General features: G+C 63.1%; 55 protein-coding genes, 3 tRNA genes, 1 other RNA gene and 1 pseudogene (1 of these 60 only partly in view). 34 read left to right on the top strand and 26 right to left on the bottom strand.

Annotated elements, in window-relative coordinates; all coding sequences use genetic code 11:
- Positions 1-1470 carry the 5' portion of an aldehyde dehydrogenase family protein gene (locus VGG89_04320; GenBank protein ID HEY1975741.1) on the bottom strand. Its footprint begins 261 nt before the window's first position, so 1470 of the gene's 1731 nt are visible here — the first part of the coding sequence; it begins with the start codon at positions 1468-1470; its stop codon lies off the left edge, out of view.
- A 57-nt stretch (positions 1471-1527) separates the two neighbouring features.
- Between VGG89_04320 and VGG89_04315 the strand changes: the two genes are divergently transcribed.
- The gene (locus tag VGG89_04315; GenBank protein HEY1975740.1) at positions 1528-1767 is read left to right on the top strand and encodes a hypothetical protein; all 240 of its coding nucleotides are present in this window, start codon (positions 1528-1530) and stop codon (positions 1765-1767) included.
- Between the two features lie 49 nt (positions 1768-1816).
- Complete coding sequence (locus tag VGG89_04310) at positions 1817-1954, top strand: hypothetical protein (GenBank protein ID HEY1975739.1); 138 nt, start codon at positions 1817-1819, stop codon at positions 1952-1954.
- An 87-nt stretch (positions 1955-2041) separates the two neighbouring features.
- Here VGG89_04310 and VGG89_04305 read toward each other — a convergent pair whose 3' ends face one another.
- From VGG89_04305 to VGG89_04280, 6 genes are read right to left on the bottom strand one after another with little or no spacing between them, the layout of a single operon-like run.
- Positions 2042-2596 carry a GrpB family protein gene (locus VGG89_04305; GenBank protein HEY1975738.1) on the bottom strand — a complete coding sequence of 185 codons (555 nt, stop codon included), beginning with the start codon at positions 2594-2596 and terminating at the stop codon, positions 2042-2044.
- 7 nt (positions 2597-2603) lie between these two features.
- Positions 2604-3008 carry a VOC family protein gene (locus VGG89_04300; GenBank protein ID HEY1975737.1) on the bottom strand — a complete coding sequence of 135 codons (405 nt, stop codon included), beginning with the start codon at positions 3006-3008 and terminating at the stop codon, positions 2604-2606.
- 27 nt (positions 3009-3035) lie between these two features.
- Positions 3036-3437, bottom strand: coding sequence for a hypothetical protein (locus VGG89_04295; protein ID HEY1975736.1), 402 nt, complete (start codon positions 3435-3437; stop codon positions 3036-3038).
- A 4-nt stretch (positions 3438-3441) separates the two neighbouring features.
- Complete coding sequence (locus tag VGG89_04290) at positions 3442-4392, bottom strand: CoB--CoM heterodisulfide reductase iron-sulfur subunit B family protein (GenBank protein ID HEY1975735.1); 951 nt, start codon at positions 4390-4392, stop codon at positions 3442-3444.
- Positions 4393-4395: 3 nt separating this feature from the next.
- Positions 4396-5394: a 2Fe-2S iron-sulfur cluster-binding protein gene (locus VGG89_04285; GenBank protein ID HEY1975734.1), complete on the bottom strand. Its 999-nt coding sequence runs from the start codon at positions 5392-5394 to the stop codon at positions 4396-4398.
- Between the two features lie 3 nt (positions 5395-5397).
- A complete protein-coding gene (locus VGG89_04280) occupies positions 5398-7083 on the bottom strand; it encodes an FAD-dependent oxidoreductase (protein ID HEY1975733.1) in 1686 nt (561 codons plus the stop codon).
- Between the two features lie 95 nt (positions 7084-7178).
- On the opposite strand from VGG89_04280, the gene VGG89_04275 reads away from it, so the two are divergent.
- Positions 7179-7646 (top strand): GNAT family N-acetyltransferase, encoded by a 468-nt coding sequence (locus VGG89_04275; GenBank protein HEY1975732.1) that lies wholly within the window; start codon positions 7179-7181, stop codon positions 7644-7646.
- Position 7647: 1 nt separating this feature from the next.
- Here VGG89_04275 and VGG89_04270 read toward each other — a convergent pair whose 3' ends face one another.
- The gene (locus VGG89_04270; protein ID HEY1975731.1) at positions 7648-8778 is read right to left on the bottom strand and encodes a diguanylate cyclase; all 1131 of its coding nucleotides are present in this window, start codon (positions 8776-8778) and stop codon (positions 7648-7650) included.
- Positions 8779-8837: 59 nt separating this feature from the next.
- Here VGG89_04270 and dnaE point away from each other — a divergent pair, with 59 nt between their 5' ends.
- Genes dnaE through VGG89_04250 form a run of 4 tightly spaced genes read left to right on the top strand, consistent with a single transcriptional unit; the run spans position 8838 to position 15177 of the window.
- On the top strand, positions 8838-12332 hold the full coding sequence (gene dnaE / locus VGG89_04265; protein ID HEY1975730.1) for a DNA polymerase III subunit alpha: 3495 nt from the start codon (positions 8838-8840) through the stop codon (positions 12330-12332).
- A gap of 1 nt (position 12333) precedes the next feature.
- Positions 12334-13617 carry a histidinol dehydrogenase gene (hisD, locus tag VGG89_04260; protein HEY1975729.1) on the top strand — a complete coding sequence of 428 codons (1284 nt, stop codon included), beginning with the start codon at positions 12334-12336 and terminating at the stop codon, positions 13615-13617.
- Positions 13618-13624: 7 nt separating this feature from the next.
- Positions 13625-14425 (top strand): Cof-type HAD-IIB family hydrolase, encoded by an 801-nt coding sequence (locus VGG89_04255; GenBank protein ID HEY1975728.1) that lies wholly within the window; start codon positions 13625-13627, stop codon positions 14423-14425.
- Positions 14422-15177 (top strand): FtsQ-type POTRA domain-containing protein, encoded by a 756-nt coding sequence (locus VGG89_04250; GenBank protein HEY1975727.1) that lies wholly within the window; start codon positions 14422-14424, stop codon positions 15175-15177. Before VGG89_04255 ends, VGG89_04250 begins: the two co-directional genes overlap by 4 nt.
- A gap of 42 nt (positions 15178-15219) precedes the next feature.
- Here VGG89_04250 and VGG89_04245 read toward each other — a convergent pair whose 3' ends face one another.
- Positions 15220-15510, bottom strand: coding sequence for a hypothetical protein (locus VGG89_04245; GenBank protein HEY1975726.1), 291 nt, complete (start codon positions 15508-15510; stop codon positions 15220-15222).
- A 47-nt stretch (positions 15511-15557) separates the two neighbouring features.
- Entirely contained in the window at positions 15558-17663 is a 2106-nt protein-coding gene (locus VGG89_04240; GenBank protein HEY1975725.1) for a HAMP domain-containing methyl-accepting chemotaxis protein, read from the bottom strand.
- A 388-nt stretch (positions 17664-18051) separates the two neighbouring features.
- Between VGG89_04240 and ftsA the strand changes: the two genes are divergently transcribed.
- The 12 genes from ftsA (at position 18052) to VGG89_04180 (ending at position 28743) form a co-directional block, all read left to right on the top strand.
- Entirely contained in the window at positions 18052-19275 is a 1224-nt protein-coding gene (ftsA, locus tag VGG89_04235) for a cell division protein FtsA (GenBank protein ID HEY1975724.1), read from the top strand.
- Positions 19276-19316: 41 nt separating this feature from the next.
- Positions 19317-20393, top strand: coding sequence for a cell division protein FtsZ (ftsZ, locus tag VGG89_04230; protein ID HEY1975723.1), 1077 nt, complete (start codon positions 19317-19319; stop codon positions 20391-20393).
- A 14-nt stretch (positions 20394-20407) separates the two neighbouring features.
- Positions 20408-21229: an FAD-dependent thymidylate synthase gene (locus VGG89_04225; protein ID HEY1975722.1), complete on the top strand. Its 822-nt coding sequence runs from the start codon at positions 20408-20410 to the stop codon at positions 21227-21229.
- Positions 21202-21771: a HutD family protein gene (locus tag VGG89_04220; GenBank protein HEY1975721.1), complete on the top strand. Its 570-nt coding sequence runs from the start codon at positions 21202-21204 to the stop codon at positions 21769-21771. Before VGG89_04225 ends, VGG89_04220 begins: the two co-directional genes overlap by 28 nt.
- 118 nt (positions 21772-21889) lie before the next feature.
- Positions 21890-23125, top strand: coding sequence for a GspE/PulE family protein (locus tag VGG89_04215; protein ID HEY1975720.1), 1236 nt, complete (start codon positions 21890-21892; stop codon positions 23123-23125).
- A complete protein-coding gene (locus VGG89_04210) occupies positions 23122-24144 on the top strand; it encodes a PilT/PilU family type 4a pilus ATPase (protein HEY1975719.1) in 1023 nt (340 codons plus the stop codon). Before VGG89_04215 ends, VGG89_04210 begins: the two co-directional genes overlap by 4 nt.
- Positions 24144-25358: a type II secretion system F family protein gene (locus tag VGG89_04205; protein ID HEY1975718.1), complete on the top strand. Its 1215-nt coding sequence runs from the start codon at positions 24144-24146 to the stop codon at positions 25356-25358. The genes VGG89_04210 and VGG89_04205 overlap by 1 nt, the downstream gene beginning before the upstream one ends.
- A complete protein-coding gene (locus VGG89_04200) occupies positions 25355-26005 on the top strand; it encodes a sigma-70 family RNA polymerase sigma factor (protein ID HEY1975717.1) in 651 nt (216 codons plus the stop codon). Before VGG89_04205 ends, VGG89_04200 begins: the two co-directional genes overlap by 4 nt.
- A 24-nt stretch (positions 26006-26029) precedes the next feature.
- Complete coding sequence (locus VGG89_04195; GenBank protein HEY1975716.1) at positions 26030-27235, top strand: hypothetical protein; 1206 nt, start codon at positions 26030-26032, stop codon at positions 27233-27235.
- Entirely contained in the window at positions 27235-27714 is a 480-nt protein-coding gene (tadA, locus tag VGG89_04190) for a tRNA adenosine(34) deaminase TadA (protein ID HEY1975715.1), read from the top strand. Before VGG89_04195 ends, tadA begins: the two co-directional genes overlap by 1 nt.
- 27 nt (positions 27715-27741) lie before the next feature.
- Positions 27742-27832: transfer RNA gene (locus VGG89_04185), tRNA-Ser, on the top strand.
- A gap of 50 nt (positions 27833-27882) precedes the next feature.
- Complete coding sequence (locus tag VGG89_04180) at positions 27883-28743, top strand: hypothetical protein (GenBank protein ID HEY1975714.1); 861 nt, start codon at positions 27883-27885, stop codon at positions 28741-28743.
- Here the strand turns inward: VGG89_04180 and VGG89_04175 are convergent.
- On the bottom strand, positions 28649-29398 hold the full coding sequence (locus VGG89_04175; GenBank protein HEY1975713.1) for a hypothetical protein: 750 nt from the start codon (positions 29396-29398) through the stop codon (positions 28649-28651). The genes VGG89_04180 and VGG89_04175 overlap by 95 nt on opposite strands.
- A 67-nt stretch (positions 29399-29465) precedes the next feature.
- Between VGG89_04175 and VGG89_04170 the strand changes: the two genes are divergently transcribed.
- From VGG89_04170 to VGG89_04155, 4 genes are all read left to right on the top strand, one after another.
- Complete coding sequence (locus VGG89_04170; protein HEY1975712.1) at positions 29466-30641, top strand: M20 family metallopeptidase; 1176 nt, start codon at positions 29466-29468, stop codon at positions 30639-30641.
- A gap of 68 nt (positions 30642-30709) precedes the next feature.
- On the top strand, positions 30710-31213 hold the full coding sequence (locus VGG89_04165) for a hypothetical protein (GenBank protein HEY1975711.1): 504 nt from the start codon (positions 30710-30712) through the stop codon (positions 31211-31213).
- Positions 31214-31274: 61 nt separating this feature from the next.
- On the top strand, positions 31275-31583 hold the full coding sequence (locus tag VGG89_04160; protein HEY1975710.1) for an FmdB family zinc ribbon protein: 309 nt from the start codon (positions 31275-31277) through the stop codon (positions 31581-31583).
- On the top strand, positions 31580-31864 hold the full coding sequence (locus VGG89_04155) for a hypothetical protein (GenBank protein HEY1975709.1): 285 nt from the start codon (positions 31580-31582) through the stop codon (positions 31862-31864). The genes VGG89_04160 and VGG89_04155 overlap by 4 nt, the downstream gene beginning before the upstream one ends.
- Here the strand turns inward: VGG89_04155 and VGG89_04150 are convergent.
- Positions 31861-33081: a hypothetical protein gene (locus VGG89_04150; protein ID HEY1975708.1), complete on the bottom strand. Its 1221-nt coding sequence runs from the start codon at positions 33079-33081 to the stop codon at positions 31861-31863. The two genes, VGG89_04155 and VGG89_04150, sit on opposite strands and share 4 nt — an antisense overlap.
- Positions 33078-34349 carry a 3-phosphoshikimate 1-carboxyvinyltransferase gene (gene aroA / locus VGG89_04145; protein ID HEY1975707.1) on the bottom strand — a complete coding sequence of 424 codons (1272 nt, stop codon included), beginning with the start codon at positions 34347-34349 and terminating at the stop codon, positions 33078-33080. Before aroA ends, VGG89_04150 begins: the two co-directional genes overlap by 4 nt.
- A gap of 148 nt (positions 34350-34497) precedes the next feature.
- Here aroA and VGG89_04140 point away from each other — a divergent pair.
- Positions 34498-34764, top strand: a pseudogene (locus VGG89_04140) (HU family DNA-binding protein).
- Positions 34765-34958: 194 nt separating this feature from the next.
- On the opposite strand, the gene VGG89_04135 reads toward VGG89_04140, so the two are convergent.
- The 4 genes from VGG89_04135 to VGG89_04120 form a co-directional block, all read right to left on the bottom strand.
- On the bottom strand, positions 34959-36797 hold the full coding sequence (locus VGG89_04135) for a hypothetical protein (protein HEY1975706.1): 1839 nt from the start codon (positions 36795-36797) through the stop codon (positions 34959-34961).
- Between the two features lie 168 nt (positions 36798-36965).
- Positions 36966-37484 (bottom strand): hypothetical protein, encoded by a 519-nt coding sequence (locus VGG89_04130; protein HEY1975705.1) that lies wholly within the window; start codon positions 37482-37484, stop codon positions 36966-36968.
- A gap of 16 nt (positions 37485-37500) precedes the next feature.
- A tRNA-Leu gene (locus tag VGG89_04125) sits at positions 37501-37584 on the bottom strand.
- Positions 37585-37628: 44 nt separating this feature from the next.
- Positions 37629-38102, bottom strand: coding sequence for a hypothetical protein (locus tag VGG89_04120; protein ID HEY1975704.1), 474 nt, complete (start codon positions 38100-38102; stop codon positions 37629-37631).
- A gap of 97 nt (positions 38103-38199) precedes the next feature.
- Between VGG89_04120 and VGG89_04115 the strand changes: the two genes are divergently transcribed.
- The 5 genes from VGG89_04115 to VGG89_04095 are packed head-to-tail and all read left to right on the top strand — an operon-like array spanning position 38200 to position 44152.
- Positions 38200-39960, top strand: coding sequence for a hypothetical protein (locus VGG89_04115; protein HEY1975703.1), 1761 nt, complete (start codon positions 38200-38202; stop codon positions 39958-39960).
- Positions 39960-40208 carry an acyl carrier protein gene (locus VGG89_04110; protein ID HEY1975702.1) on the top strand — a complete coding sequence of 83 codons (249 nt, stop codon included), beginning with the start codon at positions 39960-39962 and terminating at the stop codon, positions 40206-40208. The genes VGG89_04115 and VGG89_04110 overlap by 1 nt, the downstream gene beginning before the upstream one ends.
- The gene (locus tag VGG89_04105; protein ID HEY1975701.1) at positions 40205-41626 is read left to right on the top strand and encodes an MBOAT family O-acyltransferase; all 1422 of its coding nucleotides are present in this window, start codon (positions 40205-40207) and stop codon (positions 41624-41626) included. The genes VGG89_04110 and VGG89_04105 overlap by 4 nt, the downstream gene beginning before the upstream one ends.
- A gap of 5 nt (positions 41627-41631) precedes the next feature.
- A complete protein-coding gene (locus tag VGG89_04100; protein ID HEY1975700.1) occupies positions 41632-43182 on the top strand; it encodes an amino acid adenylation domain-containing protein in 1551 nt (516 codons plus the stop codon).
- Positions 43139-44152 (top strand): hypothetical protein, encoded by a 1014-nt coding sequence (locus VGG89_04095; GenBank protein HEY1975699.1) that lies wholly within the window; start codon positions 43139-43141, stop codon positions 44150-44152. Before VGG89_04100 ends, VGG89_04095 begins: the two co-directional genes overlap by 44 nt.
- On the opposite strand, the gene VGG89_04090 is transcribed toward VGG89_04095, so the two are convergent.
- Entirely contained in the window at positions 44149-45672 is a 1524-nt protein-coding gene (locus VGG89_04090; GenBank protein ID HEY1975698.1) for a methyltransferase domain-containing protein, read from the bottom strand. The two genes, VGG89_04095 and VGG89_04090, sit on opposite strands and share 4 nt — an antisense overlap.
- Between VGG89_04090 and VGG89_04085 the strand changes: the two genes are divergently transcribed.
- Positions 45626-47017 carry a choice-of-anchor tandem repeat GloVer-containing protein gene (locus tag VGG89_04085; protein HEY1975697.1) on the top strand — a complete coding sequence of 464 codons (1392 nt, stop codon included), beginning with the start codon at positions 45626-45628 and terminating at the stop codon, positions 47015-47017. The two genes, VGG89_04090 and VGG89_04085, sit on opposite strands and share 47 nt — an antisense overlap.
- On the opposite strand, the gene VGG89_04080 is transcribed toward VGG89_04085, so the two are convergent.
- Entirely contained in the window at positions 46972-49431 is a 2460-nt protein-coding gene (locus VGG89_04080; protein ID HEY1975696.1) for a beta-galactosidase, read from the bottom strand. The genes VGG89_04085 and VGG89_04080 overlap by 46 nt on opposite strands.
- Positions 49432-49436: 5 nt before the next feature.
- Between VGG89_04080 and VGG89_04075 the strand changes: the two genes are divergently transcribed.
- Positions 49437-50465 carry an alpha/beta hydrolase-fold protein gene (locus tag VGG89_04075; GenBank protein HEY1975695.1) on the top strand — a complete coding sequence of 343 codons (1029 nt, stop codon included), beginning with the start codon at positions 49437-49439 and terminating at the stop codon, positions 50463-50465.
- A complete protein-coding gene (locus VGG89_04070; GenBank protein ID HEY1975694.1) occupies positions 50462-51052 on the top strand; it encodes a hypothetical protein in 591 nt (196 codons plus the stop codon). Before VGG89_04075 ends, VGG89_04070 begins: the two co-directional genes overlap by 4 nt.
- Here VGG89_04070 and VGG89_04065 read toward each other — a convergent pair.
- Both VGG89_04065 and VGG89_04060 read right to left on the bottom strand, forming a co-directional pair.
- Positions 51049-52206: a cystathionine gamma-synthase gene (locus VGG89_04065; protein ID HEY1975693.1), complete on the bottom strand. Its 1158-nt coding sequence runs from the start codon at positions 52204-52206 to the stop codon at positions 51049-51051. The genes VGG89_04070 and VGG89_04065 overlap by 4 nt on opposite strands.
- A gap of 34 nt (positions 52207-52240) precedes the next feature.
- Positions 52241-53647: a cystathionine beta-synthase gene (locus VGG89_04060; protein HEY1975692.1), complete on the bottom strand. Its 1407-nt coding sequence runs from the start codon at positions 53645-53647 to the stop codon at positions 52241-52243.
- Positions 53648-53684: 37 nt separating this feature from the next.
- On the opposite strand from VGG89_04060, the gene VGG89_04055 reads away from it, so the two are divergent.
- Entirely contained in the window at positions 53685-54017 is a 333-nt protein-coding gene (locus tag VGG89_04055) for a carboxypeptidase regulatory-like domain-containing protein (GenBank protein ID HEY1975691.1), read from the top strand.
- Here the strand turns inward: VGG89_04055 and VGG89_04050 are convergent.
- Positions 53978-55336, bottom strand: coding sequence for a gluconeogenesis factor YvcK family protein (locus VGG89_04050; protein HEY1975690.1), 1359 nt, complete (start codon positions 55334-55336; stop codon positions 53978-53980). The two genes, VGG89_04055 and VGG89_04050, sit on opposite strands and share 40 nt — an antisense overlap.
- A gap of 8 nt (positions 55337-55344) precedes the next feature.
- Complete coding sequence (gene rapZ / locus VGG89_04045; GenBank protein ID HEY1975689.1) at positions 55345-56199, bottom strand: RNase adapter RapZ; 855 nt, start codon at positions 56197-56199, stop codon at positions 55345-55347.
- Here rapZ and VGG89_04040 point away from each other — a divergent pair, their 5' ends adjacent.
- Positions 56200-56592 (top strand): DUF2203 domain-containing protein, encoded by a 393-nt coding sequence (locus VGG89_04040; GenBank protein HEY1975688.1) that lies wholly within the window; start codon positions 56200-56202, stop codon positions 56590-56592.
- Here the strand turns inward: VGG89_04040 and VGG89_04035 are convergent.
- The 3 genes from VGG89_04035 to VGG89_04025 form a co-directional block, all read right to left on the bottom strand.
- A complete protein-coding gene (locus VGG89_04035; GenBank protein HEY1975687.1) occupies positions 56589-56993 on the bottom strand; it encodes a hypothetical protein in 405 nt (134 codons plus the stop codon). The genes VGG89_04040 and VGG89_04035 overlap by 4 nt on opposite strands.
- Positions 56994-57030: 37 nt before the next feature.
- Positions 57031-57399: RNase P RNA component class A (gene rnpB, locus VGG89_04030), an RNA gene on the bottom strand.
- A gap of 60 nt (positions 57400-57459) precedes the next feature.
- A tRNA-Ala gene (locus VGG89_04025) sits at positions 57460-57535 on the bottom strand.
- Between the last annotated feature and the right edge of the window lie 136 nt (positions 57536-57671).

The raw sequence follows: 57671 nt of genomic DNA, 5'->3' as shown, positions 1-57671 counted from the left end.
GTGCCCCGGGTAAGCCCCCCAGGGCGTTTGGCAGGTAAGAAATCCAACGCCGGTCCAGGCGTTGACGCCGACGCAGCCGTAACGCAGATCGGCGACCGCGCGCTCGAACGCGCCGCGATGCTCGCGCATCGTTGCCGGGTGCGCGATGATATTTCCACCGAGGGTTCCCCAGAGCCGGTCGTTGGCGAACGCGACGGCGTCGCGAAGATACGACGCGGTATCGCCGGGCAGCGCGACGATGCCTAAGAACGATGAGAACGCCTCTGTGGAAAAGCCCGCTTCGCCGTCGTCGGCCGGATCGAGCACGCAGACGGTTCGGGCGACGAAACCATCGTCGTCTCGCCCGAACGCGCGCGTCTCGCGATGACCGGCAGCGAGGGTCCCCACGCGCTGCGCGGCACCGGGATAGTATGCGGGGCGGTCCGCAATCTTGCCGAGCAAAGCGTAGACGGCCGCGATGAGATCGGGCGTGCGCGCCCATTCCCTGGGCAGAATGAGGATCTGCGACGCGATGCAGTTGAAGCCGTCGTTATGCAGCTTCTGCGTAACGATGTTCTCGGCTTGGAAACCAATGTCGGCGTCGCTCCACGGACCCGGCACGACGATCGTCGGGCTCACGTTTCCGAGTTCGCTCGAGATCGGCTTCTCGAGAAGCGGCCGGCTGCGCAGTTTTCGCTGCGCACCCTCGGCTCCGTCGCCGAAGACGATCGCGTCGTGCGTCTTGTCGCTGCCGGTGATGTGAATGTCGTCGACGGCGGCGTGCGAGCACAAGTACTTCCCGACCTCGGCGCCGCCGTACGCGAACCGCAGATATCCCTCGCGCACCAGAGGCGCGAACGCGTCCTCGAAGATCGGTCCCAGATAGTGGTTGACCGGATTCATCTTCAAAATGCAGACCGTGCCGTCGGCCACGAGCTTATAGAGAACGTCGAGCGGCGCGATCGATGCGATGTTTCCGGCGCCGAGAATCAGCGCGACGCGCGGATCGCGGCGGCTCTGCCGGTACCACGGCCCGATCGTTGCATCGAGCGTCTGCGGCGTCACGTCCGGCTGCATCCAAACCTCAGCGCGGATACCGCTGAGTAAGACGCGGTCCCAGCTATCGACGGGAAAGACGTCGACGATCGTTTGACCGTCGATCCCACGGCGCACGCGCTTCGTGTCGAAGCCGACGCTTCCGCACCGGTCGATTTCCGATAGCGTCGCGGCGTACGCGTTGAGGCAGCGCAGCACGGCCCACGGTCCGCTGATCGCCTCTTCGCCGGCAACCGGCGTTGCGTTCAGCCCTTTGGCTTCGGCGGCTGCGGCCGTCCAGCGGGCAGCTTGCCGGTGCACGCCGTCGCGGCATTCCATCAGCAGCGCGACCTTGCCGGGAATCGATAGTGCCGCCCAGCGCTCTGCGCCGGCACGAAGCGCGCGCAGTTCGAGGTCGATGTTCGCGTAGGCGGTCGGGACGGGGTTGGCCAGCATGGATGGGATTTCTCCGGTCGTTGGATGGGTACATTGAGCACGAGGGAGAGCGAGCTTATGATGACCGAGTCGGCGGAGCTTTGGATCCGCCTAAAAGACGGACGCAGCATCTGCGAACGCTACAATCAACTCGCGATGGCGGAGTTCATGCGGGAAGCCATGATCGAGCGGATGAGCCGCGGGGAACCCGTCGTCTGCTACGACGGCGAAGAGCAGACCATTCCGGCCGACGCGATCAAGCGGATCGACTTGCTTCTCGCCCACCATACCCGTACTCGTCACCACGCCATGGTATGATGCCTGGCGGAGGTACGCCATGGCAACGAAACGACGAAAGCGCCGTCTCGTGCCCCGGCTGGGACCCGCCCTCAATTTACGGCCCGCCGGTGCCCACGAGTCGAAAAAGCTCTACGATCGCAAACGCATCAAAGCCGCCCTACGCCGAGAAGACGAGGGCGGTTTGCATTTCACCGATCAAAAGTAGCCGCTTGCCTTGCTCATTAAGTTAGCGTAAATCGCACTACCGACGAGGCCGCGGCGCGAATCGGCGGCGAGTTCTCGGGCAAGAAGCCTAACCGGGCGCCAGGCGCGCTAGCAGCTTTTCGATGAACTCGGACTTGGCGTCGGCGTAATGCTGAACGTACTGCCACTCTCGTGCTGCAAGTTCGCGTTTGTGGTTTTCATATGCGATTCTGTCGGCTGGGTTACCCCGCAAGCGGTCGCGAAAAGCCAACATCCGCTCGATCTCGCTGCAGCCCTGGGAAAAGACGTGAACCTTGATCGAGTCCGCGTGATCCTTGAACAGGCGGTGCTCGTGCCATTCGGGTTCGCGAATACGGAGAATGTAGCCGGCTGCTTCCAGGGGCGAAACGTAGGCCGCTTCGTCGCTGGAATCGCGAACGACGAGCATCACGTCGATAGACGGTTTAGCTGCAAGCCCGGGGACCGACGTCGAACCAACGTGCTCGATCGTGAGCGCGGCGTCGCCGAGCGCGGCTCGAATGCTGCGCGCCTGCGCTTCAAAGTGCTGTGGCCAGGCGGGGTCGTAGTCGGCGAGGAGAATCGGCGCGTTATGCTGGTGCAGTTCGCCGATCGTGACGGAGCGCAGTTCATCCTCGGAATGCATTGGGGGCCTAGTGTACGCTGACCATCCAGTCCATGTCGAACTTATCGGTGAGCATTCCAAAGAGTTTGGCTCCCCAGAACGTCGGACCGAGGTCCATGGTCACCTTGCCGCCCTGAGCCAGAAGTGCGAACGCACGTTTCGCTTCGCTTTCATCGTTCGAAACGAGCGATAGGGCCACGTTGTTGCCGATCACCCGCTCCCAGTCGCCGACCGCGTCGGCGCCCATGATCACGGCGTCACCGCTCTTGAGCGACGCGTGCATGATCTTGTCTCTGGCGTTGGGCGGGGTTTGGCTTTCCATCGGCGACCCTTCGTAGCGATTGAAGCTCAGCTCACCGCCGAGCGCCGACTGGTAGAAGGTAAACGCCTCTTCGCAATTCCCGTTGAAGAAAACGTACGCTTCGATATGCATTCGCCTGCGACTCCTTTCGAACGAGCGTTAGTGCTTGGTGCAGACGTCGAAGGACGTCGTCGCCTTACCGCCGATGACGCCGGAAAAGTGCAGCGTGTATTTCGCCGGCGACACTTTGTCGAAGACGTCGGTCCAGCCGTTATTCGGATAAACGCTCCGGTAGACGATATGCGTCGCACCATCGTCCTTAGCCCGAAAGACCGTCGTGCTGCGATCGCTTTCGAAGGCGGCGTACGTCCAGCCGCCGCCCTTGGGATCGCGCGTGAAGTATGCGACGTCGCCGCCTCCGCCTTGCCACGCGTCGCGCGCGCGGATCCAGTTGTTCTGGATGTCGTACGCATAGACGGCGGTGTACGTCGCGTGCTGGCCGCCCGCGTTATAAACGCAGGACCACGTTCCGACGAGGAACCCCAAATCTGCCAGCGTCATACCGTTACGAAATCAACTCGCGTTCGACCATGATGGTTCGCGGATCGATGAGATGCTTGTTGAGGCCCAGCTTCTCGGCGGGAACGCCGAGCGCGAATGCGACCAGCTGCGGCAGATGGAACGTGGGGAGATCCGTGCGTCCCCAGCGCGCGGCCGAGTCGAGCTGGTAACTGTCGAGCGCGAGGTGGCAGAGCGGACACGGCGTGATCACGGCCTCGGCGCCGTGATCCTTAGCCATGCGCATGTTCTGACCGACCATGTTGGCGGCGACGTCGTCCTTTTCGAGCTGTATGTGGAAGCCGCAGCAGCGCGTTTTGCCCGCGTAGTCGACCGGCTCGCCGCCGATCGCGGCGATCACGTCTTCGAGCGAATGCGGATTACGCGCGGATTCCCAACCATTGACGCTCTCCGGCCGGATGATGTGGCAGCCGTAGAACGGTGCGACGCGCAGCCCGTTGAGGGGGCGCACGACCATCTCTTTGAGGTTGTCCAGTCCGATGTCGTCGATGAGGAGCCAGAGCAGGTGGCGCACCATGACGTTGCCTTGGTACTTGGCACCGAACTTCCCGAGGATGGCGTTGGCATGATCCATGCGCTCTTCGCTCTCGAGAAGCTCCTTGTTCGCGGCGCGCATGTGTCCGGTACACGTCGAGCAGATCGTGATGACGTCGTCGAGGCCGAGTGCTTCGGCCTGAGCGTACGTGCGCGCGTTGAGCACGCGCGCGACGTCGCGATTGACGTCATTGACGACCGACGCTCCGCAGCAGGACGCGGCCGTAAGCTCGATGAGCTCGATGTCGAGCTTGTCGGCGAGCAGCATCGTCGAGTTGAAGAGCTCCTTGCACGACTCTTTGGCGACGCACCCGGGGAAGAAGCCGTAGCGGCGCGTTTGCGCCGAGCGGCTCTGGCGATGCGAATCGAGCGGAATGTTTTCAGGTAACAGCGTGGCAGCCATGAGTTAAACGGGGACCTCCAGGCTTTCGAAAATGGTGCGAACTTCGTCGACCTTCGGGATTGGTTTTAGGGAGGCGCGCCCTACCATGGGAGCTAGCGTTCCTTCAGCCATCTCGAGCGGCGTTAGCTTGCCGCTTGCGACCATGCGCAGCGCTTGCGGCGTGACTTTGAGCATGCCGCGCACGTTGAAACGGCCGACCGTGCCTAAGACCACCTCGGTCTCCGCCAGCATGCCGGTCTGTTTGATGGTCTTGGTTACGATGAGCGCGTGTCGCGGCCCGCGTTCGTCCAGCATGACGCGGTCTTTGATCGCCGCGCGCTTCACGTCGATGATGCGGTCGTTGGGATCGACGTGCTTGGGACAGTACGAGCACGCGTAGCAGTGCGCGCACAGCCAGAGATAGTCTTCGCTGATCTGCGCGATCCGCGCCTTACGCTGACCGTCGCGGACGTCTTCGATGAAGCGATAGGCGTACGCGATTGCGGCAGGCCCGGCGAAGGCCGGATCGACGCTCACGACGGGGCATAGCGCGTAGCACGTGGCGCACATCACGCAGTTGGCCACGTCCACGAGTTTCTTCATGTCTTCGGGAGAGACGCGCCGCTCGCGCTCGTGATCTTCGTCCTTGTCGGCCGGCTGGAGATACGGTTTGAGGCGATGGTATTTGTCCCAGAACGGATCCATGTGAACGACCATGTCCTTCATCGGCTGGAAGTTCGGCATGGGATCGACTTTGACGACGCCTCGCGCGTCCATCACGGTGTTGCACGGCGTCTTGCAGGCGAGGCCCGTAACGCCGTTGATGTTCATCGAGCACGATCCGCAAATCGCCGAGCGGCACGAGCGCCGGAAGCTGATCGATCCGTCGACTTCGGCCTTCGCGTGTTCGAGGGCGTCGAGGACGGTCGTCGTCTCCGGTACGTCGATTTCGACGACGTCGCGGTGCGGTACGTCGTCGATCGCTTCGTCGAAGCGGAAGAGATCGAGCTTGATCTTAGCCATGTATTAGTACGTTCTCACTTGCGGGTCGTATTTGGTGATGGTCACGCCGCGCGAATAGTCGAGCCGCGGCGAGCCGTCGGCCTCGCGCCACGCGAGCGTGTGCTTGAGCCAGTTCGCGTCGTCGCGCTCCGGGTAGTCGGTGCGGGCTTGCGCGCCGCGCGACTCCTTGCGGGCAAGGGCACCCGCCGCCAGCGTGAGCGAACTATCGATGAGGAAGTCGGTTTCCAGCGCGCCGACCAGGTCGGTGTTGAACGTCGGCGATTTGTCCATCACGTAAACGCTGTTATCGAACTCGCGGCGCACGGCTTTGAGATCTTCGACGGCCTTGGCAAGGCCTTTCTCATCGCGGAAAATGAACGCGTTCTCGCTCATCGTCTCGTTCATCTTGCGGCGAAGCTGCGGCGCGCGCGTTCCGCTGCTGCGCGAGAGCAGTCCGGCGATGCGATCCTGTTCCTGCTTGAGCGTTCGCGTCGACTCTTTGACGCCGTTGACGTTCTTGATGTAGTCGAGCGCGTGCTTGGCAGAGCGCGCACCGAAGACGATCGTCTCGAGCAGCGAGTTGCCCCCGAGTCGATTGGCACCGTGCACGCTGACGTTCGCGCATTCGCCGGCGGCATAGACGCCCGGCACGCGCGACGCGCCCCACTTGTCGGTTTCGATGCCGCCCATCGTGTAGTGCGCGCCGGGAAGAATCGGAATCGGCTCGTTAATCGCGTCTTTGCCGGTGGCGTCGAGCGCGAGCTCGCGAATCTGAGGCAGGCGTTCGAGAATCTTTTCGCGTCCGAGATGACGCATGTCGAGCAGCACGCAGCCTTCCACGCCGCGGCCTTCGAGAATTTCGGTCCACTCGGCGCGTGACACGACGTCGCGCGAAGCGAGCTCGCCTTTATTGGGTGCGTATTTGAACATGAACCGTTCGCCCTGCGAGTTGAGCAGGTAAGCGCCTTCGCCCCGTGCGCCTTCGGTCATCAGCACGCCGTTTTCTTTGAGCGTCGTGGGGTGGAACTGCATGAACTCCATGTCCATGAGCGGGATCCCGGCCTTGTAGGCGATGCCTTGACCGTCGGCGGTCGACGCGTAGCCGTTGGTCGTCCTGAGATACATGCGGCCGGCACCGCCGGTAGCAAAGATCGTCGCCTTGGCCGTAATAAGCTCCAACTCGCCGTTACGCATGTTGTACGCGACGATGCCGCTGCCGATGCCGTCTTCGATCGCGAGTGCCGTGCAGAAATACTCTTCGTACACTTTGACGCCGAAACGCTCGAGCTGCTCCCACAACGTGTGCAAGATCACCAGGCCGGTGACGTCGGCCGAGTAGCACGTTCGCGGCGAGCCCGCGCCGCCGAAGGGGCGCTGCGCGATGCGGCCGTCGGGTACCCGGGAGAAGATGCAGCCGCGGTGCTCGAGCCAAATGATTTGCTTGGGAGCGTCTTCGCACATCGCAGCGACCGCGTCCTGATCGCCGAGATAATCGGAACCTTTGACGGTGTCGAAAGTGTGCGCTTCGGGTGAATCGTCTTCGCGATTGCCGAGCGCGGCATTGATGCCGCCTTGCGCGGCGCCGGAGTGGCTGCGCACCGGATGCATCTTGGAAACGATGGCGACGTCGGCGCCGCCTTCCGCGGCTTCCACCGCGGCGCGCATGCCGGCGAGACCGCCGCCGATGACGACTACGTCGTGTTTGATCACGCGGGCCCCCGAGAAACGTTAATCCTGATCTTGGTCCCTCTTATAGTACGCGGGGGGTGAAGGAACCCCCATGACTTTAGTGCATGTTTTTTGGCATGGCGGAAATCGTCACGGTCGGCGCCGACCGGCAGCGTCTCGAGACGTTCGAGCGCCTAATTCGCGAGTACCAGGCGTGGCTGCCCCAGGACCTGCGCGTTCCCAACCTCGAGGAAGAGATCGGACATCTGATCGACCGCTACGGCGGCGACGGGTTGTTGCTTGCCTACGAGGGCGAGCGGCCCGTCGGGTGCGTCGTGCTCTGCCGGCGAGACGCGCAGACGGCCGAGATCAAGCGCCTGTACGTGGTACCCGATGCCCGGGGAAGCGGCAGCGGGCGGGCCCTGGCCAAAGCGGCCATCGAACGGGCTCAAGCCTCCGGCAACCGCCGGATCGTCCTCGACACGCATCGCTCGCGGCTGGAGGCCGCGTATGCGCTCTATCGGGCGCTGGGCTTTGAAGAGTGTGAGGCCTACGGCGAGGCCGACTACGCCTGCCCGACCTTCCTGGCATTAGAGCTAAGCTGATTTAAGCGCTGGCGTCGGCGGCTTTGGATTTGCTGGAGAGCGACCGGTCGTAGAAGCGATAGGCGTTCTTCCCGGCCTGTTTGGCTTGGTACAGCGCTTCGTCTGCGGCAAAGAAGAGCGTCTGCCCGTCGGTTCCGTCGGTCGGGAACATCGCCAGTCCGATCGAACTCGCTAAGCCGTTGCGGCGCAACGCCGCCATGATCCGTTCGACCCCTCGCTGCGCTTGCTCCCTATCGCTCTGCGCCATGACCACCACGAACTCGTCGCCGGCGTAGCGAGCGATGATGTCGCCTTTGCGGGCGTTTTTCTTGAGCACCTGAGCGAACCGCTTGAGGGCGAGGTCGCCCAAGCTATGCCCGCCGGTGTCGTTAATCTTCTTGAGGTCGTCCAGGTCCAGAATCACGAAGGCGAACGGCGTGTCGTAACGCTCCGAGGTGTGGAGCTCCCGCTCGAGCAGATCGTGAAGCGCCCGCCGGTTCGGAATTCCGGTCAAGCTGTCGGTGTGAGCTAAGCGCTGCGTTTCCTCGAGAAGGCGCCGCGTCTCTTCGTATAAACGCGCGTTTTCGACGGCGATCGCCGCTTGGGAAGCAAAATCCAGGATGACGCGCAGCTGATTTTCGGTGATCTCCGCGCCGGGCGGATCGTCGGCGTAAAGCATGCCGCGGACGACATCGCGCGCCACCAGCGGAGCGATGCAGTAGGCGCCGCGCGCGTCTTCGAGCGGCTTGTCCGGGTCGGCAGCGGTACCGTACGCCAGCTGAAGGTCGCCGTGAGCTACGTCCTGTAAAGTCGAATCCGACCGGTATTCGCGCGGGTCGAGAGCATGGAGGACTTGCCCGTTGAGATCGCCTTCGAGGCGGCGAATGATGACGCCGCTCTCGATGACGTCGAAAAGGACGACGCGCTTGAACTTGAGCGCCTCGACGACGCCGCGCAAGACCATGGAAAGTATGTCGTTGATCTCGAGCGTCGAGTTGATGGTGGAGAAGACTTGCTGAAGAACGAACAGCTCGGCGTTTTGTTGCGCGAACTCGTCGCGCTCGGCTTCGACCATGGCGACGCGCGCGCGCAGCTGCTCGAGCTCCTTTTGAAGCTCTTCGATATCGACGCTGGCGGCGTGTTTGCTGGACAATTCCGTCTCCGTGGCGTGCGGTCAACGTCCTATTTTCCCGCCCTCGCTAGGAACCCCGCTTGAAAGACTTCGTCCACCTTCACGTTCACTCGGAATACTCGCTGCTCGACGGGGCCTGCCGGGTGGACCGGCTCTGCCACCGCGCCGCCGAGAACGGGTCGCCGGCCGTCGCGCTGACCGACCACGGCGTGATGTACGGAGCGATGGAGTTCTACTACAGCGCCCGGGACGCGCGGCTGACGCCGATCATCGGATGCGAGGCCTACATCGCACCGCGGGGCCGGTTCGACCGGACCGTCCGCGAGGAGGCCCACGTAACGCTCCTGGCCGGGGACCTGATCGGCTATCGGAATCTGACGGCGCTGGTCTCCAAGGGCTTCCTGGAAGGCTACTACTACAAGCCGCGGATCGACCTCGATCTGCTCGAAAAGCATAACGACGGCCTGATCGTACTCTCGGGATGCATGTCGGGGCTCGTCTCGGCACCGCTGCTCAAGCACGACTACGCGACCGCCCTTCGCAACGCCAAGACCTACGTCGAGATCTTCGGCGACCGCTTCTACATTGAAGTGATGCGCCACGGCATGCCCGAGGAAGACGCGATCAACGAGGGGCTGGTACGCGTGGCCCGCGAGCTGTCGATTCCGATCGTCGCGACCAACGACTCACACTATCTCGATCAAAAGGACGCGCCCGCGCACGACGTGCTGCTCTGCATCGGCACCGGCAAGACCGTTGCGGACACGTCGCGGATGAAGTTTTACTCCGACCAGTTCTACGTCAAGAGCGCAGACGAGATGTACGCGCTGTGGAGCGACCTGCCCGAGGCGTGCGAGAACACCGTCAAGATCGCGGAGCGCATCGACATCCGCATTCCCGAGAAGATCTTCCACCTGCCGCAATACGATGTAAAAGGCGCTCCGCCAGCCGTGGCTGCGCGCCCCCCATGGGCGCAGCCCATGGAGCCCCCAGAAACTCTAACTCCCGAGCATTATTTGCGCTATCTCTGCGAAGCCGGATTAGTCGAGCGATACGGCGAGCAACGCGCCGCCAACGATCTGGAACTCAAGCAGCGGTTGGAGTACGAGCTTGAAGTCATCACCAAGATGGGATTCGCGTCGTATTTCCTCATCGTGTGGGACTTCATCAAGTACGCGCGGGACCACGGCATTCCGGTGGGTCCCGGACGCGGATCCGCGGTCGGATCGGTCGTTTCGTACAGCCTGCGCATCACCGACCTCGACCCGCTGCAGTTCAACTTATTCTTCGAGCGGTTCCTCAACCCGGACCGCATCTCGATGCCGGATATCGACACCGATTTCTGCGTGGAACGGCGCGACGAAGTCATCGCGTACGTCACCGAAAAGTACGGTAAGGAGCGCGTCGCACAGATCGTCACGTTCGGAACGATGGCGGCCCGCGCCGCGGTGCGCGATGCCGGCCGCGCGCTCGGGGTTCCGCTGCCCGACGTCGATCGCATCGCGAAGCTCATTCCCTCAGGCCCCGGCGGCCTTTCGATCTCCGACGCCTTGGAGCAAATTACCGAGCTGAAATCGCTGTACAACTTGCGGCCCGAGATTCGCCGGCTGCTCGACACCGCCAAAGAGATCGAAGGACTGGCGCGCAACGCCGGCACGCACGCGGCCGGTGTCGTGATCTCGGCCGGCCCGCTGATCGACTACACGCCGCTGGTGCGTTTCGGCGACGGGGGCATCAACACGCAGTTCGACATGGAGTGGGTCGAAAAAATCGGCTTGCTCAAGATGGACTTTCTCGGTCTGCGCAACTTGACCGTGATGGACAACGCGGTGAAAGAGATTCGGCGAACCGTCGATCCCGCGTTCGATTTGGCAACGATTCCGATCGACGACGCCAAAACGTACGAGATGCTGTGCCGCGGCGAGACCATGGGCGTGTTCCAGATGGAGTCCGAAGGCATGAAGCGCGTCTGCTTGGATCTTCGGCCGTCGCGATTCGACGACATCATCGCGCTCGTCGCGCTGTACCGTCCGGGTCCGATGGAACTGATTCCGCAGTACGTCAACAGCAAGCACGGACGCGTCGCGGTCAAGTATCTGCACCCCAAGCTCGAACCGATTCTGGCCGAAACGTACAGTGTCCCGGTTTACCAAGAACAAGTGATGCAAATGGCGCGCGACATCGCGGGATTTTCCATGGGCGAAGCCGACGAGCTGCGAAAGGTCATGGGCAAGAAGCAGAAAGAGAAGATCCCGATCTATCGTGAGAAGTTCGTCAAAGGCGCCGTCGAGACGTCGGGTGTGGATGCGAAGCTGGCCGAAAAGCTCTTTACCTTCATCGAGCCGTTTGCGGGCTACGGTTTCAATAAGGCCCACGCCGCCGCATACGCGTGGATCGCGTACCAGACGGCGTACCTCAAAGCCAATCATCCGCTGCCGTACCTATGCGCGCTGATGACGTCGGTGAAAGACAAAACCGACAAGCTCGTCGAGTACATCGACGAGGCCAAAAAGATTGGAATCGAGGTGTTGCCGCCGGACGTCAACGAGTCGCTGGTCGATTTTGCCGTGATCGACGGGCGCTTGCGTTTTGGGCTGGCCGCAGTTAAGGGGGTCGGCGAGGGCGCGGTGGCGAGCATTATTGCGGCGCGCGACGAGAGCGGGAGGGTCACCGATCTGTTCGACTTGGCCAAACGCGTCGACGCCAAGCAAGTCAATCGGCGCGTCTTTGAAGCGTTGATCAAGTGCGGCGCGCTCGACGGCTTGCCGGGGAACCGGGCGCAGAAGCTTGCCGCGCTCGATGCGGCGGTCGATCTCGCGGCGCGCGCGACGCGCGATGCGGAGCTCGGACAGGTATCGCTTTTTGCAGACGCCGTGGCGCAAGGGCCGGCGCTCGCGCCGAAACTTCCCTCGGTGCCGGCGCCGAGCACGCGGGAGATGTTGGCGTGGGAGCGGGAGACGCTCGGCATTTTCGTATCGGGCCATCCGCTGGCCGACGGGCAAGAGGCGCTGCTGCGCGCCGGCGCCACGCTCGTCAAAGACCTCAACCGTTTGGATGACGACGCCGCGGTGACCGTCGCCGGCATCGTCACATCGGTACGACGCACGCTCACCAAAGCCGGTCAACAGATTCTCATCGCGCAACTCGAGGACACGACGGGGAGCTGCGACGTCGTCGTGTTTTCGAAACTCTATCCCGAAGTTCACGATCGTTTCGTCGCCGATGCGATTCTGGTGGTGAAGGGACGGCTGCGCCGGCGCGAACGACCGGGCGCGGCGCCGGGCGAGGAACCGCCCGTCGAGGTATCGGTCAGCGCCAACGAGGTGACGCCGTTCGTTCCTCCGCGCGCGCGAGCCCCGCGAGCCTGGCACGTCGAAGTCACGAGCCGCGACCAGATCGACCGGCTTGCGGCGCTGATCGCGGAATGGCCCGGTGAGGTGCCGGTCATGATGCACGCCAACGGACGCTCGCAGCGCGTTGCGCGAACGATCGCGGCCGATTCGCGGACGCGTATCGAGCTCGAACGCATCTTCGGTGCGGCGGGCGTACGTGAAGGCGCGCTCGAAGAACGTTAGTGTGAACGTCATTCCCGCTTCCGATGTGGGGCGGCTATCCTCCGTGTTTTCGCGCAGCTGGGCTCCCGCTTCAGAGGTCGTTTCGACCGTCTCCGAGATCTTGGCGCGCGTTCGAACCATCGGCGACGCCGCGGTAGTCGAGTACTCCAAACGGTTCGATGAAGAGTCGTTCGATCTATCGCGACTGCGCGTTCCACTGCCGATGTACGATCAGGCGCGTTCGCTCGTGCCGAGCGAAACGGCGACCGCGTTGGAGTTGGCGCGCGACCGCATCGCCCGATTTCACGAACGCCAACGCCAAGTCGACCTTTCGTATGCCGAAGAAGACGGAACGCGGTACGGGCTGCACCGCCGTCCGCTCGAGAGCGTCGCGGTGTACTCCCCGGGAACGTCGACGCATTCGCCGCTCTCGGTTTTGATGGGAGCGATTCCGGCAAAGATCGCCGGCGTGAGCCGGACGATCGTGCTGAGCCCTCCGCGTTTCAACGGGCACGTGCATCCGACGGTCGTTTTCGCATGCGCGATGTGCGGCGTGGAAGAACTGTACGCCGTCGGCGGAGCCCACGGCATCGCGGCCGCGGCGTTCGGCACGCAATCCGTCGCGCGTGTCGACAAGATCGTCGGCCCGGGCGGGGTGTGGGTGACGGAGGCGAAACGCCAGGTCTTCGGTTATTGCGGGATCGACGCGCTGGCGGGGCCGGCCGAAGTGCTCGTCGTTGCCGACGACGGAGCCAATAGCGAGTACGTTGCGGGCGAGCTGCTCGCGCAGGCCGAGCACAGCGAATGCGGGCGTCTGGGTGTCGTTTCGGAGTCGCGACCGCTGCTCGACGCGGTCGCGCAGCTGCTCGACACGCTCGGCGTCGAGACGCTCGAGCGCGGCGATTCGATCAGCGCCGCCATCGATCGCTGCGCGCTCATGCACGCCGCGACGCGCGACGAAGTGTTCGACACGATCGACCGGTTCGCGCCGGCGTGCTTGTGCCTGCAGGTGCGCGACGCGGCGGCGTACTTGCCGCGGATACGGCGCGCCGGAACGATCTTCGTCGGCGACCTGACGCCGCTGGCGTGCGGCGACTACGTTGCGGGAACCAGTCACGTCGTCCCCACGTCGGGAACGGCGCGCTGGTCGTCGGCGCTGCGTCTGGAGGATTTTACGCGCAGCTTGACCGTGGTCGAAAATACCGCCGAGCGGATGATGAACGACGCATTGTCGGTCGCAGCGCTTGCCGAGCTGGAAGGTTTACCGCAACACGCGCAAACCGCGCGCATGCGGTATGGCGGATGATCGCCGGGTGACCCCCAAGCTCGTTGCGTTCGACGTCGACGGTACGCTCGTCGGTCCCGATCTGACCATTTCACAACGCGTGTGCGATGCGATCGCGCGCATGCAAGCCGCGGGTATCGCCGGCTGCCTGGTTACCGGGCGCATGTACCGCGCGACGTTGCCGTTCGCGCGCGAACTGCGCTTCGACGCTCCGATCGTCTGCTATCAAGGTGCCGCGGTCATCGATCCCGCGAGCGACGAGGTGCTGCACCATCTGGTGCTCGCCAACGACGTGGTCGGCGATCTGATCGCCGCTGCGGAAAACGACCGCATGCACTTACAGCTCTATCGCAACGACGAGTACTACTGCGAGGCGCGCAATCGTTTTTCCGATTTCTACGCGTCGTTGGCGATGACGCAGCCCGTGGTCGTTCCGTCGCTCCGCGAGGCGTTTGCCTACAGCGGCGCCACCAAAGCGGTGATCGTCGCGGACGCATCCGACGCCGCCGCTTACGTCGAGAAACTGCGAACCGTCTTGGGCGATCGCGCGTACGTGACGCGCAGCCTGCCGGAGTTCGTCGAAACCGTCAATCCGAAAGTCGATAAGGGAGACGCGCTGCGGCTCGTGGCCGAACGTCTGGGAGCACCGATGGAACGGGTCATCGCCATCGGCGATTCCTGGAACGACGCGCCGCTGCTGCGCGCCGCCGGCTTCGGGATCGCGATGGGATCGGCTCCCGACGAACTGCGCGCCGAGGCGGCCGCCATCGTCGCCGATGTCGCGCACGACGGCGTAGCCGAGGCGATCGAACGGTACGTGCTCGGGTGACGGCGCGGCGCAAAGGAACGCGACGTTCGAAGTCGTCGGCGGCCGCGCGCTTGCGTCCGTTCTGGGCGTTGATCGCGGTGGGCGCCCTCGTCGCCGCCGGGTCGATCGCGTTTTGCGTAACCTGGCCGGGCTTCGCGCCGAAGGCCGTCACCGTCGGCGGGAACAAAGTCGTTCCGCGCGCCGAGATCCTGCGGCGCGCGGCCGTCTCGACGCACTTGAATCTGTGGCTGCAGAATCCGCATACGATTGCGGCGCGCGTCGAAGCGATTCCTTACGTCGCGCGCGCCGGAGTGCACCGCGTTCCGCCTGCGACGATCGCGATTTGGGTGACTGAGCGAACGCCGTTTGCCGTTCTGCGGGGCGGCGGGGCAGAAGCGCTCGTCGATCGGGAGCTGCGGGTACTCGGGCCGGTTGCGCCGGGAACGTCGCTCCCGGTCTTCGATTTGGGCAGCGCCGCGCTGCCGGGCGCCGGATCGTTCGACACGTCGAAGCGCGCTAACGCGCTGCGCGACGATTACGAGGCGCTCGTGGCCGTGCACGTGATTCCGGTCGCGCTCCAATTCGATCGTTTCGGCGGTTTGGTGGCGCGGATGAGCGACGGAATCGAGATTCTCTTAGGCGACGACGACGATCTCAACTCGAAGCTGCGTCTGATCGATCCGATTCTGGCGCAGGTCGTTCACAAGACGCGGCGCGTAGCCGCAGTAGACCTGCGCGCGCCCGGCACGCCCGTACTCGTCTACACGAAATAAAAAAGGCGCCGGTTCGGCGCCTTTTCGCGAAAATATGAAACGCTAGTGGCTCGTTAAATCCGCGTAGACCATGACGCTGCCCTTGATGAGCGACAACTTCACTTGATCGTTGGACTTGCATTTCGAGAAATCGACGCTGTCGCGACCGGCCGAGAGCGTTGTTTCCGCTCCGTTGTCCATCGTGACGAGCATGTGTTTCGAGTCGATGACCCGCTCGACTTTGACCGTGTACGTACCGTCGGGAATAAGGGACGAGTCGATCGTGGCGGCCAAAGCGCTGACCGGCGCGAGCAAAACGAGAAGGAAAACGGCAACGGAAAACTTTTGACGCATGAAAACTCCAGGGTGGCTCAAAATCTGACTGGTTACTTTAACCTAACTTAAGACGATAGCGCAAGTGCCTCGGGCTCATCCAGAGCCGCGGGCTTAGAATTTCCGCCGGAGGGCGATCCCATGGCGGCCTGCTGGCCGGTCCGGAACTGGCCCACCATCTCGCGGAGATTGGTGGCCTGGTTAAAGACCTGGTCTGCCGCCTCGGCCATACCCCCGATGGCCTCGGAGTTCTTCACCCCGAGGTCGGACGAGCGTTGGACCCGGCTCCCGAGCGCTTTAATCGCGGCTTGTTGCTCGGTGGACGCCCGAGCCACCTGCGCCGTGCGGGACTCGATCTCGGAGACGTTCTCGAGGATCTGGTTGGACGTGATGGCCTGTTCGCGCATGGTCGCGGCGGCCTCGTGCGTCATCGCGCCCATCTGCTCGCTGGCCTTAGCCAGCTCTTCGGAAGCCCGTGCCTGCTCCGTCGTGGCGATGCTGATCTCGCTGACGAGCTGAGCGACTTCGGTGACGCGGGTGCTGATCGTCTCGATCATCTGCGTGACGTTGCGGGCCGACTCCGCGTTGTTCTGGACGAGATTGTTAGCCCGCGCGGTGCGTTCTAGAACCGCCGAGGTGCGGCGCTGAATGTCGGCGACCAGCGCTCCGATCTGCTTGGTCGACGAAGCCGAGTTCTCGGCGAGCTTACGAACCTCGTCGGCGACGACGGCGAAACCGCGACCGTGCTCGCCGGCGCGCGCCGCTTCGATCGCCGCGTTGAGGGCGAGAAGATTGGTCTGGTCGGCGATCTCTTCGATGAGGCCGAGGATCTCGCCGATCTGACGCGACGCGTGATCGAGGCTCTGCATTTCGGTCACGACGTCGGCGACGGTGTCGCTGATGCTGCCCATGCCCTTGGAAAGCGCGAGCACTTCGTTGCGCCCTTCGCGCACCTGCGCGTCGGTGATATTCGATTCGGAGCGAACGCGGTCGGCATTGCCCGCGACCTGAACGATCGAGGCCGACATCTCTTGCGTGTTGGCGACGGCTTGTTCGACGACGGTGGCGAGGTTGAGCAGGTTCTGATCCATCTCTTGAATGGACGCCGTCATCTCGGCGACGGCACTGGAAATGTCGGAGACGCGGCGGGCCACTGCCTCGGCGTTGTCGGCGACGGAGCCGGCCGCGGTTCCGAGATCCCCCGAGTACGAAAGCGCCTCGCCGAGCGCGGAAAGCTCTTCCTTAACGCGGCCGTCGACCTCGAGCGCGATGTGATTGCTCTGTTCGCTAGCACCTTGAACGGTGAGCGACGCTTTCTGGATCTGCGCGATGATCGCGGCTAGACGATCGCCGAGCTCGTCGATGGCGGTTCCCAAACGTCCCATGAGATCGCGCCCGCGCCACAGCATGCGCTGCGAGAGATCCCCGTTGCCCATCGCTTCGAACACCTCGACCGCGCGGCCGATGCTCGCGATCGTGGTCTTTCTGAACCAGCCCATCGCCCCGAGAATGATGATCATCGCCACCACGATGCCGCCGATGACGAAGGTCGTGGCCGCGGTGCGGGCCGTCGTCACGGCGGCGAAGGCGCGGTCGGCGTAACGGTTGAGCGAGGCCAGCATCGCTTGACCGTCGGCGCTCTGCTTCTCGTACGCGGTCGAGGAGGGTCCGTTGATCTGCACGAGGGCGTCTTTGGTCTTGCCGGACTGCAGGACGCTGACCGCCGAGAGCGCCTGGAAGTCAAACGCGCTGGCACTCGTGTTAAAAGCGTCGGCGAGCCTGGCGACCTCGACGCGATCGCCGGGTATGCTCGCCGACTTGCAATCCGGCGTACCCGACTTCGGGTCGACCGGGCAGAAGATCGCGAGCATGTTGCGGGCGTCGTCGGGGAACTGCTTCACGAGCGTCTTCGCAAGCGATAACCGCGCCGCGGCCTTGCCGGCGTCCGGATTCGAGGCCGCTTCCAGGGTCGCCGCGCGCAGGCTGTCGGCGTCGTTTGCGACTTTCGCGTACGCCAGCTGGCCGCGGATGACCGTGTCGCGCAGGGCCTGCGCCTGCGTCGTAAGGCCCGACATCGCGAACAGCGTGACCGGCAAGAACGCGATCACCACCAGAATGATGAGCGCGAACGAGATTGTAAGACCGCGCTCTAGACTCGCGTGACGGACTTCCATACTTTTACGGTTCTCGGCGCGCTTTGAGTTTACTTTAAAAGGCGCTCCGCCTCCGGCTGCGCGCCCCCCACTTCGTGGGGCCCCCGTACTATGGCGCGCGACACAACTCGGTGTGCGAAAGACTCCCCTGGGGCGCGCCAAACGAACTCTTGTGGCGCTTGCAATGGAATAGCGGGACCACGGCGGGCGATGTAGTGGGACCACGGCGGGCCATGGAGCGGGACCTCGTCGGGCTTTGCGGGTGAGCATCCACAATTGATGCACAGCATGTTCGCTGGGTTATGCTCAAGGAGTTGGGTCGCTCCTCGCTAACCTCGGCACAACTCACGTCCGCCTTGCTATAGATAGTAGGGTTTATAAGGGCTAGACACAATATATCGTGGTTAGCATGAAGCACGAGACCGTCTGCGGGCTCGACATCGGGACGACCAAGACCTGTGCGGTCGTCGCGGTCGACGGTCCCCACGGGCTCGAAATCGTCGGCGTGGGGGAAGCCCCCTCGATGGGGATGCGTAAGGGCGTCGTCGTCGATCTCGACGAGACGATCAAATCGATCGAAGCCGCCACCGAGAAGGCCGAACGCATGGCCGGCATGCATGTGGGCGACGTCTTCGTCGGCATTACCGGTGACCATATCCGCAGCACGAACAATCGCGCCGTCGTCGCTGTCTCGGGCGAGGACCGCGAGGTGTCGCACACCGACGTGCGCCGCGTCGTCGACGCGAGCAAGATCATCAATCTCCCCACCGATCGCCAAATCATTCACGCCCTGCCGCGGTATTTCACGGTCGACGGGCAAGAGGGCGTCAACGATCCGGTCGGTATGGCCGGCGGACGGCTGGAAGTCGACACGCACATCATCACCGGCGGTTCGAGTTTCATCACGAACGTGCTCAAGTGCGTGCACCGTGCCGGTTTGGAAGCGGCCGGATTGGTCTTCGAACCGCTCGCGAGCTCGGCCGCAACGTTGCTGCCCGAAGAGAAACAAGTCGGCGTGGTTTTGCTCGATATCGGCGGCGGGACGACGGATATTGCCGTGCACTCGCTGGGAAGCGCGATCTATACGGCGACGATTCCGGTGGGCGGAAACATTTTGACCAACGATATTTCCCTGGGTTTGAAAACATCGCTGGGGGAAGCCGAAGAGGTCAAGAAACGGTACGGGGCCGGTGTCGCCGGCGCCGACTCCCAGGATGAAGTCTTCTCCGTGCGTACGCTCGACGGGCGAGCGACCAAGGAGTACGCGCTGACGCAGCTGCGCGCGATCGTCGTTCCGCGAGTACTCGAAACGCTGCGCATGGCTAAACAGAAAATCGTCGAAAACGTCCCACGCGATCTCGTGCTCGGCGAAGTCGTGCTCACCGGCGGCGGTTCGCTGCTGCCCGGCATCGAGCCGGTCGCCGAAGAGATTTTTGGATTACCGGTTCGCGTCGGCATGCCGAACACGATCGGCGGATTGACCGACGCAATGGCTCAACCCCAATACGCTACTGCAATCGGTCTGGTTCTATTCGGTGCGAGCGATGAAGGCGTGCCAACCAACGGTGTGCGCCGGCGCGGCAACGGAGTCGTGAACTGGATCAAAAAGAATCTGGCCGACTTATGGAATTAAAAAAGCAAAATACGCTCTTTCCGATGGAGGAACCGCAGGCAATGGCTGACGCACGTCGTTCCGTTTCCGAGCCCGAACACGCTGCCGCGATCAAGGTGATCGGGGTCGGCGGAGGCGGCTGCAATGCCGTCAACCGCATGGTGCAAGCCGGCATCATCGGCGTCGAATTCTTCGCGGTCAACTCCGACGTGCAAGCGTTGCGTTCGGCGATGACCGAGAATACGGTGCACATCGGCGGTAGTCAAACGCGCGGTCTCGGTGCGGGCGCAAATCCGACGCTCGGCCGTGAAGCCGCGGAATCGTCGCGCGAGGATCTTGCGATGGTGCTCGACGGCGCCGACTTAGTGTTCCTGACCGCCGGAATGGGCGGCGGCACGGGAACGGGCGCCGCTCCCGTGATTGCACAGCTCGCGCGCGAATCGGGTGCACTCACGATCGCCGTCGTCACTAAGCCGTTTGCGTTTGAGGGCAAGAAGCGCATGCAGGTCGCCGAGGCCGGCATCCAAGAGCTCGAATCGAGCGTCGACACGCTGATCACGATTCCGAACGACCGCATCCTTCAAGTGATCGAGAAGAAGACGCCGTTGCGCGAAGCGTTCGCCTTTGCCGACGACGTGCTGCGCCAAGGCATCGCCGGTATCAGCGACCTGATCACGCAGCCCGGTATGATCAACTTGGACTTTGCCGACATCAAGACGATCATGACCGACGCCGGATCGGCGATGATGGGCATCGGCGTCGGTACCGGCGATCATCGCGCCGCGGACGCCGCGCAGAAGGCGATCGCGTCGCCGCTGCTCGAGACCACGATCGAAGGCGCGCGGGGCGTGATCTTCAACATCACGGGCGGTCCCGATCTCTCGATGTACGAGGTCAACGAAGCGGCCGAGATGATCAGCCGCGCGGTCGATCCCGACGCGCAAATCATCTTCGGAACGTCGGAAGACCCGGCGATGACCGGCAAGGTGCGCGTAACGGTGTTGGCCGCCGGATTCGGTGCGCCGCGTTACCGTCCGGCGCAAGGCGGGTACGCTTTTGAAAGCGGCAAGATCGACACGGTTGCGCCCGTGAACATGGACGATATCGAAGTGCCCGCGTTTCTGCGCTACCGAGGGTAATCGCCGAACGACACATGGGATACTCAGCTCGCGTACTCCTCGACTCGCAAAGTCCGGCCGGGGTTCGGCTCACCACGCTCGAGGTAACGTTTCCTCGATTCGTGCTCTCCGAGTTTAATACTCACAGAGTAATGTCTCGGAACAGCGCGAGTTCGCGCGCAATTCCAACCACGAAACTGCTCGAACGCATTGAGAACGATCCCGTCTTGCCGCTGGAGTGGGGACGCAATCAAAAGGGCATGTCGGCGAGTGACGTATTGACGGCCGAAGAAGAAGAAGCGGCAAAGCGTATCTGGCTGAGCGCGCGCGATGCCGCGGTCGAGCACGCCCGCAAGTTGATGGAACTCAAAGTCCACAAACAAGAGCTCAATCGCGTTTTAGAGCCGTTTTTGTGGCACACGGTCATCGTCACGGCGACGGAGTGGGATAACTTCTTTACCTTGCGCTGCGCACCCAATGCGCAACCGGAGATCCGGGCGGCCGCAACGCGTATGCGGGAGGCGATTGACTCGAGCACCCCGCACCCGGTCCCGTACGGGGAGTGGCACCTCCCGTTGCTTCAGGACGACGAGCGTTCGCTGCCCATCGAGTCGCAAAAGAAGATTTCGGCGGCGCGGTGCGCGCGCGTGTCGTATCTGACGCACGAAGGCAAACGCGAGGTCGACAAGGATCTGGAACTGCACGACCGGCTAAAGTCGGACCGTCACCTCAGCCCGTTCGAGCACGTTGCCACGCCGGCGCACGACGTGGCGTTTCACGCGAACTTTCGCGGCTGGATACAGATGCGCAACGAGATCGAAGCGGCAACGTGGCCGTCAGTCGCCAACCGGAGATAATCCCCGCCTCCTCGTACCGCGAGGTGCCCTGGCGTAATGGCGGCGGCGTCTCGCGCGTCATCGCCGGCAGCGACGACGAGGGCTGGCGCCTTTCCGTGACGACCATCGAGCGCGACGGCTGGTTCTCGGATTACAGCGGATGCGATCGAACGATCGTGGCTCTCGAGGGCGACGGCGTCGAGTTGACCGTCGACGGCGTCGTCAAGCGCTTGCAGCGCCGCTACGAGGCCTTCACGTTTTCAGGCGACGCAAAAACCTCGTGCCGGCTCTTAGGCGGTCCGGTGCAAGACTTCAACGTCGTGACGCAGCGCGATCGCTGGTCGCATTCGGTCAGCATCTCCCGCGTGATGGGGCCGCGGGTTCGGCTGACGATTGGGAACCTCTGTTTGGTGTACGTCTTGCGCGGTACGCTCCTGGACGCCGCGGCGGGCGATACGATTCGCATCGAGGGACCCGATGCAATCGATCTCGAGCATCCCAACGAAGACGCCTATGCGTGCGTCGTCTCGCTATTCCCAAGCGCCGCATCGCGCGGACATTAAGAAAAAATTCTCGCGCAACATATTTCGCACACGAATCGATTATGTTATAAACGTTGACTACGGGCGCTAGCTCGCTAGCGCCTGTGGATAAGAACTTCTAGTCGAAGAGGTCGGTGGTGTGACTCTTTCGCAGAAGCTTTGGGTTCCTATTGAACCCGAGGGCGAGCTTTCGTATCGTCGTGTCGAGGCCGCGCGCGTCGAGGAGACGCCGATCGTTCGTGCCGTCGACGAGATTCTGAACTCCGCGGCCGCGGCGCGCGCGAGCGACGTGCATATCGAGCCGTTCACCGGCGGCGGACGCGTGCGCGAACGCGTCGACGGTCTGCTGCGTGAGACGCGCCGGCTTTCCAGCGAGCACTTCGAACGCGTCCTCTCGCGCTTAAAGCTTTTAGCCGGCATGGACATCGCCGACCGGCGCTTACCGCAAGAGGGGCGCTATTGCACGCGACTCGGCGGGCGTTACGTGGAAGCGCGCGTTTCGTCGCTGCCGACCGTCGCGGGCGAACGGCTGGCCATTCGGATGCTCGAACCGCAAAGCGACGTTCCCCGCCTCGAAGAGCTCGGGATGCCGTTGTCGACGGCCCGCCGTTTCCGCGACTTCGTGCACGCTCCGGCGGGGTTCGTCATCGTCTGCGGGCCGACCGGCAGCGGAAAGACCACGACGCTGTACTCCGCGCTGGCCGAACGCAACGTCGTCGGACAGCAGTTGTGCAGCGTCGAGGATCCCGTTGAAGTGCGACTGCCCGGCGTCGCGCAGGTGCAAGTGAACGTTCGCGCGGGCGTGACCTTCGCCGTCGCTCTGCGGGCGTTCTTACGCCAAGATCCCGACGTCGTTATGGTCGGGGAGATGCGGGACGCCGAAACCGCAGCGGTCGCATCCTCGGCGGGACTGTGCGGGCAGCTCGTCATGACGACCTTGCACGCCAACGACGCGTTGCACGCGCTCGACCGTCTGCTCGAGCTGGGATTGAGCCCGCAGACGATCGCCGCTTCGGTATCGGCGATCGTTTCACAGCGTCTGTTGCGACAGCTCTGCATCGACTGCAAGACTTGCGTGACGGTCGGCACCGAAGGTGAATGGCTCGGTATCGAGCCCGGCACCGTTGCAAACGCTCCGGGCGGCTGCGATCGCTGCGCCGGATCGGGGTATTGGGGGCGCAGCGCAATCTTCGAACTGATCGCGCTGACGCCGGAGCTGCGCTCGGCCATCGAGAGCCGCCTCCCGGTGGAGATGCGCCGCACTGTCGCGCGCAACGGCGGATTCGAAACGATGCAGCATTGGGCGGCGCGCAGCGTCCTCGACGGCGAGACGAGCGTTGAAGAAGCCTTTCGCGTCTTGGGTGCGGGGCGATGACGGCGACGCGAGCGCCGTTCGGATTGACGGACGCCGTACGCTTTGCGCGATCGAAAAACGCGTCCGATTTGCACGTTGAAGCCGGTTCGCCGGCGGCCGTCCGCATCGACGGCGTGCTAACCCCCGTCGACGGGACACCGCTTACGGCAAGCGACGTCGAGGCGCTGGCGGCAGAGTTGTTCGGTGCGCGGCCGATGCGTGCCGATGAAGGCGACGCTTCGATCGCGTGGTGCGACGACGAGTTGGGAACGCTTCGCGGTCACGCGTTTCGTTCGTTGGCCGGAATCGCTTTGGCAGTGCGTCTGTTCCCGCGCGCGATTCCGGCGCTCGAATCGCTGGATCTGCCGCCGAGCGTAACGGCGTTCACCGAGCATCCGCGCGGATTGGTCTTGATCGCGGGTCCGACGGGCAGCGGCAAGTCGACGACGCTGGCGGCGATCGTCGATCGCATTAATGCCCGCGCGGCAAAGCGTATCGTCACGATCGAAGATCCGATCGAGTACCGCCACCACAATCGCCGTTCGTTCGTCACGCAACGCGAAATCGGTCGCGATACGCCGAGTTTGGAGGCAGCCTTGCACGGCGTGCTTCGGTGCGATCCGGACGTGATCGTCGTCGGCGAACTGCGCGACGGCGGTGCCATTCGCGCAGCGCTGACGGCGGCGGAGACGGGACACCTCGTGTTGGCCACCGTGCACACGGGCGACGCGCCGCAAACGGTCGATCGCATCGTCGACTCCTTCGAAGGCGCGGCGGCAGCACAGGTTCGCGCGCAGCTCGCGAGCGTGCTGCTCGGCGTGACGTGCCAGCGTCTCGTGCGCCGCGCGGACGGCAAGGGTCGCCGCGCGGTCGCCGAGGTCATGGTTGGGACCGAGGGCGTGAGAAACCTCATTCGCGACGGCAAGACGCATCAGCTTGGCAACGCCATCGCGACCGGCCGGCGGTACGGCATGCAGACGCTCGCACAACACATCGCAGAACTGGAACAGTCGCGCGTTATCTTGGAGGGCGTGGCGTAGTGGTGTTCTATTACCAAGCGCGACACGCCGACGGTATGCGCGTCAGCGGATCGATCGGGGCGGAAACGCGCGATGCGGCGATGGCGCATCTGCGCGCTCGCGGCTTGTTCGTTACGCTGCTCGAGACGGCGAAAACTGCGCGCGGCGCGATCGCCGGTATCGCGGCGATGCTGACGCGCTCGGCGTCATCGCGGTCGGCGTTCTTTCGTTCGTTTGCGACCTTGGTCGGCGTCGGTATACCGATCAAGCGCGCCCTGGATACGCTCGTAGCGGAATCGCGCGATCCGGCCTTTGCCGAAGCGCTTCGGTCGATCTGCGCCGACGTCGAAAGCGGAACGGCGCTGTCGGCGGCCATGGAGCGTCACGCGGCGGAGTTCTCCGCCGTGGTGGTCGCTATGGTCGGCGCGGGCGAAGTGGCCGGCAATCTTGCGGGCGCGCTGCAATCGGTGGCCGACCTGGAAGAACGAAACCGCGCACTGCGCAAGCGCGTGTTGTCGGCCCTCTCGTATCCCGCCGTCGTTGCGGTTGCCGCGGCCGGCCTAGTGCTCTTTCTCATCGCCGACACGATGCCGGCGTTCGCGGGAATGTTCGAGCAAATGCGCGTTACGGTGCCGCCGGTTACGCGCTTGCTGATAGCTGCGGGAATTGCGCTGCATAGTCCGCGGCTGTGGGCCATTGCGATCGCGATGGGAATTGCAGGCGCGGTCGCGGCGTGGCACTACGCCCGTTCGACGAACGCGTGGGCATCGGCGTTAGACCGTGCGACGTTGAGAGTACCGCTGATCGGCGACCTTCTGCGCAAGACGCTCGTGGTACGCTTCGCGCGAACGCTCGGCTCGCTGCTCTCGGCCGGAGTCGACGTCGTTGCTTCGCTGGAGTCGTCGACGCACGTCGGGGGACGGACGTTTCGGGAAGCGCTCAAGGGTGCCGTGGAGAGCCTGCGCGCGGGACATCCCTTCGCCGCGCCGTTAGAAGCGTCTGGACTCTTTGACGGCACGTTCCTATTGCTCGTGCGCGTCGGCGAGGAGAGCGGAACGCTCGATGCCATGCTGCTGCGGATTGCGTCGTACTACGAGGTCGACGTCGAAACCGGGCTCGCAACGTTGACCGGTATCGTCGAACCAGCGCTCATTTGTTTGCTCGGTGCCGCGATCGGAACGATCGTCGCATCGATTATCGTGCCACTCTATTCCATGATCGGGAGCATCAAGTGATAGACAATCGCGAACAAACGATCTGCGACCATTGGTATCTCTGCCGACGTGCTGCGCGGCGATTTCTGCGTCCTGGATTGGACCGGTGCGATCTCGAGCAAGTCGCGGCGATCGGGCTCATTAAAGCCGCGGATCGCTACGACCGGGCTCAGGCCACGCCGTTTGAAGCCTATGCCTGGGTGCTGATGCTCGGCGAGCTGATGCATTACGTCCGCGACGGCGAACGGTTGCTGCGAGCGCCGCGCCGCGTACGGGATCTCGAGAAGCGTTGGACGGCTGCCGAGCGCGAACTGCGAGCGACGCTGGGACGGGAACCGCAAAGTCACGACGTCGCGCAGTGGCTCAATGCAACGCCGGCGCAGGAGCGCGAGATTTACGAATATCGCGCGAGCGATCGCGTGCTCTCGTACGAGGCGTTGAATCCATCGGACGCGCACCCCTCGGCCCTCGTGTTCGAGCACGTGCTCGATCGCATCACCGTGGATCGTGCCCTGGCGAAACTGCCGCCGGTCGAGCGCGAAATCGTCAAGGGCATTCATCTGGAAGGCGTAACGGTCGGCGAGCTGGCGAAGCGGCTGGGTTACTCGCGCAGGCATCTCACGCGACTGCACCGCAGCGCGATGACGCGTTTGCGCAACGTCTGCTAAGATGGAGGTAGGGAGCCAAAGGGGATGAGATTTCGGGAGTTCGGACGTTCCGCAGCGGTTATTTGCGTGGTAGCGTTGCTGCTTGCCGGGTGTCGCGGCGGCGGCGCTGCGCTGCCTGCAACGCGGAACCTCGCGGAATCGCAGAACGGCGCGCGTCTTCGCTCGCCCTTTCTTGTAGTGCCGCTCACGGGCGTGAGCCGCGAGCGCCTACACGCAGAACTAGCCGCCGGCAGGACGATCGCGTTCTTCTCGGGCTCGGTGACGTCCCCCCTCGATCGTAGGAAGTACAGCTACGACATCGTTGGTGGAGATCCGCAAATCAGCAGCGGAACGACATACGTACCGTACGTGCTGATCGCGCTCGTGTATCACTTCCCCGACGGAACCGTGCTCGATCCGACCAAGCCGGCCTGCAAAGATACCGTTTCAATCGAAAAGCGCGTTCTGCGAAGTCCGAGCTTCGTTCCGGCGCGTTTGACGTCAAACGGCGTCAACGTGGGGAACGTGCAGCTCGGCGATGCGTTCCAACGAGCGGAGTTTTGGACGGTCCTCAAGAGTCGAAACTATCACGTGGTGCTTCGGGCAGCCCGGGCTCCTGTCGTAGTAGACGTGAATGCGCCCGGCGACTCATCGACGACGCGCGGCGTGTGCGCCGGTGCGAGCCACCGAGTCGGAACGATTGCCTATGGCCCGTTCTCAGGCCTCGTGCGCAGCTTGTCCAAGAAATATACGACTACGCGACAAATTCCGATTTTTCTGCTCTATAACGTCTTGGAAACGTTTGGTTCGGGCGGTCTGGCGGTAGGGGCGCACGGTGCGTTTGCGCGATCGACGGGCGTTCAGCCCTTCATCTTCGCGTCGTACAGCGACGCGCGCTCGGTGCCGTATTTCTCATCCATTACCGACGTCATGGCTTTGATGCACGAAATTGCCGAGGTCTTTAACGATCCGTTTCCGATTCGTGCGGCGGTAGACTCCCCTGGCGCCAACCTCACGCCGACTTGGGGCCACATCGGCGTTTACGCGTCGGGTTGTTCCCACTACTTTGAGGTCGGCGATCCGCTGGTCGGTGTGACCTACAAAGTGAAGCTCAACGGCTTTACGTACCATCCGCAGGACTTGGCGTTCTATTCGTGGTTTTTTCGGACGGCGGCGATCGGCACCGGAGGCCTCTATTCGTTTCGAGGAACCTTTAGAACAGTGCAGCCCCGTTGCAAAGCGCTGGATTGATGAACGACCTGGAAGACGAACGCTACCTTCGCCGTGCCATCGAACTTGCAGACGCAGCCGCCGCAGAGGGCGACGTACCGATCGGCGCGGTATTGGTTTGCGGCGACCTCGTTCTAGAAGCAAAGAACGAAAAGGAAGCGACGCCCGATGCAACCGCGCACGCGGAGATGCTGTTGCTGCGCGAAGCGGCACGGCGTCTGCAAGCGTGGCGACTGAGCGATGCGACGGTATACGTGACCAAAGAACCGTGCGTGATGTGCGCCGGCGCGATGATCGCCGCGCGAGTCAAGCGTGTCGTCTACGGCGCCCGCGATCCCAAGGGCGGAGCGGACGGCAGCGCCTTCGACATTCTGCGGTCGCCCAAGACGAACCATCGCCTCGAGGTCACCGCCGGCGTCCTCGAGGAAGAGGCCGCGGAACAGCTCCGCGCGTTCTTCAGAAATAAGCGCGAGACGGGCGCGGAAGAAGGCCCGGAGTAACGCTCGGCGTATAAGGGTCGGTCGCCGGGAGAGGTGGTCGAGTGGTTGAAGGCACCCGCCTCGAAAGCGGGCGAACGTGATGAGCGTTCCGTGAGTTCGAATCTCACCCTCTCCGCCATGTTCAGAGGGATCCGGTCTTGCGCCGGATCCCTCATTACTTTATACGCGTTGATCGCAGCACCGCTGCCGTGCGCGTCGGGTGCAATGGACGCACCCGCCTACTATCGAGTGGTGCTGGCGCGCATGCGCGACCTCAAGGAGCCCGCGTTTCTAACGTACCGAACGGTCGTGCCGGGCGGCGACGGATCGCTCGTGGTGTCGCGCGACGACAATGGCGATGCGGAGCTTGCCGTCGTGGCGGGAGCGGCATCGCCGCAAGCGTGGAACGTCGCGTACCAAACGTCGGGCGGCGTCGCGTCGATCGCGCTGCCGGACGGTACGCGCGCGCAGTCGTCGTTGGCCATTTTCGATCCGACGTGGCGTGGTGCGTACGTCTGGCTGCATCGCGGTTTGGGCGCTTCGGCCGTCGCGTCGGAACCGGGAGCGCCGTCGCCCGAGCCGGCTGCATCGGGCCCGCCGGTGCTCGCCGTCGTGACGGCGATCAACGAAGACGTCTACGACGTCAGCGACGGAGGTGCGGCCCAATGTCCTAATGGTGCCCCCGCACGCCGGTTGCTCACCCACGCTCGAAGCGACCCGCTTAGGCATCCGCTCACGCAGGCACTCGTCGACGACGACACGCTGCGATTCTGCACGATGCATTTTCGCGAGCATCTCGTCGCGCCGTCGGTGACGTTCGACTTAGACGTCGACCTGCGATTCGCAACGGTGGGTTCCTACTATCTTACGCAGGGCGGAACGATCGACGGCGTCGTACGTCCGTACCGGCGACCGGGATGGTTCCATATTGCGACGGCGTTTGCGTACGAAGCGTTTACGGTGACGACGACGGCTCCGCCGTCGGCGCGGGCGTGCCGGCTAGACGCGGATCGGGTGCTTGCGCGGGAAAGGCGATGTCGTCGAACGTGACGTCGGCGATCACTTTACTGGTGTAAACGAACGCGTGCTCCGTCGCGCTCCACGTCGCGTGCGTCATTACCCAGTGCCCGTCGACGACCTTGTAGTCGAAGCTCAGCACCTCGTCGCTAGACGAAGAGCGCATCTCGATATGCGAAGGCAGCTGCGTTTGCGGATCCTCGACGATGTCGGAAGGATAAAGCGCGTACTTATAGCCGGGTGCCGGCACGATCGTCAAGTGCAGAGCGCTTTCGGTGGAGTCGGCGGCATAGCTCACGCCCCAGTAGCTAAAATACGCGATGACTGCGTTCACGCTTGGATCGGCTTGCGGAATCTGAAAGTACCAAGGACGCCCGAGCTTAAAATTAATATCGATGCGTTTCAGATTCGCGAACCACGAGTAGTCGAACCCTGAAAATGCATCGAAGCTAGCCAGTAAGGGAAATGCTTGGCCGGTCCGCTCGCTTCCATTGGGCAAATCCTTCATCACGGCGAAATCGTCGGCAACCCGCGCGGAAACGGAGCGGTTGATGTCTTGGCTTCGTCCGGCGCCCGGTGCGGTAAGGTGCAGCCGCTCCGTGTATGTCATGTATTGAGGCTGGTGATCCGTAAAGTACTCGGCGGTGCGATTGATCAGCAGCGCGAACGCGATATCGGGTGGGAGCATCGTTGCGCAAGCTCTTCGCGAAACGGCTCGCGGAGGCTTCCCTGCCTCGCTCGCCAAGTTGCAGCCCATGGTCGTGGAACCCGAACAGTCGCTGGTCGCGCGCGTCGTGGAGCTGCGCCGCAGCATCCATCGACGCCCGGAGCTCGGCTTTGACGTACACGAAACCGCGGCGCTAGTCGAGCGCGAGCTCGATGCGCTGGGTATCGAGCACCGGCGCCTCGCGAAGACCGGCGTCGTCGGAATCGTGCGCGGTGCGCTCGAGGGGCGCGTGGCGGCGCTGCGCGCCGACATGGACGCGCTTCCGATTACCGAGCGAACGGGTCTCCCTTTTGCGTCGGAAATCGACGGAAAGATGCACGCCTGCGGCCACGACGCGCACACCGCGATGCTTCTGGGCGCTGCGTCGGTGCTTTCGAGAATGCGCGAGCGTCTGCACGGTACCGCCGTCCTGATCTTTCAACCGGCTGAAGAAGGCCCCGGCGGCGCTGAGCCGATGATTGCGGAGGGAGCGCTGGACGGCCCGCGCGTCGACGCGATCGCGATGTTGCACGTCGATCCCCGCCTCGAACCGGGAGCGCTGGGCATCACGCCTGGTCCCGTCAACGCGTCGACCGACGAACTCTATCTCACGGTGCGCGGCAGAGGCGGCCACGGTGCGTATCCGCACACGGCGGTCGATGCGATTCCCGCGACGGCGGCGATCGTGCTCGCGCTGCAGAATATCGCGGCGCGTGAAACGGATCCGCTCAAAAGCGTCGTGGTGACGATCGGGACGATCAACGGCGGCTACGCAAACAACGTTATTGCCGACGAGGTGCAGATGCACGGTACGTTGCGCGCCCTCGATCCGGAGATTCGCAACGGGCTCGAGGCACGCGTGCGGCGCATCGTCGACGGCGTCGCCTCGGCGTACGGCGCATCGGCCGAAGTGCGCATCGCACGCGGTTATCCGCCGGTGCTCAACGACGTCGCACTCGCCGAGGCGTTTGCGGCGTACATGCGCGCGAACAGTACGTTTCGAGTGGAGCGAATGCCGCCGACGATGGGCGGAGAAGATTTCGCGTACTTCGCCCAGCGGGTTCCCGGCGTGCACGTGCGCTTGGGGGTGCGCAGCGATTCCGCCGGTTCTATCCATCCGGGGCACAGCGCTCAGTTTCGTATCGACGAGGCCGCGCTTCCGGTGGGGGTGGCGACGCTCGTAGCGTTCGTGCAGGCGGTCGGCAGCGGTGGAATTGGTGTATAACCATGCACAATACGTTGTGGACGGTTGAGTCGGGAGGCCCTACAGATAGTGTCCAAGAAGCATTGGACATGGCTGTTGTCACCGGTATGCCCGAGCGGCCCGGACTGCGGTCGTTCAGCGCGAGCGTCGACGTCGAGACGTCGGCCGAAGAAGCGTTCGCGCTGCTCTGCGCGGTCGAAAAGTGGCCAGTATGGCTGTCGTTCTTGCGTAGCTCCCGCCTGGGCAATCCGGCGGCGCCCATCGAGCTGGGAAGCGAGGTGATCGTTCGGTCGTCCCTGCCCGGGGATGAGGAGCAACTCTTCGAGGTCGACGCATTCATCGCCAACTTTCATCTGTCGCTGGTCGGCGCGTATTCCGTGCGGCGCCGGCTCGATTTTCGAATCGAGCGGAAGACGACCCGAGCGAAGGTGCACGTGCGCTTTTCGTATCCGGCCTATCACGGACGGCTCGGCGCGCTGCTGGATCGCTGGCGTCACGGGCGCCGCTTCAACGCGGCCCTCAACGACGCGCTCGTTCACTTTAAAGGCCTGGTCGAGTACCGCCGGGACGAACCGGCACTCGGCGACGTCTAAGCAGACGAGCTCTAGCAGTCGTTGACCAGGACTGCTAGGAGTGGGTATACTTCCTACTGCGATGCCTCTGTACGACTATAAATGCACGAAATGCGGGACGGTTCGCGAGGTCCGTCACGGGTTTAACGAGAGCCACGACCAGCCGTGTCCGGCGTGCGGCGCGGCGATGACGCGCGTGTTCAACCCCGCGCCGATCGTGTTCAAGGGCTCGGGATTTTACGCCACGGATTCGCGGCCCAAGAGCGACACGAAGAGCGACACAAACACCGACTCCAAGAGCGACTCCAAGAGCGAAAGCAAAAGCGAAGCGAAGCCCGAGACGAAAACCGAACCGTCATCCGGCGGCGGCAAGAGCGAGTCGGCCGCGTGATTGTGGGCGCGTTCTGCGTCGCGTCGCTCGTGCTGATGCTGCTCGGGGCGCTCAATCTCATGCGCGCGCAACGCACCTTGAAGACCAAGCTCGCGCACCTCGAAGAAACGCAGCGCCGCGCGATCGATCCGCAGCGGCTTGCGGCTGTGTCGCAGCGCATTACGCGTGACGTCGAGGCGGTAGCGCCACTGATGGACCGCGCGCGTCGATCGGTGTCGACGATCGGCCTTGCGCTGCGCTACTGCGCCGTCGCGGTCCGTATCGTTAGATTGCTGACTTAAGCGCCGCCGGGTCCAAACGGCGTCTCACCCTCGTCGCCGCCTTCGGGCGGTTCCCATTGCCACGTCGAGGACGGCGGTATCCCCTGCGGCGGCGCTCCGAACGGGTCGGGAGCCGGCATGGCAAACGGCGCTCCAAAGGGGGCTTGTGGCGGCTTTGGTGCCTGTGCGGGCGGCGCGTTGCCTTCGGGGGGGCGCGGCGCGCCAAAGGGTAAGCCGGGCACGAATCCGGGCGGCGGCTCGTTCGAAGCCGGCGCGAAGGGCGCGGGCTGCGGTTGGGGCGCAGGCTGCGCTTGCGGCGCGGGCGCCTGTGGCGCCGGTGACTGCGTTGGCTGTGTTGGCTGCGACGGTACGTCGACCGGCGGAAACTCGTAACCCGCTTCGGCCGTTACCGGGCGCTCCGTCGACGGCGGCGCTTTGGGAGCGACCGCCGGCGCTGCCGGAGCCGGCAACGGTTTGGGTGCAGTTGGACGATCGCTGAAGCGCGGCACGGGAAGCTCGCCTAACGCCGCGCCGACTAAGACGAACCGCGGCGGTGGGAGCAACTGCGTGTCGGAGCGGCGCGCGATTTGACGAAGCTCGTCGATAAAGCTTTTCGGCGCGTCCTCGACCTCCATCGTCTTGAGCAGCAGATCGATCGTGTCGATCAGGTACTCGCGTGGCGGGACCTTCGCGAAGGCGAACACGTGCTGTGAAATATCCGCCTTCACCGCCTGAAGCAGCTTTTTCCAATACTCAATGGGCTGGTAATACTCGAACTGTCCGAGCTCGCGTTTGGCCTGCGAATAGAGCAAGGCGATGCGCTTTCCGAGCGCGTCGCCGGGCGGAGCGGGCTCGACGATCGCGACGCGTTTTCCAACCCGGGCGAGCTCCGACGTGACCTGGGCGTGAAAAAAGGGATCGATTTCGTGCAGGTAATGAAAGGCGATCGCTAAGTCGAAGGCGTTCTCTTTCGCCGGAATGACCGACGTGCTGCCGCGCAGCAGTTTCGCCCCCAGTTTGGCATAGCGGTGGATCGCCGTGTCGCGATGTTCGATAACCGTGACTTCGGCGCCGGAGTCCATCGCGCGGGCGATCTCGCTGCCGGCCTCCTCGCCGTAACCGCAGAAGAGCACTTTCATCCCCGGCTCGATGCCCATGGCTTCCCAGACGATCGTCTCGAGGTAGCGCGACTCGCGCTCGAACTCATCTGCGGTATAGACCGCTCTTATTTCGTTCACGCGCGCACCCCCGCAAGCGTGGTTAGGAAGTTCGGGAAGCTGACGTCGATGCTCGCGTCGCTGTCGATGGCAATCGGTCCGGCGCCGCAGGCGAGCACCGCTGCGGCCATGGCGATGCGATGATCGTCGTGCGTACTCACCGGTGCGGTGGCCGCCGATCGCGCCCCGCAGCAGACCGTTAAGCCATCGGCCCGGGCGATTGTCTCGACCCCGACGGCGGAGAGTAAGCCCTGTGTCGTCGCGATGCGATCGGACTCTTTCGTCCGCAGCTCCCGGATACCCGAAATGCTCGTTTCGCCTTCGGCGAAAGCCGCCGCGACGGCGAGCAGCGGAATCTCATCGATTGCGCGCAGCGCCAGCTCCGGACCAACCCCGATCGCGTGCAGCGGCGCGTATCGTACGGCGACGTCCGCCACCGGTTCGCCGGCGACGGTGCGTTCGTTGCGCAGCTCGATGGACGCACCCATTAAGCGCAGCGCGTCAAGCAAGCCCGTACGAGTGGGATTGACGCCAGTACCGCATACCGTGACGTCGCTCCCGGGAGCGATCGCCGCGGCGGTGATGAAGAAGGCGGCGGCCGAGAAGTCGCCGGCGACGTCGATCGGCTTGGCCGAAAGCGGCGTCGTTCCGAGGGAGACGTTGCGTCCGTCCCAGGTCACGTCGGCTCCGAGATAGTGCAGCAGACGCTCCGTATGATCGCGCGAACCGCGATCGCCGGAAATATCGATCGCGGTTTTCGCAAAGACGCCGGCAAACAGCAGTGCGGATTTCACCTGTGCCGAGGGCGAGAGCAAGATGAAGCTGCGCGTCTGGATCTGCGGCCTGCCCTGCAACTCGACCGGCATGCGGCCTTCGGTCGTCGCGATCTTCGCGCCGAAGGCGCGCAGCTGCGCGGCGACGGGCTCCATCGGGCGCCGTCGCAGCGACGAATCCCCGTCGAACCGCGCCGGGACGTTCGCGCCGGCACAGGCTCCCAGGAGCATCCGCGCGGTCGATCCGGAGTTCATGCAATCGAGGTCGGCTGCCGGCTCGCGTAAGCGAGCTCCGCTGACGACGACGTCGTCGTTGTCGCGTTCGATCCGCGTGCCCAGTGCGGCAAGCGCCTCCAGCGTCGCGCGAACGTCACGCCCGGGGTTGAGATTGGCGATGCGAACCGGCTCTGGAATCGTTGCCGCGGCGATGAGAGCGCGATGCGAAATCGACTTGTCGCCGGGAACCGAAACGGTGCCGCGCACGGGACCGGGCGCAAACGTCGCAGCGTTGAGCACGGATGCTGTGTTACCGCCCGGCAGGGTCCATCCCTCCGGTGAAATTGTCAATAAATTGGGCGAAAATTGCATCCCCACGCGTAGGAAATCGCGATTTTTAGCGGTAGACACCTCCCAATTGCTTTGCTCTTCAGACGGAAAGGGACGGATGAACAAGGTTGATTTGGTACGCTCGGCGATGGAACGCCTGGAACTGTCGCGCAAAGACGCCATGACGCTGGTGGATGGGCTCTTCGAGGACATTCAAGCTGCCTGCGTTAGCGGCGAGCCCGTGAAGATTCCGGGCTTCGGACAGTTCAAGGTTCGCGACCGCGCGGCGCGGATGGCACGCAATCCGGCGACGGGCGAGCAAGTGAAAGTTCCGGCAAAACGCGTCTTCAAATTCTTGCCTGCGAAGGCTCTCAAAGAAGCCGTGATGGCCAAGCGCGGCGGCGGAGCGCGTAAAGCGAAGAAATCGGCGCCGGCGCGTAAAGCGAAGAAGGCCGCACCCGCGCGTAAAGCCGCGGCGAAGAAGAAAGTCGCGAAGCGCCGCCGCTAAAGCGTTCGCGTTAAGACAGAAGAAATGGCGCTCGGTTCACCGGGCGCCGCTTTCTTTTTGCGGCCCTTGAGTTACTGAAGCTTTCCGATGCGGTTGCCTATATACTCGGTAAACCACAACGCGCCGTCGGGACCTTTGATGATGCCCCATGGATAGCTGCCGGTATTCGGCAGCGAAAACTCCACGAGGGTTTTGGTGTTCGGATCGAGCCGTCCGATCGCGTTGTTGCAGTATTCTGCAAACCACAACGCGCCGTCGGGTCCGGTGACGATACCAGCCGGCTCCGTAAACGTATTCGTGAACGCATATTCTTGGGTAATCGAACCGGCGGTCGTGACGCGCGCGATGCGATGCCCGGCGCTCGCACTACCGCCCCCCGGGTTTTCCTCGGTAAACCAAAGTGCGCCGTCCGGACCGGTCGCGATCTGACCGGCACCGAGGCTATTCGTCACTAGGGGTCCCATGAAATCGTTGGCGGTACCCGATGTGGTCATCGTGCCGATTTTATCGACGCCGGGTTCGGTAAACCAAAGGTTCTTGTCGGGACCGGTCGTGATCCACCCGGGGCTGGAACTAGAGGTCTTCGTTGGATACTCGTGCATGGAACCGATGCCACCGTCGATTGCGCTCGCATTGAACTTGACGACCTTGCTGTCCAACGAATACTGTTCGGTGAACCACATGTTCGAGTCTGGCCCGTACGTGATGCCGTAAGGGGCGGAGCCGGCACCCCCGGGTGACAGATATTCGTTCATCGCAGAAGCCGGCGATGACGGATCGATGTTTCCGATTTTGCCGGAGCCGCACTCAGTGAACCAAATCTTCCGATCGTCGGAGGCGTACGCCAGCGCTACGGGCTGGGCGTTTGCCGACAACCCATTAGAATAGCCGCTCGGATGCGTTCCGGAGGCAGCCGACGTACTAATCCGCCCGATGGCGCTGACGCTGTTTTCAGCGAACCAGAGTGCGTTGTCCGGGCCAACGATGATGCCTTGCGGCCCACTGCCGTAGTTAACGGGGAACTCGGCAACTACGGTCGGCTTCGAAAGCGTGAAGATTGCCGAGCCTGGGATCGCGCCGTTACTGGGCGTCGCGCCGATCGAAGAAGTAAAGCCGTTTTTCGCCTCCGTCGACGTGATCTTCGTCGAATCATAGGTCAGCTTCGAAGTCGGCGCGGCAAACGCTACGCTCGTCGCAGAAAAGGTAAACATGCCCGCGCTGCCGTTGGTCGCCGAAAGCATCATCGTGACTGCGGTTCCAGCGGCCGAGTACCAGCCGTCGTTGATGATGGTATTTCCGTCGGCATCGAGCGCGCTAAGCGTCACCGTTTGGATGTCTTTATCGATAACGGGATTGACCGGCCACGAGAGATGCACCGCCGCCTTGGCGACGACGCCGCCGACGGTGACGTTGAGCGAGTTGGATTTACCCGCGGCAATCGTCTTCGCACCGGAACCGATCGCGAGTTGTTTCGCAGCGGAGAAACCGCCGCCGGACGGCGCCGCGTCGTACGTCTTGATGACGAAGTCGTCGCTGCCGGGGGGTGCCCCCGCGGAAATCGTGCATTGCCGCCCACCGGTGACGGCCTTACATAGCGACGACCCGGCCGCAACCCCGGCGTTGGTCGTGCTGACCGGCGTCGAACTCCCGTGCACCGAGACGATCACCGCGATTCCGCGCGTGCCGTTCGCGACGAAGAACGGGCGCATCGACCGTACGTCGCGGTGACGCCAGTGTGGAATGAAGATACGCACGGCGACGCGATCTAGCTCAGCGGCTCGGAGCCCCGGGCGTCCATTCGGCGCACTCCCTTGGCGCAGCGTGGGAAGGGCTGTCGAACTGCACGCGGCCAATGCGCAAACCGCCGAAACGGCAAAGGCCGTCAGAATTAGCTGGCGATGGATCTTCATAGGTACCATCCTAACGACCGGGCGTCCAGAGAGCGTCCAACGCCGTCGGCGCAGTGCCGGTGCTAGGTGAGAACGGTAGCGGCGATGGGTGAGGGCCGCCGGTGCACCCGGCAAATGAGAGAACGACCAATACGTAAGGGAGCGGCGCCCCCGATTCGTCCACGGCCCTCAATGGCGCGTGTAGGTAAGGGGCTCCGGCGTCAAGAGGATGGGCTGCGCGGGGTTCGCCGCAAGTTGAGCGTCGACGTCTGTAACGAAGGCCGGATAGAATCCGTGTTCCTTGGCTCCGGTCCACCACGCATCCCCGAGCGGAGTCGTCAAGACGCTGCACAACAACGCTCCGCCGGTTAACTCGAAGGTACCTTTTGGAAAAACGCCGCGTTGCGTGCGGTCCCAGATGTGAAACGCCGCCAACGCAATCTCTTGCAGCATTTGCGCGAGGCGCAGTTGTTCGGTGGAATCCAACGTGCGCTCGCCGCTCAAACCGGCGGTCATCAGTTCGGCGATATCGGCGTGCTTGGCGATCGCCATTCGAACGACGGTCCATTGAGCCATCGTGGAGTTGTGTTCGTTGCGCTGGAGCTCGAGCGTGTTCCCTTTGATCTGAATGCCGACGAAAATGAGGGATGCGACCACGGCGAGCGACGCCGCAATCTGAAAGATAAGGCTGACCTGCTCGAGCGACATTGCCGCACCCCTTAGCTGGTGGGGAAGGTGGGAGTCGAACCCACATGAGTTGCCTCGGCCGCTTTTGAGGCGGCTGCGTCTGCCATTCCGCCACTTCCCCTAAAGAGACGAAACGCGCCGATTCGCCCGCCCTCGGTCGCGCACCTATCGCGGAGGCAGGTCGCCTGTGACCTCTACAGTGATGCCCGAAGGCATCGCGCCGGCGGCGAGCTGCTTCTCCCAGGCGGCTTTGTTTTTTACCGCGGCTGCATACGTTGCGGTTATCGTCAGGAGGCGCTCGACGCCGGCGAAGGTAGCGGTCTTATAGATGGGACTTACGTCGCCGTTGCGTTGATAGAGCGCGCGAACTTCAACCGTCGACGCAGCCGACATCTCGGCGAGATGCGCGAGCAGAATCTCCGACGCTTGAAGTTCAACGTCTCGGATTTTCTCGTCGTGTGAGCTCGGCGTCGCGACGAGCGCTGCAACCGACTGCGTAATATCCCAAAGGACGATTGCATTGCCTTGCGTTTTTGCGACGATGACTTCGCCCTTTATGGACGAATCCGGGGCTGCTGCGGCCGGCAGCGAAAATGCCAGGTAGAAGGCCAGTGGTAACAATTGTAGCGACCGGAGCATCGCCAGGAGCTTATCTAAGGTGGCCTCGAATCCTCGCGAGCCGATGCAGCGAAGCTCAATCGTCGCTTGCCTGACTATTCTGGCGGCGCTTTCCTCTTTGCCCGCGCGAAGCGCCGAGGTAACTACACTTGCCGGCTCGGGTCTCCCCGGCTTGGAAGACGGCCCGGCAAAGACGGCGAGTTTCCTTATGCCCGAAGGGCTCGCGCTCGCGCCGAGCGGCGATCTCTACGTTGCCGATGCCGCCGGACAACGCGTACGAAGAGTCTCCTCCAGCGGCATCGTGTCGACCGTCGCGGGCTCCGGTGGAATCGACGCTAGCGGATTATGGGTGCCGGGCGGATTCGCCGACGGCCCGGCTCAGTCTGCGCGATTCAACCAGCCCTCAGCCGTGGCCGTCACGCCGTCGGGCGCGATCGTCGTCGCGGACACCGCAAACCATTGTCTACGTTTCATTCGCGGCGGCATCGTTTCAACGTACGCGGGGCGTTGCGGCGAAGCCGGTTCGCAAGACGGAACGTTGACGGCCGCGCGCTTTGCGCAGCCCCGGGCCCTTGCGTTCGATACTCACGGCATCCTTTACGTCGGGGACACGAGCGTCGGCGTTCGGCGCGTCGCGCCGGACGGAAGCGTAACCACGCTTACCGCTGCGCCACCCGACGACAAATCGCTGCGTGACGTTACCGGCTTGAGCGTCTGCGATGCATGCACGTCCCCACAGCTCTTCGTCGCAGCGCGGGGCGGGATGCTGGTGTACGACTTGACGCGTTCGGCCGTAACCCGGTTTTATAAAACCGGTGTGTGGGACGACGATCCCAGCGGAGCGTACGTCGCTGGAACGCGAACGTTCGGATATCCATTTGCCATCGCCGCGGTCGACGACGACAAGGTCGTCTACACCGACATCGCCACCAACTCCATCCGTTTTTTCACCGGGTCGGGGGAGAACGTCGCGGCCGGCCCCGCGACCGAGAATGCCGGATTTAGCGCCGGCGAGTTCCGCGATGGCGGCAGCGACGTCGCGCGCGTCGACCAGCCGATGGGTCTAGTGCGGACGGCAAGCGGCGCGTTCGTCTTTTCGGACACCGGAAACCGCCGTATCCGCACCGTCTCCGGGATCGACTTCCGGTATCAGGTGGCGCCGTCGGAACTCGCAGCCGACACGAAATATTACCGGATTTTCTTTCTCGGAAACTCCGATACTTCGAGCAATCAGCAGTGGGATCAATCGATTTCGGGGATCGTCGAGCAAGGTTTGAGCCGGAACTGGCGCGCGCTTGGACTTCCCAAACCGCCGCGCGTTTATCCTCGGCAAGTGTTAGCCGATATGAACGGCACGCGAGACTTTATCGATCAATATCTCGCGACCGGTTTAGCCGACATGGTCATTCTGCAACTGAATACCGGACACGTTTCGATGACGATAAACCGGCCGATTACCGAAAGCGTCGATCCCTACGCGGCGCAGTGGCAACCGCAGGTCACCGACGCGTTACGAACGATCTCGACGACGTTGAGTAAGAATCGCGTTCCGTTTCTCGTGGCGCTCGATCCCCTGCCGTGGGAAGTGTCTCCCTCGGAATCCGCGTACACAGGTATTTTCCTACCCCCGGGTTATTCGCCGGCACCCGGTCCCCCAACCGAGTACGAACGCTCCGGCGAACTTCTGCGCGAAGCGGCAGCGGCCGCAGGCGTTCCCGTGGTTAACGCGTTCCCGATCTTTGCGCGCGAGGAGCTGCTTCCCACTCATCCGGCACTCTTCGGAGCGCGCGACTCGCACTTGTCGGTTCAGGGCGCCGCGGTATACGCACAAACGATTCTCAACGAGCTGCTGAAGACGAAACCCTGGAGAGAGCCCTAATGCCGATGGAAACGGACGAGATTTACCGGAGGCTGACGAAGATGCTTCGCGAGATCTTTGACGACGAAACGATCACGGCAACCCCGGAACTCATGGCCGATCAAGTCGCCGGTTGGGACAGTTTCGCACAGCTGCGGCTCATCCTGACGGTGGAGAAAACGTTCTCCGTCGATTTTGCAGCCGCGCAAATAACCTCGCTTAATAACGTGGGCGACCTAGCGGCGCTCATTCAATCGAAGCTCCAGTGAGCGTTCCGTCCCTCGAGTTTCTGGTCTTTTGCGCGTGCGTTGCAGTGCTTCTCGCCCCGTCCTTCGGACCGGCGTGGCGCCAATGCGTCCTCCTGGTCGCCAACGTGGCGTTCTTTGCCACGTTTGCGACCGGGCCGGTTTCCGTCGTTCCGTTTGCCGTCTTCTTGATCGCCGGATTCGGCGCGATGCGATTCGTCGAGCGATATAAGAACCGTTGGGTGTTTTACTCGATTCTCGTAGGATTGACGTTCGGGCTATGCTGGCTCAAGCGCTACGCCTTCGTTCCGTCCACGGCGCTTCTGGCCAACGTGTACCTGACGGTCGGGCTCTCGTACGCGTTCTTTCGCGTCGTGAGCCTCGTGGTGGATGCCTATCAGAACGCGCTGCCCGCGCGGGTGAGCCTCGTTTCGTACGCAAACTACACGCTGAACTTCACGACCTTCGTTGCGGGTCCGATTCAGCTGTATCCGCCGTTTAGGCGAGATGAGGAGCGTCCGGCGCGCTTGAGCGCCGAGGTTGCCGGCCGCGCGACCGAACGCATCGTGATGGGACTGTTCAAAGTGATGGTCGCATCGCCCGCCCTTCTGTTCGCGCACCAACACGCGCTGCAGTGGTCAGGCTCTGCATTGGCATTGCCGGCCCGCGTGCTGGACACCGGTCTGATCCTAGCAATCTATCCCGCGTACATTTACGCCAACATCTCCGGTTATACCGACGCGGTCATCGGAGCGGCCAGATTCTTGGGCATGGAACTGCCGGAGAACTTCAACGTCCCGTTTGTGGCTCGAGGATTTATCGAATTCTGGGGTCGATGGCACATGTCGCTTGCGAACTGGTTCAAGACGTACGTCTACTCGCCGATGCTGCTGGCGATGATGCGCCGGTTTCCGTCGGCTGCCGCCGCGCCGACGCTCGGGGTATTGGCGTACTTCGTCACGTTCTTCCTCGTTGGCGTTTGGCACGGGCAGACGTGGATGTTCGTCATCTTTGGCTTCGTCAACGGCGCGGGTATGAGCGGAAACAAGTTGTACCAGCTGGCGATGACCCGTTGGATGGGCCGCGTCCGCTACCAGGCGCTCTGCGCGCATCCGGCATACGCGGCCGTTTCGAGCGGCTTGACGTTTTTCTGGCTGTGCCTGGTGCTGGTGTTCTTTTGGGCGAGTTGGACGCAACTGGGCGATCTCGTTCGCGTGGCGGGAGCACCCGCGATTGGGCTTGCCGTGGCGGCGGTCATACTCGGTTTTGCGTTACTGTACTGGCCTGCGATAGCGATAGCCACCGCCGCCGGACGAATCTTGGCGAAGACGCCGGCAGGGTATCTGCGGGCGGCCGGGTACGCGGCCGTAGCGGTGGTCGTGGTAACGGTTGCGGTCATCTTTAACGCTCCGGCTCCGCAGATCGCGTATAAAGCTTTCTAAATAGCATGAAGCCGTATTCGTATAACGTCGGGCTCGAGTTTGGGGCGGTGGCCCGCGACCATGCGCGGCGCCCGGCGTTACGTTTCCCCGACGGGCGTGAGGTCTCGTACGCCGAGCTCGACGATCGGGTCAACCGCTTCGCATCGGAGCTTATCCGTCGCGGGCTTCGGCGCGGCGACGTGATGGGGATCGTGCATACCAAAACGCTGGATTGTTTCGCGGCAATGCTCGGCGCACTTAAGGTTGGCGCTGCCTACTTGAACCTCGACGACCTCAATCCCGCAGCCAGGCTCGAGCACATCTTGTCGACCGCGGCGCCGGCGTTCGTCGTTGCGCAGACCGTTCCGGACTCCGTGCGCGATGCGGCGGCCCACACCGGCATTCCCACCTTCGCGTTCGACGATCCGGCGTTTGCGCGTGCTATAGAAGCGGCACCGGCCGGCGAGCCCGCCACGTGCGCGGCGGTAACGGGCAGCGATCCGGCGTACGTCATGTTTACGTCGGGTTCGACCGGCGTGCCTAAGGGCGCAATCGTCACGCACGGCAACCTGTTGAGTTTTGCGAGTTGGTGCGGGATGCGCTTTGGATTTGCGCCCGGCGACTTTCTCACGAATCTCAATCCGCTGCATTTCGACTTTTCCGTGAGCGACGTCTACGGCGCGCTGCTCAATGGAGCCGCGGTCGTTCCAATCGCGCGCGAAACGCTCGCTAATCCCAGCCTGGTGCTCGAACAGGTGGAACGGTCGCAGTGCACCAGCTGGGGCTCGGTGCCGTCGCTGGTGATCTATTTGACGACGTTGAATCTCCTCGCGCCGGATCGGCTGCCCGCGATCCGCCAGTTCATTTTCTGCGGCGAGGTGTATCCCAAACCCGAGCTTCGCAAGTTGTTCGCGATGTTCGGTCACCGCAGCAAGTTGATCAACGCCTATGGACCGACGGAGTGCACCTGTTTCTGTTCGGCGTGGGACATCGAAGCCGGCGATTTAGAGGATCTCGAAGGGACCGTGCCGCTGGGACACATCGCCGAGAACTGTTCTGCAGTCGTGCTTGACGACGGCCGTGAAGTCGGACCCGGCGAGATCGGCGAGCTGTACGTCATGGGACCTCAAGTGGGTTTGGGATACATTAACGACTTCGCGCGAACTCAAGGAGCGTTCGTCGCCAATCCGGTCAACGCGCGCTGGCCGGAGCGCGCATATAAGACGGGTGACCTCGTCCGGTTAGGCCAAGACGGCCGCACCCTTGTTTTCGTGGGGCGCGCTGACAACCAGATCAAGCACATGGGATACCGCATCGAGCTCGAGGAGATCGAAGCGGCTATCAATCGGCTCGACGGGGTCGTGCAGTCGGCGGTCGTTCACAAAGCAGACGGCAGTGGTATGAAAATCATCGTGGCCTACGTCGCGCCCGACGATGCGCTGACGAAAGCGGAGCTTCGCGCGCGGCTGCGCGAGACGTTGCCGGCGTACATGATTCCGCAGAACTTCGAGCTTCGCAAGCACCTCCCGAAGAATGCCAACGGAAAAGTCGACCGAGTCGCTTTGGCCGCGCAATAGGCTGGCCGTTGCGGCGGTTATCGTCGCAACGATCGCGCTGCTCACCGTTGCCGAAAACGCCGCGGTTTCCGCGTACCTGTCGAGCAGCGGCCGCTTTGCATCGGATTTCTCCGCCACAGCGCTGGAGCACAAGCTCGACGCAATCGCAAAGCAGCCTCCGCAAGTCGTCTTCATGGGCGACTCGGCACTGTGGGGCTACGGCGTTCCTGCAGACGGCAATGCCGTCGCCCTATTGGCGAAGGGCGGTTGCTCGTGCGTGAACCTGTCGTTCAAGGCGGGGAGTCCGCCGAACTATTACGCGCTCACGCTGCTCTTCGCGAAGTTTCACGTCCATCCAAAGCTCGTCGTTTTGGAAATCAACCAGCCGTCGTTTAGTCCCGGCGATCAGTCGTATAAAACGCTCGCTCCCGCTCTGGCCGCGCTTGCCGGACCGTTAATGACCCCGGCGGATCGTTCGACGTTGGATGTGGCCGATGGCGGAGAAGGCGTCCTCGCGCGGTTAGGCGCTGCGATGGCTTCGGCTTGGCTCGTGTACGGTGCGCGAGCGGATCTGCGCGACGCTCTCTCGGGCGACGCCGATGCCGTTCCCAAAGAACGGCCGGTGGCCGAGGATTTTCTCGGCACATACGATTTGGCACCGCTGGACGAACGCAACGTGGGGGTGCGGTATCTCGAAGCGGTAGCCGACGCGTTGCGCGAGCAGCGGATCCCGGCGATCGCGTTTCTCACTCCTACCAATCACGCGCTGGTTCACGAGTTTATCGACGTTCCCGCCTACGCTCGCAACGCCGATTATCTGGTGAAGATTCTGGAAAGCCGCGGAATCCGCGTGGTCGATCTCGACCGGGCCTTTCCTCAAGTGGACTTTATCGACAATACTCACCTGACGCAACGAGGCCAGCAGCTCTTGGCGGCGACGCTTGCGAACGACATTCCCGCACTGCGCATCCCTTCACCGCCGGCGCGCTAATCGCGGTCGGCGACGACCTCGATGTGCGGGCTGATCCGCACGAAGATGTCTTGATTTGACGTTACGAAGTCGGCCCAACGCCGCAGTTTGTCGAGATGCTCGTCGCGACCCGGCGGCAGCGCCTGCATCCGGCGTTTCCACACCGTAGCTGTGGGCAACGTTTCGCCTCGGCGATCGGCCCAGTGCACGATGCGCCAGCCGGTGACCTCGAGCAGGTCGCGTAATTCGTCTTTCGACGGCGCCGACATTTGCAGTCCGGTCGAGGGAATTGGAAACTCGGCGCAGTTGACGCGCATGACGACGCGTTTTACGAAGGCGTGCATCGTGCGCAAGAGCTCTTCCTTGTGCGTTAGATACTCGAGCGACTCCAGAAAGACCGCGCAATCGAACGGTCCAGGCGGCATCGTGTGTTCCGCGTCGCCATAACGAACCGCTAGGCCGTGCGAAGCGATATACGCATATTGCGTTGCGCTCGGCGTTAGACCCAGAGCGCGGCAGCGGCGCTCTTTCGTCCAAATACCGAGCGGACCGCCCCATCCGCAGCCCACGTCGTACAGCGTGCTGCCCTCGGGCACGAACGGGAAGAGGTCCGTAATCGAACGCCGCAGCGCAGCCGTCATCGCCGCGTCGTCGGGGTCGGTCACGCTTGGATCGAAAATACCGAAGTGAAAGTGCAGCCCCTCGCCAAGAACCGGGCGCCACGATTCAAAGGAGGCGTCGTCGAAGGCAGCGATTTCCGGCGGCGCCGAAACGGTTTGCGGCAGCGCCGGATCGAGCGCGGGAACCTCGCGCAAGAAGCGCTCGCGCTCCACCTCGGCGCTGCGCGCGACGGCGGTCTGGAAGCCGGCGAGTTCGTTGGGAACGTGCTCTAGGGTCGCCGAAAGGCGAGTAAAGAACCGCACGTGGTCTTGAGTCAAATCGAGTTCGATGGCGGTGACGGGCGCGCTGCGCGAAAGCGAAGCCAGCGTCGTTAGCGATGCCGGATCGGGATACCAGGGAAACTCGACCGCGACGCATTCGACTCGTCCGTCGCTGCATTGGAGCCAGTACGGCGAACCCATCTGCACGAGGCGGTGCTGGAGCAATGCATCCACGATTCGGCGCGACGATCCGCGGCAGACGTCGAGCAGTTCGCTCCCGCCGTTCGGCGTCGGGAGAAAGCCGCGCCGTAGGGAGAATTGCTGCCAATGCCCGTCGCCCCATCGCCACCCGTCGTCGCCGAGAAGAAGCGCGTAGCGCAGCCCAGTGCCGCAAACGGAGACGGAAAATGCGCGCGCGGCGCTTGGATTGGCGTCGCGAACGGCTGCAGAGGCCTCGTGCGGAGCGTTGAAGTCCTCCAGCAGCGCCGCGAGCAACCCGTCGTGCGCGCGCGCGACGGTCATGGAAAATCCGGCGACGCGTTCGTCACGATCGCCCGTCACGGCGGTTACGTACTCGGCGCGAACGCCGCCGGCGGCACACAGATGCGCGCTCGTGCGCCGCAACGCGTCGTTCAGGCGGTCGCCGCTCGATTCGGTCACAACGCGGCAGTCGCTTCAAGCGGCGGGCGCCGAGTTCCCGTATGCAAAGGCGTTTCATGCGTACGGGGTGAACAAGCGCGCCGTGCGACTGGTGCCGTGCGTTCTCATCGGGATTCTGCTGGCGGCCTGCTCCGGCCAAGCGATGTCGCTGCCTTCGATTGCTCCGAACGCGTCGCCGCATCGGGCCGCCAACGCGCGGTATAGAATCGTGCACACGTTCGACGGCGCCTCCGGCGGCGCTAATCCCGAAGCCGGCCTTATCGTCTCCAATGGAACGTTCTACGGCACGACCTTTAACGGCGGCGCGCACGCCGGGGGCGTGGTCTTTGCGGTGACGCCGTCGGGGCAAGAACGAGCGCTGTATAGTTTCGCCGGAGTGGAAGACGGATTCAACCCATACACGAGTCTGACCGAGGTCGACGGCACGTTATTCGGCGACACGACGTCGGGCGGCGGGTATCCGTGCCACTTTCATTACTATGCAAGCGGATGCGGAACGATTTTCGCCGTAAGCGGTACCGGTCGCGAACGAATCCTCTATCGTTTTGAGGGCACCGCCGACGGCGCGACTCCTCAGGTCGGGCTCGTCACGCTTGGCGGGACGCTATACGGGGCCGCACAATACGGCGGCGGCGGGAAAAAAGCGTGCGGTGAAGGCGGATGCGGAACCATCTTCAGCATCACGACCTCCGGAAAGGAACGCACCGTCTTCACGTTCTCGGGTGCAAATGGTTCCTCTCCGCTGGCCAGCATGATCGTTGTGAACGGGTTACTGTACGGCACGACGTTTAGCGGCGGAGCGAACAACAAAGGCACCATCTTCGGGCTGGCACCGTCGGGAAAACAACGCGTCGTTTACAGCTTCAAGGGCGGGAAGGACGGCGCGTATCCCTGGGCACCGCTATTGGCGCAAGGCGGCTCGCTGTACGGGACGACGCTAACGGGTGGCGGGGGAAAAGGCTGCCGTCAGAATCTTGGATGCGGGACGATCTTCAAAATCGACGCATCCGGCAAGGAGACGGTGGTACACCGTTTTGGAGACGGCTCCGACGGCGGGAATCCGCAGACCGGATTAACCTACGTAAACGGCGCGTTTTACGGTGTGGCGGCGCGGGGCGGCAATACGTGCAAAGTCGGTCTGGGCTGCGGAACGCTCTTCAAGATGACCCCGTCGGGAACGTTTTCGGTTCTGCACCGCTTTAACGGCGGTGTTTCCGATGGTTCCGCTCCGCAAGGCGATTTGTTGTATTGGAATGGTTTGCTGTACGGTACGACCTTGAGCGGCGGAAGCGGCGGCTGCTACGGTTCGCTGGGTTGCGGAACGATCTTCTCCGTAAAACCGTAGATCGGCTCGCGTAACAAGCTTTCCGCCCCGGCGGCATCGGCTACCGCAACGATGGCGAGGTGAAACTCGACGTCGCGCCGCGCGCAGATTAGGGTGACGATTGCGGCACCCCGCGTCAGTCGCACGTCGACGCTTGCGACGTCACCGGGCAGCCAACGCAGCATCGCCAACCGTCCGTGGTCGAGGATCCCGACGCCGTTGGCGTCGGGCGGACGCACCACGGTATCGCCATCGGCGTAGGCGAAACCGGAGATACTCTTCAAACGTGCGGTCGATGCGGCGTCGTGAGGAGTGAACCGTTCGTTGACGACGATATCGCCGCTCGCACCGTTTCGGATCGTGCGCTCGAACAACGCTCCCCCGTTGGGAATGTCGGGTGCGTCGTAAACGCAGTGTACCGTGGTATTCGGAGATAGCGCAGCGTGCCCGCAATCGTATGGTCGATTAAACGTTCCGGCTGGGATCGGATGCGTGTAAGCGGCAATGTAGTCACGCGTCGACGGCGACGGCTCGGGATCGACGGCGTCGCGCAATAGGCCGATGCTCGTTGCGACGTCATTGTAGGGGTATGGACCGCCGAATAGCCGGCGAAAGCGCGCGCCGGCCTCCGCGGAAAAGTCGACGTATATCGGCTTCGGTGTCTTTGTAAAAGGTTCTCCGTGACCGACCCCGGATTCCCTGATAACGCACGCTGATTCGCAGCGGCTTGAAATTCCCACGGGAATAACGCGCGCAGATCGCGCTTCGAGTGCGAAAGAAGGTACCGTGATCGTACCATTTGCCAGCCTTACGCGAAGAGGCCCTATTTTGCGCGGCGATGCGCTAGCGTTAATGGTATCGACGAACGCGAACTTGGAATCGTCGGCGAGGAGCAGCGTCGATGAACTCGCGTCGAGCAACGGCCGGACGTTTGAAAGGTTCGTGAGCAGCTTCCCCGAGCGCTGTAGTGATCGGAGCCGGTGCACGGCTTGCGGCAGTAGCCGCATGGGAGGCGCACCGCTTAGGACAACCGGAAGCACGAACTTGGGATACTGATGAAGCCAAACCGCATCCGCGTATGACAGATCGACCAGCGCGCAGTTCAAACGTCGGGCGTGACAGTCGCGCTGCATTGCCAGCGTCGCGTCCCTGAATGCAGCAAAATCGGCGTTCGTCAAGGTTTTGGCTTGATAGAGACTCGGCGGCCAAATGATGGCCGCATCGAAGGCTGGATGGGTTCGGGCTAGCAGCCGGCCGTATCGACGTATGGCCCAAATGCCAAACTCGGCCGTCGGCCCGTACCGCGGCGACGTCTCCAAACCGTCGGTCAGCGCCGCGTCCCAGAAATAGTCCCAGTTCGCCCACGGCACTTCCCAGCCGGCTGGATATACCGTATCCTGCACCGGGAAGTTCACGATGCCGTGCATCCCGTCGCGCAAGAGTTCGTTGAGCGCGAGCGTTGTATTCGTTGGATCGGCGGGACGCGGTTTACCTTCGTCGGCACCCTGCAGCCAGCCGGCTTGAAACTCGGCTTGCATCAACGGCACGTGCGGCTGCGTCTGCAGCAATCCGGTGGCGAAGTCGAGCTCGGCGAGATCGTGCGCGCCAATCGAGTACGCGTCGCTCTGATACCAGTCGCCCCACGACCATGCCGGCGCGGCGGCCGGAACTTTCATCTCGAACGTATTGAGAAACAGGGGAACGCGGTCACCCACGATGCTCTGGACGGCCAAGCGGAGAAAATCGACGTACTCGTGCCAGTGCGGCGCGGGATAAGTGTCGTTGTCGATGTAGGCGCCCTGATCGTCGTCGAGTGCGATCGCGATGACGTCGTGGCTGTAGGGCGCAACCGCCGTTAAGACGTCGCGCAGCCACTGCGATGCATAGCGAAGATGCGTCGAGTTCGCCAGCCATTCCGACGCGGCAGCATCGGCGTGAGCGTTCTGAAGCGTCGCGGTAGCCGGATAACGCCCCTCGAGAATGTCGTGGAGCGGCATGTTGTACTCCGGCCGCCTCAGCAGCCAATCCGGATATCCGCCGTTGCGCCACTCGTTGCGGATCACGGGACCCGGACGCAAGATCACTTTGAGTCCGCGTTGGTGGATCAGCCGAAGCAACGCTTTGAGGTCGCGCCTGGGATCCGTTGCACCGCTAAAATCGGGAAGCACTGCTGCCGACGGCTGATGCCAGTTCCAGATAACGTAGAGATCGATCGTATTGATGCCCATCGCTCGATAGGCGTCGAGCGATGCTTCCCAGCGGTCGCGCGGAATGCGCTCGTAGAAGAAGGCGGCACCGTAAACGAAAAACGGTTGACGGTCGACGGTGAAGACGGGATAACCGTGGTCTTGCACGATCGCCGAGGTATGCCACGTGTTCCATGCCAAGAGCGCGGCGATCAGAAGATGCATCGTCAGCGACGTTCGCGAACCCATCGCCAATGCTTGCCAAGCTCCTCGGCCTTCGCGGCGACCTGCGTATCGATTTCATTCAAAGCACGGCGCTCGCAGGAAACCCGTTGGGCGATCCGAGCGAACGGCCTCTGGCAGTGTACGTGCCGCCCGGCTACGACGAGGAAGCGTCGCGGCGCTATCCGGTGCTCTACGTGCTGCACGGCTACACCGGCAACGTCGCGGCCCTGCTCGGCTCGCGGCCGTGGGAGACCAACGTGTTTCAGTGGGTCGATAGGCTCGTTACCGAACGCCGAATGCCGCCCTCGATCCTCGTCGCGGTCGACGGCTTTACGCGACTGGGCGGCTCGCAATACGTCGACTCGATCCACAACGGCAACTACGCGACGTACGTCGTCGACGAGATCGTCGGATACGTGGACAAACGCTACCGTACCATTGCGCGTGAAGGCGGTCGCGCCGTGCTTGGCAAGTCGTCGGGCGGTTTTGGTGCGATGCACTTGGTTCTCGAGCATCCAGGCACGTTTTGCGCGTTTGCGTCGCATAGCGGCGATTCGTATTTCCGCTACGCGCATCCGATGGCGTTTCCCGACGTGCACCGCACGCTCGAGAGGTATCAGTTCGATATTGGCGCCTTCGTCGACGCGTTCGAGCGCAAGCATAAGCGCGCCGGCCCGGAGTATTCCACGATGGAAATGTTGGGCTACGCGGCGGCGTATTCGCCCGCCTCGAGCCGTGCCTTCGACCTCGACCTGCCCTTTGAGAAGAAGACGGGCGAGCTGCGCGAGGATGTCTTTGCCCGTTGGCTGTCGTTCGACCCGGCCGAGCGAGTCGCCGGCGCTCGCGACCGTTTGGAACGGCTGCGCTTGCGCTACTTGGACTGCGGCCGGCGCGACGAGTACGGTCTGGACATCGGGGCGCGAGTGGTGACCCAGCGCATTCGCGACCTCGGCCTCGAGGTGCGGCACGAGGAATTCGACGACGACCATCGCAATGTCGGCTACCGCTACGAAGTCTCTCTGCCGGCCCTCACCGCCGTTTTGGATACCAAGGAATGAAACGATTTAAGGAAGCAGCGCTGCTGCTCGTAACGACGCTCGTTCTCGCCTTGGGAACGACCGCCGCTCCGCGCGCGCAAGTCGCCGAGCCAACGCCGACGCCCGATCCGCATACGTATTCCGACGCCGGGATGAACTTCACGGCGCCGCCCGAGGCGTACTTATTAGGGCGCCGCGAGGTCGACGTGCAGCAACTCGGCCAGGATCTCCAGCCCGTCGCTCGCTGGATCATTCGGCCGGGAAAAGAGAACGCGGTCGTTATCGATCTCTCGATGGAGTCGTACGAAGGCGCACCCGAGCAGTGGGAAGGCCAGTTCGAGAGCCAGATGCACGGCGCCGCGGACGGCGTGCTCATCAAGAACAAGACGCCGATCTCGCTGCTCAACGGCATGCCGGCGCAGTTCGTCGAGATAACGATGGGCAGCGGCTTTGACTCGCGCAAAGAGTTCGCCGTGGTGTGGGGAGACGGAACGCGCGGCGTCGTGCTATCGGTTGCCGGCACGCTGGGCGCCGTTAGCAGCGAACAGGCGCGGACGATGCTGCGGAACGTTACCGCCGTGCGCTATCCGACCGGCCGCGGCGACTAAACGGCGGTGACCGGCGCGACCGCGGCGAGCGCCTGAGTCAGATCGTCGATCAAATCGTCCTCGTCTTCGATGCCGACCGATAGGCGAAGCAGTCCGTCGGTGACGCCGCGGCGTTCGCGATCCTCCTTCGGAATCGAACCGTGGGTCATCCGCGCGGGATGACAGATCAGCGATTCGACGCCGCCGAGGCTTTCTGCCAAGCTGAAGTACTTCAATCGATGCGCGAAATCGAGTCCGCGCTCCGGTGGCCCCGTCAAGACGAAAGATACCATTCCGCCGAAGCCGCTCATTTGGCGCTTCGCAAGCGCGTGCTGCGGATGCGACGGAAGACCCGGATAGTAGACGCGTGCGACCTCGTCGTGCGACTCCAGGAACTCGGCCACGGCTTGCGCGTTGTGCGCGTGCTCGCGCATCCGTAACGCGAGCGTCTTGGCGCCGCGCATCGTCAGCCAGGCATCGTGCGGTCCCGGCACGCCGCCGACGGCGTTCTGATGGAACTTGATAGTCTCGTGAAGGTCCTTGTCGTTGGTGATCGCGACGCCGCCGACGACGTCGCTATGGCCGCCGATGTATTTCGTCGTCGAGTGAACGACGACGTCCGCACCGAGCGTCAGCGGTTGCTGGAAATAGGGCGTTGCGAAGGTGTTGTCGACGGCGACGATTTGCCCGGGCTTGCGCATCGCGACGACGGCTCGAATGTCGACGAGCTTGAGCAGCGGGTTGGTCGGCGTTTCGAGCCAGAAGAGCTTGGTCGCCGGCTCGATCGCGGCGCGGACGGCTTCGAGGTCGGTCATGTCGACGTACGTGAAATGCAACCCGTAGCGTGCGAGGACGCGTGAGAAGAGGCGGTAGGTTCCGCCGTAGAGATCGTCGCTGACGACGGCGTGGTCGCCGGCCGAGAGCAGGTTGAGCACGGCCGCCGTCGCGGCCATACCGCTGGCAAACGCGCTGCCGTAACTGCCGTCCTCCAGCGCTGCCAGCTGCTTTTCTAACGCGACGCGGGTAGGGTTGACCGTACGGCTATAGTCGAAGCCCTTGTGCTCGCCGACACGATCTTGCGTGTAGGTCGACGTCTGGTAGATCGGAACGATGGTGGCGCCCGTCGTGGGATCTGCATCCTGCCCGACGTGAATTGCTCTGGTTGAAAATTTCATTCCTTACTCTGTCATCCTAAGCGAAGTCGAAGGGTCATGCTTTCCTAACGACTTCCGAGCTTGTCGACAAGAACGTGATGATGTCTTGCCGCGTCACCACGCCGATCGGGTCGCCGTCGTCGGTGACGACGATGGCCGGGTTGGCCAGCGTGAGCAGCTTGTAGGCACGCTCGATTTCCTCGGACTGCTCGAGCACCGGGAACGCGCGTCCCATGACCTCGCTGATGGGCTCGTGCACGATGTCGGCGTGATCGAAGACGGCCTGCATAACGCCGATGTCGTTGACGCTGCCGACGTGTTCGCTGCCGTTCATGACGGGCAACTGCGAGATCTCGTACTTGCGCAGCAGATCGAGGGCGGTCTTGACCGTGTCGTCTTGCTGGACGGTGATGAGCTGCGGAATCGGCGTCTTTCCCCGCAACACGTCGCCGACGGTCGCGCGCCGCTTTGCGTCGGGAAGGAACCCGTTGGCGATCATCCAGTCGTCGTTGAAGATCTTCGACATGTAGCCGCGCCCCGAATCCGGGAAGACGACGACGACGATCGCCTCTTTGGGCAGCGTCTTGGCGAGCCTGACGGCGGCAACCGCGGCCGTTCCCGACGAACCGCCGACGAGCAAGCCTTCTTCGCGCGTAATTCGGCGCGCCATGAGGAACGAGTCGCGGTCCGAAACGCGGACGACTTCGTCGATCACGCGCAGATCGACGGTTTCGGGCAGATAGTTCATGCCGATACCCTCGACCGCAAACGACCGCGGAATATCGCCCGAATAGATCGAGCCTTCTGGATCGGCGCCGACGACGTGGATGTTTGGATTTTGTTCCTTCAAATAGCGAGCCGTTCCGGAAATCGTCCCGCCCGTCCCAACGCCGGCGACGAAGTGCGTGATCGTTCCGTGCGTCTGCTGCCAAATCTCCGGACCCGTCGAGTGGTAATGCGCGTCGGGATTGAAATGGTTGTGAAATTGGTTAGGCTGAAACGCCCCCGGGATCTCGGCGGCGAGGCGGTTGGCCACGCCGTAGTACGATTCCGGAGAGTCGGCCGGAACGTTGGTCGGCGTGACGACGACGTCGGCGCCGTAGGCGCGCAGCAGATCGATCTTTTCGCGCGACATCTTATCGGGCATCACCAGGATGCAGCGATAGCCGCGGATCGCGGCAGCCATGGCCAAACCGGTTCCGGTGTTGCCGCTGGTGGGTTCGACGATCGTTCCACCGGGCTTGAGTTGACCTTGTTTCTCGGCGGCGTCGAGCATGGCGATTGCCGGGCGGTCTTTTACGCTGCCGCCGGGATTGACGTATTCGACTTTCGCCAAAACGAGACACGCAGCGCCGTCGGTCACCTTATTGAGCTTGACGAGCGGTGTGTTTCCGATCGCTTCGAGCGCGTTATTACAGTATGTAGGACCGGTTGCCCGGTCCGAGGGAACGGTGGTGGCCATAGGACCGGCGGCTTCCGCGCGGCGAACACCTTCACCTATGAAATTGCTGCCCGTTGCGCTCCTTGCCGCCATTGCGCTCGCGGCGTGCAATACCGACGCGCTTCCGCCCGCCGCCGGCTTCACCACGATCAGCGGAACGGTGCTCGATGCCGGTTCGAAAACGCCGGTTGCGGGTGCCGTGGTCACGATCGATACCGTGCTGACGGCGACGACCGATGCGAGCGGGAAGTTTACGGTGGAAAAGGTGCCCAGCGGCATCGTCGATTACACCGTGCAAGCTAAAGGCTACAAGGTGTTATCTTCAACGGCGCAGGTCGAGCCGTCGAAACCTTACGAGCTCGATCTCAGTCTCGCGGCCGCCTCACCCTGACGGTAGGCGCTCGCGGGTTTCATGAGCGTCGCCCGATCGGCGACGACGCGATCGATCACGGAAATCACGACCGCCGCTAACTTATCGGGATCGTGCCGAACGGTTTCGGTTTCGCTGATGATGCTCGCGCACACGGGCTCGACGCCCAGCGCGGCGATGCGCTCCGTATCCGGCGCGACGGGAAGCTGACCTTCCTCTGCGTACAGCGCCGCCAATCGCGAAGGCGGTTCGTCGTTGACCAGAACGTAGTCGAACACGCGCGCGGCGGAGTTGCGCAGCAGCGCTTCTACGTGATCGGCGGCCGACATGCCGTCGGTTTCGCCGGGCTGCGTCATGACGTTGCAGACGTACATCTTCACGGCATGCGCGTTGGCGACTTCGCGAGCGATCCGGTCGACCAAGAAGTTGGGCAGAATCGACGTAAACAGCGAGCCGGGGCCAAGAACGATCGCATCCGCGCCGCGGATGGCATTGATGACTTCGTCGAGCGGCTCGGCGCGCGGCGGATCGAAAAAGACCCGCTTGATCGGCCGGCTCGCCTGCGAGATGTTCGACTCACCTTCGACGACCGTTCCGTCGTCGAGCTCGGCGCACAGGCGCGCGACGCTCAAAGTCGCCGGCAGCACGCGCCCGACGATGTTGAGCACGCGGCTCGACTCTTTGATCGCGGTGTCGAAATTTCCGGTGACGCCGCTCATCGCGGCCAAAAACAAATTGCCGAACGAGTGGCCGGTCAAACCTTCGCCTTCGGTAAACCGGTAGCGAAAGAGGTCGGTCACCAACGCTTCGTCGTCAGCAAGCGCCACCAAACAGTTGCGCACGTCGCCGGGCGGCAGAACGCCGAGTTCTTTTTGCAGCCGTCCCGACGATCCGCCGTCGTCGCTCACGGTAACGATCGCCGTCAGGTTACTCGTGCGCCGTTTGAGTCCGCGCAGCAGCGTGGAGAGTCCGGTGCCGCCGCCGATGGCGACGACCTTGTACCCTTGCTGCAAGCGCAGCCCGGTTAACGCGTCGCGGAAGCCTTGTGGACTGCGTCCGGGCGGAGTGCGCGTGACCGAGCGCGACCACATTCGAAATCCCAGCGCGGTGAAGAAGACGCCCAACACCGCGAGCACGGCCGTAAGGTATGCGGGAGAGAAATAATCGTCGACGATCGAGTCGAGGATCTCGTTGATGTCGATGCCGCTGCCTTCGGCGATCAGCCATCGCGCCACCGCGTCGAAGATCAGCAGAACACCGAAAATGGCTACGAGCGCCCAGCGCTTGATTCCCAGCCCCGGCACCAGCCATTGCAACGAAGAACTCAGGCGGCGTTTCACGGTCGGTTCTATCGTCTCACGTCGCGGGCCTCAAAGGCTACTTCGAGGCGCCCGTCGGCCTGTAAGCGTTCGAGCATCCGCCGCCCGACGTACACCGAACGATGCCGGCCGCCGGTGCAGCCGACGCCGATGGTAAGCTGGGTCTTGCCCTCTTCGAGATAGCGCGGCAGGAGAAAGTCGATGAGGTCGCTTGCCTTGCCCAAAAACGGTTCGAGCGACGGATCACTCTCGATAAATGCTGCAACGGCGGCGTTCTCACCCGTCAACGGGGCGAGCGTCTCCTCATAGTTCGGGTTTCGCAGGAAGCGCACGTCGAACAGGAGATCTAAGTCGGTCGGCAGCCCGTATTTGAAACCGAACGCTACGATGGTGACGCCCAAACGCGTCGGGCGATCCGGCAAAAACGCGGTCGCGATACGCTGCTTCAGCCCGGCGTGCGTGAGGTTCGACGTATCGATAACCACGCTCGCGCGTTCGCGCAGCGGCGCGAGCAGGCGGCGATCGGCCTGTATCGCCTCGACCAGCGAACCGGCTTGTCGCAAAGGATGGCGTCGCCGCGTTTGACTAAAGCGGCGCACGAGCTGCTCGTCGTGCGCGTCGAGAAAGAGCAGCCGCGCATCGTGGGTACGTATCATATCGTCGACGGCGGCGCAGGGATCGCCGAGCGAATCATCGCCGCGGACGTCGAGCGCGATCGCGGCATTCTCGATCCCGGCCAGCGCGAGTGCCGCAACGGTGGCAGCAAGCGCGACGGGAGGAAGGTGCTCGACGCAGTAAAAGCCCAGATCCTCGAAGGATTTAATAGCCTGACTTTGTCCGGCGCCGGAAAGACCAGTGACGAAGACGAGACGCAGCAAACTCATATGAAACCATTTTCGCCCGAACGGGCCAACGCTTTACTGCCAAAACTAACGCCGCTCGTCGACGAGCTCCTGGCGAAACGCCGCGATTTGGCCATTAAGCTGCTGGAGTCCGACCCGGCGTTGCACCACGTCGAGCAGCCGCACGCGCGGCTAGCCGCGGCCCGGTCGCCGTTTCCGCCGCCACGGTTCGGCGATCTGAAGTTGGAGATCCACCGGCTGATCCACCGGATCGAGTCCTTCGGCTGCATCGTCAAAGACATCGATCTGGGGCTGATCGATTTCCCGGCGATTCGCGCCGGAGAGGCGATGTATCTCTGCTGGAAAGCGGGCGAACCGGCCGTGCAAAGCTGGCACGGCTGCGACGAAGGCTTTTCCTCGCGGAAACCGCTTTAGCCGGCAGTCGCGCTAGCTTCGACCGGAAGAAAATCCTCGGCCAAGCCCTGCAACCGCACGTCGCCGAACTCCGCGGTGTACGCGCCGCTTTCGAGACCGGTGATCGTACCGGTTTCGGGCACGTTGGCCAACTGCGGAATCTTCGAACGAATATCGTCGGGAATGCGGACTTTGTCGCCGACGGCGAAGCTGCCCTGATCGAAGAGTGCGTTGAGACTCTCGAGCAACATCGGAAGCGGGATTCCATAATCTTCGCTAATTGCGCCGATCGTGTGCGATTCGCTAATCGCGCAGTTCGAGCAGCCTCCCAAATGGAAGCGCGCAAACACGCGACGCGCGCCGGCGTGCAGCCGGAAGGCGTCGTCAACGGTCATGTCGGGGGTGAAACTGCGGTCGGTCACGATGTGCTCTTCAACTCCTTGGATCGTCGATATAGTTTCGCGAAGTGCGCCTGTAAGCCGGATTCTGTCTCCCGCGGCGAGCCGCCGGAGGATGACCATCTCTCTGGGATGCGCGTTGCCGCGCACCTCGGTGCGACGTGGCTCGCCGGGACGGGCCGTCCCCCTCTTTCGAGGTCGCCGAGCGGTCTTGCTTCAGGTGGGGTTTACCCGAGCGCGCGTCACCGCGTCGCTCCGGGAGCTCTTACCTCCCGATTTCACCCTTACCCGCCAAGCGGCAGGCGGTATGTTTCTGTGGCACTTTCCTTCGAGTTGCCCCGACAGGACGTTATCCTGCACCCTGCCCTGTGAAGCCCGGACTTTCCTCACCCCCGGCCTAGCCGGGTAGCGCGATCATCCAGCGTACTTCGCGGACCTACTATAACATAGGTAGCAAAGCAAGGCGCCCGAACGGGCGCCTTGCATGAACTGGTGGAGGCAAGGAGACTCGAACTCCTGACCCTTACGCTGCCAGCGTAATGCTCTACCAACTGAGCTATGCCCCCGGCGCGGTCGGCTCTCTTCACGCCCAGCGTCGCGAACCCTTGCAGGGCGCTCGCCTTCGCTGTCGCAGTGATTGCAGCGGTTTGGGGGCCCCACGTGAGTGGGGGGCGCGAAGCGCGAAGCGCGGAGTGCCTGTTA

The organism is Candidatus Baltobacteraceae bacterium, from assembly GCA_036488875.1.
In the GTDB taxonomy this organism is placed as follows: domain Bacteria; phylum Vulcanimicrobiota; class Vulcanimicrobiia; order Vulcanimicrobiales; family Vulcanimicrobiaceae; genus JAFAHZ01.
The sequence above is the reverse complement of the archived record's forward strand: the minus strand, read 5'-3'. Positions and strand labels throughout refer to the sequence as shown.

Coding starts and splice junctions, on each gene's coding strand:
- VGG89_04060 (HEY1975692.1), bottom strand. CDS start 53,647: ATGGCCACCACCGTTCCCTCGGACCGGGCAACCGGTCCTACATACTGT.
- VGG89_04080 (HEY1975696.1), bottom strand. CDS start 49,431: ATGGGTTCGCGAACGTCGCTGACGATGCATCTTCTGATCGCCGCGCTC.
- VGG89_04275 (HEY1975732.1), top strand. CDS start 7,179: ATGGCGGAAATCGTCACGGTCGGCGCCGACCGGCAGCGTCTCGAGACG.
- VGG89_04170 (HEY1975712.1), top strand. CDS start 29,466: ATGGTCGTGGAACCCGAACAGTCGCTGGTCGCGCGCGTCGTGGAGCTG.
- VGG89_04295 (HEY1975736.1), bottom strand. CDS start 3,437: ATGACGCTGGCAGATTTGGGGTTCCTCGTCGGAACGTGGTCCTGCGTT.
- VGG89_04160 (HEY1975710.1), top strand. CDS start 31,275: ATGCCTCTGTACGACTATAAATGCACGAAATGCGGGACGGTTCGCGAG.
- VGG89_04315 (HEY1975740.1), top strand. CDS start 1,528: ATGATGACCGAGTCGGCGGAGCTTTGGATCCGCCTAAAAGACGGACGC.
- VGG89_04290 (HEY1975735.1), bottom strand. CDS start 4,392: ATGGCTGCCACGCTGTTACCTGAAAACATTCCGCTCGATTCGCATCGC.
- rapZ (HEY1975689.1), bottom strand. CDS start 56,199: ATGAGTTTGCTGCGTCTCGTCTTCGTCACTGGTCTTTCCGGCGCCGGA.
- VGG89_04110 (HEY1975702.1), top strand. CDS start 39,960: ATGCCGATGGAAACGGACGAGATTTACCGGAGGCTGACGAAGATGCTT.
- VGG89_04130 (HEY1975705.1), bottom strand. CDS start 37,484: ATGTCGCTCGAGCAGGTCAGCCTTATCTTTCAGATTGCGGCGTCGCTC.
- VGG89_04070 (HEY1975694.1), top strand. CDS start 50,462: ATGAAACGATTTAAGGAAGCAGCGCTGCTGCTCGTAACGACGCTCGTT.
- ftsA (HEY1975724.1), top strand. CDS start 18,052: ATGAAGCACGAGACCGTCTGCGGGCTCGACATCGGGACGACCAAGACC.
- VGG89_04210 (HEY1975719.1), top strand. CDS start 23,122: ATGACGGCGACGCGAGCGCCGTTCGGATTGACGGACGCCGTACGCTTT.
- VGG89_04040 (HEY1975688.1), top strand. CDS start 56,200: ATGAAACCATTTTCGCCCGAACGGGCCAACGCTTTACTGCCAAAACTA.
- tadA (HEY1975715.1), top strand. CDS start 27,235: ATGAACGACCTGGAAGACGAACGCTACCTTCGCCGTGCCATCGAACTT.
- VGG89_04055 (HEY1975691.1), top strand. CDS start 53,685: ATGAAATTGCTGCCCGTTGCGCTCCTTGCCGCCATTGCGCTCGCGGCG.
- VGG89_04165 (HEY1975711.1), top strand. CDS start 30,710: ATGGCTGTTGTCACCGGTATGCCCGAGCGGCCCGGACTGCGGTCGTTC.
- VGG89_04195 (HEY1975716.1), top strand. CDS start 26,030: ATGAGATTTCGGGAGTTCGGACGTTCCGCAGCGGTTATTTGCGTGGTA.
- VGG89_04245 (HEY1975726.1), bottom strand. CDS start 15,510: ATGCGTCAAAAGTTTTCCGTTGCCGTTTTCCTTCTCGTTTTGCTCGCG.
- VGG89_04305 (HEY1975738.1), bottom strand. CDS start 2,596: ATGCATTCCGAGGATGAACTGCGCTCCGTCACGATCGGCGAACTGCAC.
- VGG89_04225 (HEY1975722.1), top strand. CDS start 20,408: ATGGGATACTCAGCTCGCGTACTCCTCGACTCGCAAAGTCCGGCCGGG.
- VGG89_04100 (HEY1975700.1), top strand. CDS start 41,632: ATGAAGCCGTATTCGTATAACGTCGGGCTCGAGTTTGGGGCGGTGGCC.
- ftsZ (HEY1975723.1), top strand. CDS start 19,317: ATGGCTGACGCACGTCGTTCCGTTTCCGAGCCCGAACACGCTGCCGCG.
- VGG89_04285 (HEY1975734.1), bottom strand. CDS start 5,394: ATGGCTAAGATCAAGCTCGATCTCTTCCGCTTCGACGAAGCGATCGAC.
- VGG89_04135 (HEY1975706.1), bottom strand. CDS start 36,797: ATGAAGATCCATCGCCAGCTAATTCTGACGGCCTTTGCCGTTTCGGCG.
- VGG89_04175 (HEY1975713.1), bottom strand. CDS start 29,398: ATGCTCCCACCCGATATCGCGTTCGCGCTGCTGATCAATCGCACCGCC.
- VGG89_04075 (HEY1975695.1), top strand. CDS start 49,437: ATGCTTGCCAAGCTCCTCGGCCTTCGCGGCGACCTGCGTATCGATTTC.
- VGG89_04240 (HEY1975725.1), bottom strand. CDS start 17,663: ATGGAAGTCCGTCACGCGAGTCTAGAGCGCGGTCTTACAATCTCGTTC.
- VGG89_04095 (HEY1975699.1), top strand. CDS start 43,139: ATGCCAACGGAAAAGTCGACCGAGTCGCTTTGGCCGCGCAATAGGCTG.
- VGG89_04065 (HEY1975693.1), bottom strand. CDS start 52,206: ATGAAATTTTCAACCAGAGCAATTCACGTCGGGCAGGATGCAGATCCC.
- VGG89_04120 (HEY1975704.1), bottom strand. CDS start 38,102: ATGCTCCGGTCGCTACAATTGTTACCACTGGCCTTCTACCTGGCATTT.
- VGG89_04300 (HEY1975737.1), bottom strand. CDS start 3,008: ATGCATATCGAAGCGTACGTTTTCTTCAACGGGAATTGCGAAGAGGCG.